The organism is Kitasatospora sp. NPDC004531, assembly GCF_053602195.1.
Map to the genome: position 1 here is coordinate 1 of NZ_JBSGDD010000011.1, position 57,671 is coordinate 57,671.

Annotated in this window: 29 protein-coding genes and 3 pseudogenes (1 of these 32 running past the window's edge); 11 read left to right on the forward strand and 21 right to left on the reverse strand. The window is 72.0% G+C overall.

What is annotated here, in order from left to right; translation table 11 throughout:
• Window positions 1-151: 151 nt before the first annotated feature.
• Window positions 152-565, forward strand: a pseudogene (locus tag ACWEMJ_RS07615) (transposase); the annotation flags it as partial.
• 350 nt (window positions 566-915) lie between these two features.
• On the opposite strand, the gene ACWEMJ_RS07620 reads toward ACWEMJ_RS07615, so the two are convergent.
• The 4 genes from ACWEMJ_RS07620 to ACWEMJ_RS07635 all read right to left on the reverse strand — a co-directional run bounded on the left by ACWEMJ_RS07620 (window position 916) and on the right by ACWEMJ_RS07635 (window position 2,692).
• On the reverse strand, window positions 916-1,314 hold the full coding sequence (locus tag ACWEMJ_RS07620; protein WP_452136039.1) for a DUF2267 domain-containing protein: 399 nt from the start codon (window positions 1,312-1,314) through the stop codon (window positions 916-918).
• 57 nt (window positions 1,315-1,371) lie between these two features.
• The gene (locus tag ACWEMJ_RS07625) at window positions 1,372-1,776 is read right to left on the reverse strand and encodes a DUF2267 domain-containing protein (protein WP_452136040.1); all 405 of its coding nucleotides are present in this window, start codon (window positions 1,774-1,776) and stop codon (window positions 1,372-1,374) included.
• Window positions 1,777-1,847: 71 nt separating this feature from the next.
• Window positions 1,848-2,141, reverse strand: a complete 294-nt coding sequence (locus tag ACWEMJ_RS07630) for an STAS domain-containing protein (RefSeq protein WP_452136041.1) — start codon at window positions 2,139-2,141, stop codon at window positions 1,848-1,850.
• Between the two features lie 116 nt (window positions 2,142-2,257).
• Entirely contained in the window at window positions 2,258-2,692 is a 435-nt protein-coding gene (locus ACWEMJ_RS07635; protein WP_452136042.1) for an Hsp20/alpha crystallin family protein, read from the reverse strand.
• A gap of 109 nt (window positions 2,693-2,801) precedes the next feature.
• On the opposite strand from ACWEMJ_RS07635, the gene ACWEMJ_RS07640 reads away from it, so the two are divergent.
• The 6 genes and pseudogenes from ACWEMJ_RS07640 to ACWEMJ_RS07665 all read left to right on the forward strand — a co-directional run.
• Window positions 2,802-3,506, forward strand: a complete 705-nt coding sequence (locus ACWEMJ_RS07640) for a hypothetical protein (protein WP_452136043.1) — start codon at window positions 2,802-2,804, stop codon at window positions 3,504-3,506.
• Window positions 3,507-5,477: 1,971 nt separating this feature from the next.
• Window positions 5,478-9,731 (forward strand): LamG domain-containing protein, encoded by a 4,254-nt coding sequence (locus ACWEMJ_RS07645; protein ID WP_452136044.1) that lies wholly within the window; start codon window positions 5,478-5,480, stop codon window positions 9,729-9,731.
• A 166-nt stretch (window positions 9,732-9,897) separates the two neighbouring features.
• Entirely contained in the window at window positions 9,898-16,821 is a 6,924-nt protein-coding gene (locus ACWEMJ_RS07650; protein ID WP_452136045.1) for a polymorphic toxin-type HINT domain-containing protein, read from the forward strand.
• 116 nt (window positions 16,822-16,937) lie between these two features.
• Window positions 16,938-17,669, forward strand: a complete 732-nt coding sequence (locus ACWEMJ_RS07655) for a hypothetical protein (protein ID WP_452136046.1) — start codon at window positions 16,938-16,940, stop codon at window positions 17,667-17,669.
• A gap of 224 nt (window positions 17,670-17,893) precedes the next feature.
• Complete coding sequence (locus tag ACWEMJ_RS07660; protein WP_452136047.1) at window positions 17,894-18,643, forward strand: transposase family protein; 750 nt, start codon at window positions 17,894-17,896, stop codon at window positions 18,641-18,643.
• Between the two features lie 6 nt (window positions 18,644-18,649).
• Window positions 18,650-18,954, forward strand: a pseudogene (locus ACWEMJ_RS07665) (SAM-dependent methyltransferase); the annotation flags it as partial.
• Between the two features lie 333 nt (window positions 18,955-19,287).
• On the opposite strand, the gene ACWEMJ_RS07670 reads toward ACWEMJ_RS07665, so the two are convergent.
• The 12 genes from ACWEMJ_RS07670 to argB form a co-directional block, all read right to left on the reverse strand.
• On the reverse strand, window positions 19,288-20,331 hold the full coding sequence (locus tag ACWEMJ_RS07670; RefSeq protein WP_452136048.1) for a FecCD family ABC transporter permease: 1,044 nt from the start codon (window positions 20,329-20,331) through the stop codon (window positions 19,288-19,290).
• Complete coding sequence (locus tag ACWEMJ_RS07675; RefSeq protein ID WP_452136049.1) at window positions 20,328-21,377, reverse strand: FecCD family ABC transporter permease; 1,050 nt, start codon at window positions 21,375-21,377, stop codon at window positions 20,328-20,330. The genes ACWEMJ_RS07670 and ACWEMJ_RS07675 overlap by 4 nt, the downstream gene beginning before the upstream one ends.
• The gene (locus tag ACWEMJ_RS07680; protein ID WP_452136050.1) at window positions 21,374-22,213 is read right to left on the reverse strand and encodes a siderophore-interacting protein; all 840 of its coding nucleotides are present in this window, start codon (window positions 22,211-22,213) and stop codon (window positions 21,374-21,376) included. The genes ACWEMJ_RS07675 and ACWEMJ_RS07680 overlap by 4 nt, the downstream gene beginning before the upstream one ends.
• Before the next feature lie 86 nt (window positions 22,214-22,299).
• Complete coding sequence (locus ACWEMJ_RS07685) at window positions 22,300-24,069, reverse strand: ABC transporter ATP-binding protein (protein ID WP_452136051.1); 1,770 nt, start codon at window positions 24,067-24,069, stop codon at window positions 22,300-22,302.
• Window positions 24,062-25,885: an ABC transporter ATP-binding protein gene (locus ACWEMJ_RS07690; protein ID WP_452136052.1), complete on the reverse strand. Its 1,824-nt coding sequence runs from the start codon at window positions 25,883-25,885 to the stop codon at window positions 24,062-24,064. Before ACWEMJ_RS07690 ends, ACWEMJ_RS07685 begins: the two co-directional genes overlap by 8 nt.
• 65 nt (window positions 25,886-25,950) lie before the next feature.
• Window positions 25,951-26,163, reverse strand: coding sequence for an MbtH family protein (locus ACWEMJ_RS07695; RefSeq protein WP_452136053.1), 213 nt, complete (start codon window positions 26,161-26,163; stop codon window positions 25,951-25,953).
• A gap of 35 nt (window positions 26,164-26,198) precedes the next feature.
• Window positions 26,199-35,771: an amino acid adenylation domain-containing protein gene (locus tag ACWEMJ_RS07700; protein ID WP_452136054.1), complete on the reverse strand. Its 9,573-nt coding sequence runs from the start codon at window positions 35,769-35,771 to the stop codon at window positions 26,199-26,201.
• A 63-nt stretch (window positions 35,772-35,834) separates the two neighbouring features.
• Window positions 35,835-48,257 (reverse strand): amino acid adenylation domain-containing protein, encoded by a 12,423-nt coding sequence (locus ACWEMJ_RS07705; protein WP_452136055.1) that lies wholly within the window; start codon window positions 48,255-48,257, stop codon window positions 35,835-35,837.
• 94 nt (window positions 48,258-48,351) lie between these two features.
• On the reverse strand, window positions 48,352-49,335 hold the full coding sequence (locus tag ACWEMJ_RS07710; RefSeq protein ID WP_452136056.1) for an ABC transporter substrate-binding protein: 984 nt from the start codon (window positions 49,333-49,335) through the stop codon (window positions 48,352-48,354).
• Between the two features lie 69 nt (window positions 49,336-49,404).
• Window positions 49,405-49,644: a phosphopantetheine-binding protein gene (locus tag ACWEMJ_RS07715; protein WP_452136057.1), complete on the reverse strand. Its 240-nt coding sequence runs from the start codon at window positions 49,642-49,644 to the stop codon at window positions 49,405-49,407.
• Between the two features lie 28 nt (window positions 49,645-49,672).
• The gene (locus tag ACWEMJ_RS07720; RefSeq protein WP_452136058.1) at window positions 49,673-51,019 is read right to left on the reverse strand and encodes a lysine N(6)-hydroxylase/L-ornithine N(5)-oxygenase family protein; all 1,347 of its coding nucleotides are present in this window, start codon (window positions 51,017-51,019) and stop codon (window positions 49,673-49,675) included.
• A 114-nt stretch (window positions 51,020-51,133) separates the two neighbouring features.
• Entirely contained in the window at window positions 51,134-51,979 is an 846-nt protein-coding gene (argB, locus tag ACWEMJ_RS07725) for an acetylglutamate kinase (protein ID WP_452136059.1), read from the reverse strand.
• Between the two features lie 184 nt (window positions 51,980-52,163).
• Between argB and ACWEMJ_RS07730 the strand changes: the two genes are divergently transcribed.
• Window positions 52,164-53,486, forward strand: a complete 1,323-nt coding sequence (locus ACWEMJ_RS07730) for a ricin-type beta-trefoil lectin domain protein (protein WP_452136060.1) — start codon at window positions 52,164-52,166, stop codon at window positions 53,484-53,486.
• Window positions 53,487-53,493: 7 nt separating this feature from the next.
• Here ACWEMJ_RS07730 and ACWEMJ_RS07735 read toward each other — a convergent pair whose 3' ends face one another.
• Window positions 53,494-54,141 (reverse strand): hypothetical protein, encoded by a 648-nt coding sequence (locus ACWEMJ_RS07735; RefSeq protein WP_452136061.1) that lies wholly within the window; start codon window positions 54,139-54,141, stop codon window positions 53,494-53,496.
• A gap of 178 nt (window positions 54,142-54,319) precedes the next feature.
• Between ACWEMJ_RS07735 and ACWEMJ_RS07740 the strand changes: the two genes are divergently transcribed.
• From ACWEMJ_RS07740 to ACWEMJ_RS07750, 3 genes are all read left to right on the forward strand, one after another.
• Window positions 54,320-54,808, forward strand: a complete 489-nt coding sequence (locus tag ACWEMJ_RS07740; protein WP_452136062.1) for a hypothetical protein — start codon at window positions 54,320-54,322, stop codon at window positions 54,806-54,808.
• Between the two features lie 168 nt (window positions 54,809-54,976).
• The gene (locus ACWEMJ_RS07745; RefSeq protein WP_452136063.1) at window positions 54,977-55,474 is read left to right on the forward strand and encodes a hypothetical protein; all 498 of its coding nucleotides are present in this window, start codon (window positions 54,977-54,979) and stop codon (window positions 55,472-55,474) included.
• A 39-nt stretch (window positions 55,475-55,513) separates the two neighbouring features.
• The gene (locus ACWEMJ_RS07750) at window positions 55,514-55,891 is read left to right on the forward strand and encodes a hypothetical protein (protein WP_452136064.1); all 378 of its coding nucleotides are present in this window, start codon (window positions 55,514-55,516) and stop codon (window positions 55,889-55,891) included.
• Here the strand turns inward: ACWEMJ_RS07750 and ACWEMJ_RS07755 are convergent.
• From ACWEMJ_RS07755 to ACWEMJ_RS07770, 4 genes and pseudogenes are all read right to left on the reverse strand, one after another.
• Window positions 55,888-56,349: pseudogene (locus tag ACWEMJ_RS07755) on the reverse strand (IS5 family transposase); the annotation flags it as partial. The gene ACWEMJ_RS07750 and the pseudogene ACWEMJ_RS07755 sit on opposite strands and share 4 nt — an antisense overlap.
• A gap of 240 nt (window positions 56,350-56,589) precedes the next feature.
• Entirely contained in the window at window positions 56,590-56,841 is a 252-nt protein-coding gene (locus tag ACWEMJ_RS07760) for a hypothetical protein (RefSeq protein ID WP_452136065.1), read from the reverse strand.
• Between the two features lie 104 nt (window positions 56,842-56,945).
• On the reverse strand, window positions 56,946-57,191 hold the full coding sequence (locus ACWEMJ_RS07765; RefSeq protein WP_452136066.1) for a hypothetical protein: 246 nt from the start codon (window positions 57,189-57,191) through the stop codon (window positions 56,946-56,948).
• A 237-nt stretch (window positions 57,192-57,428) separates the two neighbouring features.
• Window positions 57,429-57,671, reverse strand: partial view of a hypothetical protein gene (locus ACWEMJ_RS07770; protein WP_452136067.1) — the end only. It continues 537 nt past the right edge of the window; 243 of the gene's 780 nt are visible here — the last part of the coding sequence; its start codon lies beyond the right edge, outside the window; it ends in the stop codon at window positions 57,429-57,431.

Below are 57,671 nucleotides of genomic sequence, written 5' to 3' on the forward strand. Positions count from 1 at the left end.
ATCCACGGCTTCTTGCTCACGCCATCACGAACGGACGAATCGTCACATCGGTAGCGCCCCACCAGCGACGATCACCAAGATCGTGTTACGAGTTCATAGAACGGATGCCGTACACAACGGACTTGGCCGACGGGCAGTGGGCCCTGGGCTCCAGGACGGTCTTGACCAGCGGATCCAGGAGATCCTGCGTTGCCAGGCGCGGGAGCGGGCCCGGCGATTGGAGGACCCGTCCCTGGTGATCATCGACACCCAGCCCGTCCGCGCGGCAGCCGGGGTGCCGAAGGTGGCCACGGGGGCTGGACGCGAACAAGAAGACGCCCGGCGGGAAACGGGGACTGGCCGTCGATGTGATGGGGCTGGTCATCGGCGTGGTGGTCGTGGCCGCGAGCGCCCACGACACCGAAGCCGGCATCGCCCTGCTGGACCAGGCCGCGGGACGGTGCGGGACGCGCCTGGAGAAGGCCCTGGTCGGCCGGGGCTTCAAGGACGCGGTGATCATCCACGGGGCGGTGAAGGACACATCACCGTCGAGCTGGTCCGGCGCAGCCCCGACGACGTGGGCAAGGACCGCCATGGTTGGTGTCGGACGACCTGCGGGGCCGGACAGAGCCGCTGCAGCCAGTGGGGCAGCAGCGGCTTCGAAAGAACGGCTGCCCGCCGACTTCGGCAGCCGTCGGACGGGTAGTCGCGAAGCGCTCCCACACAGCGCCGTCTGCCGCAGCTCGGCCCGCAGAACCTCCACCCGCGGCCGGGCGGCACACTCGCGCTCGTCCAACAGCCCCATCACCGACGGCGTCCCGGAACCTTCACCGAAGAGACGACACGGCATGTGCGGGATCACACAGCACAAGCCGCGCAGGGCCAGGGCCGGCGGCGTGCGGTGGTTCTCGTCATGGCGGCATCGGGCCCGCCGGTTCAGGCGGCAGCGGCCAAGTCCGCGCGGCCGAAGAGCAGGGCGTAGCCGCGGGGGAGGTGGGCGAGAAGGCGGTCGGTGAGGGTGTCGTCGGTGAGGGTGGTGAGGGCGGCCAGGACGGAGGAGGCGTCCCAGCGGGCGGCGGTGAGGCTGGTGCCCAGGGTGTGGGCGAGGCTTTCGACGAAGGCGGGGGCGGTGACGGGGCGGGGCAGGGGGATCTGGGCGGCGAGGACGGTGCGGGCCCGCTCGGGCAGCGCGGCGGCGAGGTCGCAGCGCTCGTCGCCGGTGAGCTGGGAGCCGAGGAGTGCCAGGACGGCGTCGAGGACGCGTTCGGCCTCCTCGTCGGTGGAGTAGCGGCCGAACGTGCGGACCTGCTGGAGGAGGTGACGGTAGCGAGTCATGACCGTGGGGCCTTCCAGGGGCAGGCCGCCGGGGGGCCGGCGGCGGGTGAGGGGTGGTCAGGGTCGTGTCCCGGCGGCGGGGCGGCCGAACAACAGGTCGTAGCCGGGCGGCAGTTGGAGCAGGACGTGGTCCATGAGGTCGTCGCCGGCGGCGTCGGCCACCGTGGACAGGACGGCGCCGATGTCCCACAGGGCCGTGGCCTCGGTGGCGCCCTCGATCCAGGCCGCGGTCGCGCGCACGAACCGCTCGGCGCTGAGGGGCTCGGCGGCGTGCAGCGGGTTGAGCAGGATCAGGGCCATGCTCTCGGGCAGGCGGGCGGCCAGTTCGGCCCGCGCGTCGCCGACCAGGTGGGCGCCGAGCAGGGCCAGGACCACCCGGGCGGCCCGCTCGGCCTCCTGCGGGGTGTCGTACTCACCGCGCTCCCGGACCTCGTCCAGGAACGCCTCCCATCGAAGGGTCATCCCGGTTCTCCCTCCGTCCCCGGCCTGCCCGGCGCGCCGCCGCCCAGGGCTCGCCACCCAGGGCTCGCCGTTCAGGGCTCGGCGGTCAGACACCGGTGCAGGCCGGTCAGTTCGAGCAGCCGCACCACGCGGCGCCCGGCCCCGCGCAGGACCAGGCGGGCACCGCACCGGTCGGCCTGGTTGCGGGCCCGGACCAGCGCGCCCAGGCCCGCGCAATCCATGAACGTCACCTCGGACAGGTCCAGCACCACCTCCCGGTGCGAGTCGATCGCGGCGGCCAGGGCTCGACGCAGCGAGGGCACGGTGTCGAGGTCGATCTCGCCGTTCACCTGCACGGTGAAGGGTTCGGTGTCCTGGCCGTCCATGGCGTTTCCGCGTCGCTGCGGGCGGGGCCCGCCCGGTGGTCGGGGGTGTTCCGGCCGCCCCTCTCGATCGCGGGGGGAGAGATCAGGGGCGGCCCGGAACGGCATCCGGCGGCCGGTCAGGCCTGGATCTGCTTGCGATCGCCGCTGTGGCTGATCGCGATCTTGCGGGGCTTGGCCTTCTCGGCGACCGGGATCTTCAGGGTCAGCACGCCGGCGTCGTAGTCGGCGGTGATCCCGGCGGGGTCGAGGGTGTCGGAGAGCATGACCTGGCGGGAGAACACGCCGAGCGGGCGCTCGGACAGCTCCCACTTAATGCCCTCGCCCTCCTGGCGCGGGCGGCGCTCCGCCTTCACGGTCACCATGTTCCGCTCGACGTCGATGTCGATCGCGTCCGGATCGACGCCCGGCAGGTCGAAGCAGATCACGTACACGTCGCCCGCCCGGTAGGCGTCCAGCGGCATCGGCGTCGGACGCGACCAGGTGCCGGTCGTGTTGAGGAACTGCTGGGTCAGCCGGTCCAGTTCGCGGAACGGGTCAGTGCGCAGCAGCATCGCGAAACACCTCCATGGATCGAATGGGTGCCAGTGCGCTTCACCTGACTCCTTTCTAGCGCGTCATCCATCCGATGACAAGTCGGCGCGTCACCGATAGAGTGACGCCATGAGCGAGAAGTCCCGCAGAGCCGCCCCCGGCCCCTCCCCCGACGCCTCCCCGCCGGTCGAGCCCGCCTCGTTCCTGGCGGCCGCGGCGGCGCTGGCCGCCATCGACGACGCCGTCCGCACCGCCCAGGACCCCGCGTCCCAGCCCCCGAGCGTCCCTGGTCCTGATCCGCAGGAGGGCCCCGAACAGGCCCTGGCCGCGCTGGTGCTGCTGCGCGAGCTGCGCACCCAGCTCGCCGGCTGGGAGGCCGGCCTGGTGGAGAGTGCCAGGGAGGCCGGGGCCACCTGGGCCGACCTCGCCCGCCCGATGGGGGTGGCCAGCCGCCAGGCCGCCGAGAACCGCTACCTGCGCCTCAAGCCCGCCGGCGACGCAACGCGGTCCGGCACCGGCGCCGAACGGGTCAAGGCCGTCCGCGACCGCCGGGCCGCCGACCGGACGGTCACCGCCTGGGCCCGCGACCACGCCGCCGAGCTGCGCGTCCTCGCCGCCCGGATCACCACGGCCACGCTCGCCCCCGACGCCGGCCCGGCACAGGCCGCCCTGACCGCCGCCCTCGGCGCCGCCGACCCCGCCGCCCTCATCGCACCCCTCGCCGCCGTCCGCCCCCACCTCGGCACCGCCCAGGACGACCTCGCCACCCGCCTCGACGCCCTCACCCACCGCACCACCCAACTCCGCGACGCCAGCGACCGCCGCCGCGCCTGACCCCGCCGTCGCCGGCCGACCTCCGGAATGCGGATCGACGACCGGATCCGGGCCGGGCCGGTGCCGGCACCCGTGCCGGCGGCGGTCCCGGACGGGATGTGCTCACGCCGGGCGCGGACCCTTCGTCGCGGTCCTCCGCGCAGTTGGCTACCACCACGGGCACGGACGGTCAGGAAGTGGCGATGATCACCGCATCCACGCCCGAGGCCGGCACCACGGCTCCGCCGTCCGGGCCGAACCGGACCCTCGACCCGGACGGAAAGCCCGCGCCGACCGGCACCCCGACGTCCACCCGCACAGCCGACCCGGGGTTCCTGGACCACGGCAAGGCCGTGGTCTACGGCACCGACGGCACCGCGACAGCGGGCACCGCAGCAACTTGCTCGCCGGGTGCTCCACGGCCCGCCGGGCAGATCCGTTGGCCGGCTCGGTCCGGGCGTTGTCCTTGTGCGTCAGAGCGGGTTCTTCGGCGGCTGGCGTCAGTCGGCCACCGCACCGCGCGCTGGGCTGGACACGGTCACAGGCGGCGGGCCGCCAGCCCCCGACCGGGATGTGCGCCGCGGGCCCCTGGACGGGTGCTCTCCTATCCGGGGCCGACAGTTCTCACCGACCGTCAGGAAGTGCACTTCGGCAGCAGATCCCGGTCGTACATGTAGCCGCAGTCGTCCATCGCTGACGTAGACGTTGACGTTGCCGGAGTCGTCGTCGGCCTTCAACCAGGTCGCACTGACACCGCTCGTCTCCGGCGAGGTGTAACCCTGCCCGATCCTCCAGCACTTGAAGTAGTTGCGCCACTTGTGCAGTCAGCCGGTGTGACTGGAGTTTCCCGCGTCCGGCCTCCAGCGGCTCCACTGGTTGAGGATCGTGTTGAAGTAGACAACCGAAGACGCCGCCGTACTCTGCGCGGCACTCTCGGCCGGCGCGGCCGCACTGACCCCGCCGTCACGGTCAGCACGAGCGCGGCCGCAGCCACCGTGATGCCCGCGCGCTTCGCGGACGACGTGATCAGGTTGCATGCCATGGAAACTCCCCCGCTGGCTTCCCGGCCCTGAGGCTGGCGCAATCCGGCCGACTCACAGCAGGTCTCCGAGTAACGACCCGCCAGCACGTTGAGGATTCTTGCTCGCTCCCCACCCCGGTCGCCGTCCGCCGCAACCGTCCCTGGCCATCCCCGCCAGACCAGCACGGCCCGCGTTAACCACACACTGCCCGCTGTCAGGAGTTCCATCCGGACGCCTTAGCCCGGCTCGACCCCACCACCGACACCGACGGCGTCACCAACCGTCACCATCCCCTCAACATCGCTCGCCCCACCAGCATCGACTCCTGGCCGAGCGTCGTACCGCCTGCTTCACCGACCTTGTTCGCCCGATCGGGGAGGATGCTCGTCACCGTGGAACGCACCAGCGACCTCGCCGGTCCAAGATGCCCACTCGCCACGCTTACCGACATCGCCAACCCCGATGGCACGCAAGCCGAAGCGGATACCCGCCTCCAACCGCCGCCACTTCGGCCGCCCCCCGCTATGCAAGGCGATTCGATGCAAATAGGCATCATTACGAACTATTGGCCACAACAGGCATCTTGACCTAAGTACTCAGTCGAGAATGGAGGCCGAACAGTACGTAAACCCACACATGCGCAGTGCGACCTGACGTCCCATCAACTGAGCCCGGCCTCAGGCGAGCTGGCCGCCCAGACGCATCAGCTTGCAAACCCCTGTCGAATTCGGGCGATTTGAGTGGGGATCCGACAGACTCGCCTCACTTCCTTTGCACGCCATTTGCCTTGACTCAAAAGATCATTGACAAGAACATGGTCTCTTCGTGAAGATCTCGATTCGCATGTGATGATCACCAAGACCCTGTGGGATGTGACGTGGAGAGATCCGTGCGGAGGGGGAGGCTGCGTGGGTGGACCGCAGCTGTTCTCTCCGTTGGCATAGTGGCGGGCACGTTCGGGATACCGGGCGTGGCCGGTTCGGCACTGGCGGCGGGAGAGGTGCCGCCGCAGAACTCTGCGGCACCGACACCGCCGAGTGATTCGGCGGAGACGCTGGCGGTCGCGGAGGCGCGGCGGACCGGGAAGCCGGTGGAGGTCGAAGCCCTGCGGAGTGAGAACTCCGATGTCGTCGCGCAGCCGGACGGCAAGTTGTTGTCGACGACCTACGTGCAGCCAAAGCGGGTGCGCAAGGCGGGCGGGTGGGTGGATCTCGATCCCACGCTCGCGGTGCTGTCGAGCGGCGCGGTGGCGCCGAAGGCGGCGACCGCCGAGGTCGAGTTCTCCGGTGGCGGCAGCGGGCAGCCGCTGGTGCGGATGGTGCGGGCCGGCAAGGAGTTGAAGGTCTCCTGGCCGAAGGCGCTACCGAAGCCGGTGGTGGAGGGTTCCACGGCCGAGTACCGGGAGATCCTGCCGGACGTGGACCTGCGGCTGACCGCCACGAAAACCGGATTCACCCAGCTCGTCGTGGTGCACACCGCCGAGGCCGCCAAGAACCCCGAGCTGGACCAGTTGCGGTTGGGGCTGGAGTCGGGCGACCTGACGGTACGCCAGGAGGTTGACGGCTCGCTGTCTGCGGTGGACGCCTCCGGCGGGGGGACCGTTTTCGAGGCGCCGCCCCCGCTGATGTGGGACTCCTCGACACCTGCAGCAGCCTCCGCCGGGCTGTCGGCCGACTCCGAAGCCACGTCTCGCACTGCGGCCGGGGCCTCGTCGACAGCGGGCAGCGAACCGGGCGACGGCGCGAGGGTCGCGCCGCTGAAGGTCGACCTGACCAAGAACGAGATGCGTCTGACCCCGGACCAGGCCATGCTGGACGACCCGAAGACGGTCTTCCCGGTGACGATCGACCCGGCCTGGAACACGCCGGCAGCTACCGAATGGGCCGGTGTCTCGCGGTACTACCCGAACCAGGCGTACTGGCACTTCACCTACGACTCCACCCCCGTCCACGACTGGGGTGTCGGTTACTGCGGTGACACCACCAGGTGCGCGCCGACCGACGTGAAGCGGGCGTTCTTCCAGGTGCCCACCGGGTCGTTCGTCGGCAAGCAGGTCATCCGCGCCACGTTCGGCACTTACGAGAGCCACACCTACGACTGCTCCAAGCCGCGCGCGGTCGAGCTGTGGCACAGCGGCGCCATCTACCCCGGCCTGAACTGGAATGCCCAGAACAACAGCGGCTTCTGGCTGCGTCACATCCAGGACATCACGGCGGCGAAGGGCAATTCCGGTTGCGACCCGGGCTGGCTGGAGTGGGGCGGTGACGTGGACTCCAACCTGAAGCGGCTCGTCCAGGACGGCGCCAACTGGGGCTGGCAGACCATCACCTTCGGCCTGAGGGCGCAGAACGAGAGCGACCTGAACGGCTGGAAGCGGTTCACCGACGGTGCTTACCTGCAGGTCTACTACAACCTGAAGCCAAACCAGATCCCGAACGCCGACATGGCGTCCTCTCCGGGCGGCGCCTGCCAGGCCCAGCCGGTGCGCATCAACAAGATGCCGCAGGTGACCGTCAAGGCCACCGATCCGGACGGTGAGGCGATCGGCGTACAGTTCGCGGTCTCGTGGGACGCCGGGGACGGCATGCGCCGCCGCTGGTGGTCCACCGGCTCCGAGGGCGCCGCGCCGGAATCCGACACGTTCAAGGACAACGGCTCGATCTTCTCGTGGAGCCTGCCCGCAGATCTGCCGCAGGGCACTCAGCTCAGCTGGGAGGCGCGGGCCTGGGACGGTGCCGCGTGGGGCGACTGGTCCTCGGAGGGCGACCCCTATGCGTGCTACTTCACCGTCGACACCTCCGCCCCGCAGGGGCCGGTGATCACGTCCCCGACCTATCCGGGTTCCAGTGACGCCACTGCGGCGCTTCCGTGGATCGACGGCGTCGGCCGCTACGGCTCGTTCACCGTCAAGTCGGCATCCACCGATGTGGTCAAGTACCAGTGGGGCCTGGACAGTTCATCCACCACCAAGGGTGAGGTCGCAACCAGCGGCGGCGCCTCGCAGACCGTCAAGGCGCTTCCGGAGACTCCCGGACTGCACTTCCTCTGGGCGCGCGCGATCGACGGAGCGGGCAACGCCTCCCAGCCCGAGACGTTCTATTTCAACGTCCTGGCGGGCCAGGGGCAGCGCGCGGGCTGGAACATGGACGGCAACCTGAACGGCAGCGGCGCCGAGGTTCCCGCCACCCTCGGATCCGGCGCCACCGCGGGCTCCGCGGGCCGGGTCAACAACGGCATGGCGTTCAACGGCGACGCGGCGACCGGCTACGCGCAGACCGAGGCGGCGGTGCTCGACACCTCGCGGAGCTTCTCGGTGTCGAGCTGGGTGCAGTTCAACGGCGCCACCACGAGCCGGGTCGCGGTGAGCCAGAACGGCCCCAACTACTACGCGTTCACCCTGGGCACGTCCATGGTCGGCACCGAAAGCCGCTGGGCGTTCAAGGTCCAGAGTGCGCCGGGCGACTCCGACAGCACCACCTTCGTGGTCAGCGCGAACGCCGCGCAGACCGGCCAGTGGACCCACCTGACCGGCGTGTACGACTCCGCGGCACACTCGATCCTGCTGTACGTCAACGGTGTGGCGGCAGGCTCGACCCAGGTCCCGTCCGCCCTGTGGGACGGCCACGGCCCGGTACAGATCGGACGTGACCGCTGGAAGGGGCAGTGGGCCGCAGCGTGGCCCGGTTCGGTCGACGAAGTGAAGCTGTGGGACCGGGCGCTGACCGGGCCCCAGGCCGCGCAGGTCGCCGCCGACCAGAGCACCACGGGCATGCCGGCCAAGGCCGTCTGGCACCTCGACGAGAGCGGCACCGCCACCGTCAAGGGCGCACCCGAAACGGACTCCCTGACGGCGTACGGGTCGGTGCAGACCAACGTGCCCGGCATCGCGGGCCAGGCCGTCCGCCCCGACGGCTCCACCGGCTACCTGCGCACCGCCCGGCCGCAGGTCGACGGAACCCGGGACTTCTCGGTCTCGGCCTGGGTGAAGCTGCCCCCACCCGCACTGGGCGACCCCACGAACAGGGTCGTCATCAGCCAGATCGGCCAGCACAACAGCGAGTTCGCCCTCTACTACTCGGGCACCTCGGGCAAGTGGGTCTTCGGCCGGTACAAGGAGGACACCGCCGCCGACACCATGGTCCGCGTCTCACAACCCGACTGCTTCATCGACGGCCCTATCAAGCCCACGCCCTACCCCTGCCGCAGCAACGGCGAGTGGACACACTTGGTGGGCATCAACGACACCACCGCGAAGAAGCTGCGCTTCTACTTCAACGGCCGCCTCGCCGGCGAGACCGACTACACCCAGGACTCGCCGTGGGCCAACCCCGGCCCGCTGCAGATCGGGGCCGGCAACCGCGAGGGCGTCAACACCGACTTCTTCGGCGGCGACATCGACGACGTGCGCCTGTTCGACCGGATCGTCACCGGGCCGGAGGTCGCGGCGATCGTGCAGCAACGCCCGCAGCTGGCCGGCCGCTGGAAGCTCAACGCCGTCGCCGGCACCCCGGCCGTCACCCCCGACGAAGGCCCCGCCCAACGCGGCGCCACACTCAACGGCGGAGCCTCCATCAACAGCGCCGGCGGCATGCTGCCCAACCCCGGCACCCTGCTGCTGGACGGCACCACCGGCTACGCGGCCACCGGCACCACCCCGCTGCACACCAGCCAGAGCTTCACCCTTGCCGCGTGGGCGAACACCGCAGGCATCCCCACCCGGGACATGACGGTGCTCTCCCTGCCCGGCACCGCCAACAGCGCGGTCACGCTGCGCTGGCACTACCTCGGCCAGGACGCCAACGGGCAGCCCAACGGCGAATGGCAGGCCGAGCTCCGCTCCACCGACGCCGCCACCGGAGCCGCCCGAACACTGGTGGCCCGCGCCCCCGGCACCTCGCTGTGGCAGAACTGGACCCACCTCGCTGTCAGCTACGACGCCCTCGTCGGCAGGCTCACCCTCTACGTCAACGGAATCACGGGGAACGTGTACTGCCCTCTGGGGTCCACCGGTTGCGTGCCACGCACCGCCATCACCGGAACTTCGACGCCGTACGAGGCGACCGACGGCCTTCAGTTCGGCCGCAACCGCTCGGGTGGCGCCTGGGGCGAGTACTTCTCCGGTGAACTCGACGACGTCTGGGTCTACCAGGGCGTCCTGACGGGCGAGCAGGTTGCCGGCCTCGCCGACTACAACATCGAGATTCCCACCGCTGCCGGCGTCTGATCCTCCGTCCCTCTTCCTGGGCCGGGCGGCACCCTGCCGTCCGGCCCGGCCCTTCTGCCACCCGTCCGGCAACCGCCCGGCGGGTTGATTCCGAATGTCGATTTCGAACAAGGAAACCCAGCATATGAGTTCAGGAAGGTCCGTCGTGCGGCGGGCCCGGGGCAGGGTGTCCGCGACCATCGCGGCTACCCTGGTCGGGTCACTGCTGCCGACGCTGCCACTGGCCGCCGCGGCGGCCGCCGACACCTACACGCCACCGTCGGCCGTCTCGAACGAAAAACCGGTCAAGACGCTTGACGCCAAGACTAAAGACCGCCCGGCCGACACCACCGTCAGCAAGCCGGACAGCAAGCAAGGCACCCTGCCCGGCAAGGGCAAGGCCACCGCCGACGTCCCCGGCAAGAAGGGGAAGAAGGCCAAGGCCGGCAAACTGCCGATTTCCATCACCTCGGCCGGCACCGCTGGAAAAGCCCAGGTCGAGGTGCTCGGCCAGGGTGCCGCTGCCAAGGCCGGGATCACCGGCATGCTCTTCACCATCACCGGCGTGGACGAAGCCTCGGGCGTGGCCGTCGACTACTCGTCCTTCGCCCGCGCGGCTGGCTCCGGGTACGGCTCCCGGCTGAAGCTGGTGCGCCTGCCCGATTGTGCACTGACCACTCCGCAGCTCCCGGAATGCCGCGAGCAGACGCCGCTTCCCGGCGGCAACGACCTCGAAGCGCAGACGGTCAAGGCGGACGCGCTGACCGCCACCCCGGCAGACTCCACCCGCGTCCAAGCGGCCAACGCCCCGATCGTACTGGGAACTGCCGCGGACTCGGCCGGGCCGGGCGGCGACTACAAAGCCACCCCGCTGTCCTCGGCGTCGACGTGGTCGACCTCGCTGAACAGCGGATCGTTCACCTGGTCGTACGGCATGCCGCTGACGGCAATGCCCGGCGGCCTCACGCCGAAGCTCGGCCTGGCCTACAACTCCGGCGCCATCGACGGCCGGACCTCCAACAGCAACAACCAGGCCTCCTGGGCCGGCGACGGCTTCGACATGGCCCCGGGCTTCGTCGATCGCTCCTACAAGCCATGCGCAGATGACGACGCGCCCAAGACCAACACCATCAGTCCGGGCGACCTGTGTTGGGGCACCGACAACGCCACCATCAGCTTCGATGGCCACTCCGGCGAACTGATCCCCGTCTCCGCCGACGAGTGGCGGATCAAGAACGATGACAACATCAAGGTCGTCCGGGTTCGCGACACCTCCCGCGCCAACGGCGACAACGACGGCGAGTACTTCAAGGCAACCACGCCCGACGGCACCACGTACTACTTCGGTTACAACCGCCTGCCGAACTGGACGTCGGACATGCCGGAGACCAAGTCCGTCTACACAGTGCCGGTGTTCGGCAACAACGCCGGCGAGCCGTGCAACACCTCGACGTTCGCCGCCTCATGGTGCCAGCAGGGCTGGCGGTGGAACCTCGACCTGGTGGTCGACGCCCACGGCAACGACATCACTTACTGGTACACGCCGGAGACCAACAACTACGGCCGCAACCTGAAAGCCACCGACCGCACGCCGTACGTACGCGGTGGGCGTCTCGACCGCATCGAGTACGGCCAGCAGAAGAACGACATCTACTCCGGGAGCGCTAAACCGATGGCCCGGGTCGAGTTCGGCACCGCCGAACGCTGCCTCGAAGCCAACGCATCACTCTGCAACCCCACGTCGGTCGACACCAACCAGGTGTACTGGTACGACACTCCGTGGGACCAGAACTGCAAGGATGGCACCGACTGCACCAACACTTTCGCACCGGCCTTCTTCACCCGTACCCGCCTGACCCAGGTCGTCGCCAAGACCCTCCAGTCCGACGGCAGCTACGCGGCCGTCGACACTTGGGACCTGACGCACAAGTGGGGCACTGCCGACTACGACTACCAGCTGCTGCTGGACTCGATCAAGCACACCGGCAACTCCGCCACCCCGGCCGTCGCCCTGCCGAAGACCACCCTTGCCTACAGGCAGATGGCCAACCGGCTCGACAAGACCGGTGACGGCCGGATGCCGTTCGTCAAGCAGCGCCTGGGCACGATCACCGACGAACTCGGCGGCCAGATCGACATCAACTACTCCAGCGAGGCCTGCACCTGGGCTGGCCTGCCCACCCCGCAGACCAACACCACCCGCTGCTTCCCGCAGATGTACCAAGCCTCCCCCGACGGCCCGGTCACCACGGAGTGGTTCAACAAGTACGTCGTCGACGCGGTCAAAGCCACCGACCGCACCGGCGGCGCACCGGACACGGTCACCCACTACACCTACCTCGGCGACGCCGCCTGGCACTTCGACGACGAGGACGGCCTGACCAAGGAGAAGCTCAAAACCTGGTCCCAATGGCGCGGCTACACCCACGTCCGGGTCGAGACCGGCGGCAACGCCACCATGTCCACCCAGGACGACCACTGGTACCTGCGCGGCATGGACGGCGACCGCAACAACCCGTCCGATAAGAACAGCAAGCGCACCGTCACCGTCAACGACGGCGAGGGCACCACCCTCGCCGACGACGACGCGTGGGCAGGCTTCGAGTATCGGTCAGAGCAGTACGACAAGCCCGGCGGCGTCGTGCTCAACAAGGCAATCAGTACACCGTGGAAGAAGGAGACCGCGAAACGGGTCCGTGATTGGGGTACCACCACCGCGAATCTGACTGGCACCACCACCAATCGCGCCTTCACATCGCTCGACAAGGGTACAGGCGGCAATTGGCGCGAGACCCGCGGCAACATCACATTTGACGACTACGGGCGTACCACCATGACCGAAAACCTCGGCGATGTCTCGGTCACTGGCGACGAGAAGTGCGCTCGCTCCACCTACGTGGACAACACTTCGGCATGGATCCTCAGTCTGGTTTCACGAGTTGAGACTGTTGCAGCTACCTGTGCAGCCACTGTCGACCGCGATACCAAAGCCGACGGCACTTCCGCCGTGCTCTCCGATGCCCGGTACCGGTACGACGGACAGGACTTCGGCACCGCCCCGACAAAGGGCGACATCACTATGGTGGAGTCCCTCAAGTCCCGAAGCGGCACCAGTGCCACCTACCTGGACAACACCGCCACCTATGACGGATACGGCCGGGCCCTGAACGACACCCAGCTGGCATCCACCACTATCTACGACACTACCGGCGCCACCAGCCCGGTCACCACGGTGTCTTCGAACGCCCGGACCACCAGCACCGCCTTCACCCCGGCAAACGGCCGCCCCACCAAAACGGTGGTGACAACTCCACCTGCAACGGCCGGAAACAGCACGACCACACAGACAACCACCACCGACTTCGACCTGAAGCGCGGTCAGGCAAAGGGCAGCATCGACACCAACAACCGTCGCACCGAGATCCAGTACGACGCCCTCGGACGCACCCTCAGGGTGTGGCTGCACGACCGGATCGGCCAGGGCAACCCCAACCAGGAGTACGCCTATACCGTCGCGGAGAACACGGCTGCCGCCGTCGCCACGAAGACGCTCAACGAAGACGGCTCACAGCAGACCGTATACACCATCTACGACGGCTTCGCGCGTGCACGTCAGACCCAGGCGCCTGGACAGAACGGCGGCCGAGTTCTCACCGACACCTTCTACAACGAACGCGGCCTGACCTCACTGTCCTACGCCCCCTACTACGCTGATGGTTTGCCATCGAGTCAACTGCAGACTTTCAGTTCGAACCCCAAATTGACCGAAGGCCTGGAGACGCAGACTGCGGTTGACTATGACGGCCTCGGACGCGCTGTCAAATCGACGGTCTTGGCTGGCAACGGCGTCGGCACCCCGTTGTTCTCCACGCTCACCGAGTACAACGGCGACCGGGTCACTGTCACCCCGCCCATCGGCGGAACGCCCACCACTGTCATAACCGACGCGGAAGGGCGTACCACCGAACTGCGTCAGTACAAGGCCGCAACGCCGACAGGGGCCTACGACGCCACCACCTACGGCTACGACAAGGCCGGCAACCTGACCAAGTTGACCGACCCTGTAGGCACCAGCTGGTCCTGGCTGTACAACCAGCTCGGTCAGCAGACGAAGGCGGTCGACCCCGACAGCGGAACGGCTGTCAAGGTCTACAACGACCGGGGCGAGGTCACTAGCACCACCGACGGGCGCGGTAGCACCATCGCCAATGTCTACGACAACCTCGGCCGCCTGACCGAGACCCGCAGCGGATCGGCCACCGGACCGCTGCTGACCTCGCAGGCGTGGGACCCGGCGGGCAACAAGGGTTTGCTGGCGTCCAGCACCCGCTACAGCACCGTCGGCGGGACCACCTACCAGTACACGACCGCCTACTCGCTGTTCGACGCCCTCGCGCGCCCGACCCGCACGACGGTCACGATCCCACCCGTCCCCGGGCAGGAAGCCTTCGCCGGCAACTACGTCAGCGGCACCATCTACCGCCTCGACGGCCAGGTCAGGACCGCCGTCTACCCGGCGGCCGGCAACCTTCCCAGCGAGTTGATGACGTTCAACTACGACACTCTGAACCGGCTCACCGGGGTCACCGGGACAGGCGGCTACACCTACCAGACAGGCCAGGACTACAGCCTCACCGGCAAGCCGGTACAGACGAAGCTCAACGGCACCGCCGGCAAGGAAATCCTGGTCACCAACACCTACGAGCGGGGAACCCAGCGCCTGGCAACCAGCCGCACCGACCGGTATGGCATCGCCACGCCCGCACGGGCCGCGGCCTACACCTACGACCAGGCCGGCAACGTCACCTCCGTCACCGACAACTCCAGCTCCGGCACCGACCGGCAGTGCTTCACGTACGACTACCTCGCCCGACTGACCGAGGCATACACCCCCAACACCGGCTCCTGCTCTGCCCCCGACGGCACCAAGCTCGGCGGCCCGGCGCCGTACTGGACCAGCTGGACCTATTACACCAACGGCACCCGGGCCACCGAGACCCGGCACGACACAAGCGGTAACACCGGGCAGGACTCCACCACTACCTACACCTATCCGGCGCCCACCGCAGCCCGCCCGCACAGCCTCACCTCCACCAGCACGATCACCGGTGCCGCCGGCACCCCCGTGGTACAGAGCTACGAGTACGACAGCACCGGCAACACCAGCGGTCGCCACCTCAAGCCGACCGGGAACCAGACCAGCGACCAGACGCTGACCTGGGACGCCGAGAACAAACTGACCCGGCTCGTCGACACGGTGAAGACCACCTCCGGCACCACCACTGCGACCACCAACAAAACCACCGACTACCTCTACGACGCGGGCGGCAACCGCCTGATCGGCCACACCCTCGACACCGCCAACCCGGCGGCCGAGAGCTGGACCCTCTACCTCGGCAACACCGAACTCAAACTGGCCAAGGGAGCCACCAAGGCAGCAGCTACCCGCTACTACCCGCTCGGCTCCGCCACCGCGATCCGCACCGACGACAACAAGCTCACCTTCCAGACCAACGACCACCACGGCACCGCCGAAGTCAACATCGACGCCGCCACCGGCGCGATGACCCAACGGCACTCCCTCCCCTTCGGAGCCACCCGTGGTACCGCCCCCACCACCTGGGCCGGCACCCGAGGCTTCCTCGGCGGCACCGACGAACCCACCGGCCTCACCCACCTCGGAGCCCGCGACTACGACCCCACCATCGGACGCTTCACCAGCGTCGACCCGATCATCGTCACAACCGACCCTCAGTCGCTCGCGGGGTACACCTACAGCAACAACAACCCACTCACCTTCAGCGACCCGAGTGGCCTCATGCTGAATTGCGGCGGCGAACTCGCGAACTGTCCTTCCTCCGGCACTGGCGGAGGCGCGGCACCTGGCGGAAGCCCTGACAGCGGCGGAAGTCTGGATGACGACACCGGCTGGACGAACATTTGGCCCGGCATCGACGTCGACAACACCTGGTCCGGAAAGTACGAATACACCAGGCGATTCTTCGAAAGGTTGGGCGCACAGGGCCGGACTCCCGATGATCTGGACCCGCGGCTCGGCAGGCCGGAACAGCAGTTTGGAACGCTTAGCGGCCTCAGGCAGGACGCCATGCTTCTCTGCGTGGGCATGAAATGCCCGAGCAGCATGTACAGCCTTGCCAGTTCGATTGCGACATCAGCGGCGGTCTATATATCGACCCAGAATGCTGGCAGCGAGCTCATGCAGTTGCTCGCTCCACAATTTCGAGGGCACCGGTTCGACAAATCACGCCGTGGCGGACTTGGCGACATCATTAAAAACGTCGCTTTGACTGCCCTTGGATGCGCCAACAGCTTCCCTTCCGGAACTCTAGTCCTCATGTCGGACGGTCAAACAAAAAAGATCGAAGACCTCGAACTCGGGGACGAAGTTCTTGCCACGGACCCCGAGACGGGGGAAACTGCAGCGAAGAAGGTGGACGCGACAATCGCCACCCCTGACGATCGCGAATTTACAACGATCACCCTCAGTGGCGATGGTTCCACGATTACCGCTACCGATCACCATCCTTTCTGGGTGGAAGGACGCCACGCCTGGATCGGAGCATCCGACATCAAGGCCGGCGACACGGTTCGCACCACCGACGGAGTTCTTGCCCGAGTGGAGGCGACGATGCCTCTGCTTGAAACGATGGAGGCATACAACCTCACCGTTCGGGACATTCACACGTACTATGTACTCGCTGGAAATACGCCGGTACTGGTGCACAACGTCGGAGAATGCCCTATAGATGGGGTTCCGCACGGCGCGATTGGCGAAGCGGCATCGCTTGATAGACTCCAGAACGGTGGATACACGGATATCACCCCACAGGTGAGATTCATCAACAGCAATGGCGATGTCTTCATTGCAGACTTCGTCGCGCGAACTCCGAATGGCAACTGGGTTGCTGTTGAATCCAAGGTGGGTGGAGCGACAGTGTCAGATCATCAAGCCGTCGGATACCCAGAGCTAACGAGCCGTGGGGTAATCCTCAATACGAGCAAGCTTGAACAGTATGGACTGAAAAAGGGCAGTACGGTGACGATGCCGCTGGAAATCGACCATTGGCAATGTGGCGTATGTAATCCGTGACAAGAAATGGGCTCGGAGTGCTTTGGCGCTCCGAGCCCGTTTTGTGGCTACTTATCTACCGCCAGGCGGGAAAGATCCACCGCGCAAGCGTCGATGGATGCGGCATAATGGGGGTCATGGCTACCAATGAGCAAGGGCGTTCGGCGACACATCTGGCTGAACGGTTGATCGAACTTGAAGGCCCCAAGGAAGTCCTTCTGGCTGCCGGAGAGTGGATGGCGTATCGGTTGGAGCGGGACGGCTTTCATTGGCTCAAGGGTCGAACTAGTTTGGAGCGTCGCCTTGATGGGCGACTTGAGCGCATGTGCCTCGAAGGCAGCCGCTGGAACAAGGCGGGAAAGTTGATCGAGTTCAGCATTGTGAGCCTGGAAGTCTTCGATGAAGGACTCAAAGCATGGAGGAAGTCCAATCCTGGCCTCACAGTTGAGCGTCCTGAATCTGTAGAGGGAATTGTTTGCGCCACCAGCTTCCTTGACATCTCGCGGGAGGCCAAGGCAATCGTCACTCTTCCTTCCAATAGGCTTGCAGTCGTCGATAGGCTGTGTGAACACGCAAGAGAGGTTGCATTGCCATGGTTCAGCTCCTCTGCGGCCCCTGAGAATTTGGCTGACGTGGTGCCAGACGCACTCCTCCGCCCAATCGGATTTGGGCAAGACCTGCTGGAGTTCCTAGTCAGCCGAGGATTCCACGGGGAAGCCAGGTCTCTGATTCAGCGAGTTATTTCTCTCGGTGCTTCGTATCACGATGCAATTTCCGAAGGCCGCGATATCGCCATTAGTGGCGGGCGTCCACACTGGCATTCTCCGCAGGCTCTAGGGTGGAGCGGCGAGGTCCTAGGTCTGCTCTGAAATTCGATCGATTTCAATATCCTGAATTCGTGTAGCGGCGCGCCAAAGGCCTCACCGGAATGCTCGTTCCGGTGAGGCTTCCGGGGTTTGAAGGCAGTGAGCATTTTCAAGGTGGCCACCGATCGGGTGACAGCCGGATGCTCGGAATGAGGGCAGAACGAACGATGTTCCCGGACGGTTGAGCGAGATTTCTAACATCTCAAATAATCAGCCAGGAACCCTCCTTGGTCACCTGTCCTGCCGCACTGGATTTGCCGCACGCGCGCGTCGAGTGGGTCACCATGCTCATCGTCACCCGCGAGGGTGACCAACGGTGCAAGCTCCGGCCGTCCCAGCGGGCCCTGGTCGCACTGGCGTACCCGCGCAAGCACGACACCCTCGCCCAGATCACCGCCGGCTTCCGGATCAGCGTCGGTACCGCCCGCGCCTACGTCCACCAGGTCACCGACCTGCTGGCCCGGAAGGCGCCCGGTCTGACGCGGGCCCTGCGCGACGCCGATGCGGAGTACGTCCTGGTCGACGGAACCCTCGCCGAGTGCGACCGCGTCGGCGACGGCCGCGCCGACCACTCGGGGAAGCACCGCCGCCACGGCGTCAACCACCAGGTCATCACCGGCCCGACAGGCAAGCTCGTGTGGATCTCCCGCGCCCTGCCGGGCTGCACCCACGACCTGACCGCCGCCCGCACCCGCCGCATCGTCAAGACCTGTATCCGGCTACGCGTCCTGGCCCTGGCCGACATGGCCTACACCGGCGCGGGTGGCACCTTCGCCGTGCCTACCAGACGCCCTGCCCGCAAGGAGTTGACCGTCGGACAGCGGTCGCTGAGCCGGGCCGACGCCCGGCTCCGTTACCCCGTCGAACGCGGCGTTGCCACCGTCAAGCGCTGGCGGATCTTCCGACATGCCAGTTGCAGCCCGAACTGGCTGACGTCAGCAGCCAAGGCAGTCCTCACCCTTGAGCTTCACCGCTGAAAAGGCTCGGTGTTCGGAGCGGTCTGGTTCACGGCCCCGCTGAAACTGCTGCCCCTCATCGCATCCCGCCTGAACCCCGGCGGCACTCTGGCCTTCTCGCAGCCCCCCCCCCCCCCGCCATCCCCGGAGCCTACGGCCCACAGGACATCTACACGGGCGGTTTCGCCGGAAGGGCGCTGTACACGTACCGCTACTCCTACACGCCCCGCAGATGGGCTGGCCTGCTACGGCACAGCGGCTTCGAGTCGGTGGACGCCACCGTGCTCGACGCCCCGACCGAGGGCCCTATCGGCACCCTGATCGTCACGGCACCACCCCGAGGCCCGAACCCCGATGATCGTGCTCGCCGTCGGCTACGGGGCGTCGGAGGGCACCATGGGCAAATGGCTCCGGAATTGGGAGGCCGCCCAAGGCCCGGTGGACAGTGACCTCCGCCCGGATCCAGCCGACTGCCGGCAGGCGTCCCCGCCGCGCTCGGTGCCACCGGCGACACCCTGGCGGTGCGGACCGTCTCCGCGATGTCCCGCACACCGCCGGCACCGTCCTCCAGCCGATCGATGGCGAGCGAGGGCTGCGGTGATCGCCAAGCTCACCTGACGCCCGCGCCCTGGTCCGCGCGGACGCGGTGACGGGCCGGGGTGGGGTCAGCCGCGGTGGCGGGTGATGAGGTGGAGGAGGTAGGCGCCGCCGAGGAGGCCGGTGAGGATGCCGACGGGGAGTTGGGTGGGGGCGAGGAGGCGTTGGGCGGCGAGGTCGGAGAGAGCAAGGAGGAGGGCGCCGAGGAGGGCGGCGGGGAGGAGGTTGGGGCCGGTGGTGCGGGTGAGGCGGCGGGCGGCCTGGGGGGCGATCAGGGCGATGAACGGGACCGGTCCGGCGGCGGCGGTGGCCGCGGCGGTGAGGGCGACGCCGATCAGCACCAGCCGGATCCGGACGGTCTCGGTGCGCACCCCCAGCGAGGCCGCCGTCTCCTCGCCCATCTCCAGCATCCGCAGCGGCCGCCCGAGCAGCAGCGCGCCGGGCAGCAGCACCAGCAGGGCGAGCGCGAGGGGCGTGCAGTGCTGCCAGCCGCGGGCGTTGAGGCTGCCGGTGAGCCATACCGCGGCGCTCTGGGCGTCGCTGAAGGAGGCCCGGGCGATCAGGTAGGCGTTGAGGGAGGCGAGCAGCGCGGAGACGCCGATGCCGACCAGGACGAGCCGGTAGCCGTGGGTGCCGCCGCGGCGGGCGAGCAGGTAGACCAGTAGCGAGGTGACGAGTCCGCCGACGACCGCGCCCCCGGCGACGTACGCGGCGCCGCCGCCGATCAGCAGGATGACGGTGAGCGCGCCGGTCGCGGAGCCGACGGTGAAGCCGATGACGTCCGGGCTGCCGAGCGGGTTGCGGGCGAGGCTCTGGAAGAGCGCCCCGGCGAGGCCGAGCGCGGCGCCGACCAGCAGCGCGGTGAGCAGCCTGGGCAGCCGGACGTCCATGACGATGTAGCGGTCGGCGCGCCGTCCGCCGCCGCCGAGGATGTCGAGGACGTCGCGCACGGGCAGCGGGTAGTCGCCCGCGGTGAGGCTCCACGCGGCGGCGCCGAGCAGCAGCACCAGCAGCAGCGCCCCGACGAGCGCGGCCCTGGGGTGCAGGCGCAGCGAGCGCCCGCCGGGCAGGGGGAGCGCCTTCGGGCGGTCAACGAGCTTGAGGAGAGTCACAGTTGGGCGATCCTCCGCCCGCGCACCAGCGCGATGAACAGCGGTGCGCCGAGGAACGCGGTGACCACGCCGACCTGGAGTTCGGCGGGCCGCAGCAGGAGGCGGCCGAGGATGTCGGCGGCGAGCAGCAGGACGGGGGCGAGGGTGGCGGAGAGGAGCATGATCCAGCGTTGGTCGGGGCCGCAGAGGTGGCGGGCGAGGTGCGGGACGGCGAGGCCGACGAAGGCGATGGGGCCGACGGCGGCGGTGGCGGCTCCGCACAGCAGGGTGATGGCGAGCAGGGCGAGCACGCGGGTGCGGGCGGGGTGCGCGCCGAGGGCGCGGCCGGTGTCGTCGCCGAGGGCGAGGGCGTCGAGGGGCCGGCCGAGCAGGAGGGCGAGCAGTCCGCCGGCGAGCAGGAACGGGAGGACCTGGCGGACGGCGGCGGCGTCGATGCCGGCGAAGGTGCCGATCTGCCAGTAGCGGAAGCGGTTGAGGGTGAGCGGGTCGAGCAGGATCAGCGCGTTGACGAACGCGGTGAGCACGGCGGTGACGGCGGTGCCGGCCAGCGCGAGGCGGGCGGGGGTGGCGGAGGCGCGGCCGCCGAGGAGTTGGACGAGGAGCGCGGCGAGGGCCGCGCCGAGCAGCGCGAACCAGACGAACGCGGGGAAGGTCCGCAGGTCGAACAGCGCGGTGCCGGCGGCGACGGCGGCCGCGGCGCCGCCGTTGATGCCGAGCAGGCCGGGGTCGGCGAGCGGGTTGCGGGTGAGCGCCTGCATGAGCGCGCCGGAGATGCCGAGCGCCGCGCCGACGGTGATGCCGAGCAGGGTGCGCGGGATCCGCGAGTGGTGGACCACGATCCAGTCCTCGGCGGTGGGTTCGCGGTGCAGCAGGACGTGCAGCACCTGCCCGGGGGCGATGGTGCGGGCGCCGACGCCGAGGGAGAGCACGGCGAGGACGGCCAGCACGGCGAGCGAGCCGAGCAGCCAGGCGAGCCGGCGCCCGGTGCGGCGGCGGGCGGGAACCACCGGAACAGGATCGGAGACGGCAGAGACGCGGTTGTTCATGCGTGCGGAGTGTGCTCGTCCTGGTGGTGGTCGTGGTTGGCGGTGCCGCGCCGCCAGTAGCCGTCCACGTCGACCTGGTGGCGGGTCAGCCCGCGGTCCTCGCGCAGGTGGCGGCGGATCGGGCGCAGCGTGAGGGCTTCGCCGGCCACCCAGGCGAAGCCGAGTCCGTCGGGCAACTGCGCGGCGCGGATGGCGCGTTCGAGCAGGTCGGTGGTGCCGGGGGCGGCGTCGCCGCGGTGCAGCCAGTGGACGGTGGCGTCGGTGCGGGTGGGGAGCGGCTGTTCGTCGGCCGGGCCGGGCACTTCGACGAAGGCGAGCACCTTGACGCCGTCGGGGAGTTTCTCCAGCCAGCGGGCGAGGGCGGGGAGGGCGGTCTCGTCGGCGCCGAGCAGGTACCAGTCGTGGACGTGGTCGATCTCCTCGGATCCGCGCGGGCCGAAGACGCCCAGGCGCATGCCGGGCCGGGCGGCGGCGGCCCAGTCGGAGCCGACGCCGGTGGCGTGCAGCACCATGTCGATGTCGAGTTCGCGGGCCTCGCGCCGGTAGTGGCGGACGGTGTAGTCGCGGGTGATGGGCTCCTCGGGGGCGTCCATCCAGGTGTCGTTCTCGACCACGGGTTCGACGGGCAGGTCGCGGCCGGGTGCGGGGAAGCAGAGTTTGACGTGGTCGGTGGGGGCCTGTTCGCAGAAGCCGTCGAGGGCGTCGCCGGTGAAGGTGACCCTGACCGTGCCGGGGGTGATCCGTTCGACCCGTTCGACGTCCAGCAGGCGGTACTTGAGCGGGTGGCGGACGATCCGCGGGCGCAGCGGCGTGGTCGTGGGGGCGGTGGTGGTCATGGGTCAGCCTGTTCGGTCGTGGTGGCCGGAGCAGTCGCGTGCCGCCGCCTCCTCGGGGAAAGGAGGGGGCGGCAGCACGCTTGGAGTTAGGTTAGCCTAACCTTTTCTTCGCGGGTAGTGGGGTCCGGGGTTGACGGGCCGTCATCAGCCGCCCGGCCGGAATCAGCCGCCCGGCCGTCATCGACCACCCGGCCCCCCGCGAGCCGCACCACCCGGGGCAGCCGGGCGATGGTCGCGGGGCGGTGCGCGATCACGATCAGCGTGCAGTGCGCGTGCAGTTCGTCCAGCGCGTGCTCCAGCCGGGCGGCCGTCGCCGGGTCGATGTCGGCGGTGGCCTCGTCCAGCACCAGCACGGCCGGGGCGGCGAGGACGGCCCGCACCACGCCGAGGATCTGCCGCTCCCCCGCCGACAGGCGCGCGCCGCGCAGGCCGACGTCGGCGTCGGGTCCGCCGAGCGCCGCCAGCCAGCGCGTCAGGCCGAGCCGGTCGACGGCCGCTTCGATCGCCGCCCGGTCCGGGGCGCCGCGCACCAGCGCCAGGTTCTCCGCGACGGTGCCGGTGACCAGGCGCACCTCCTGCGGCACCAGCACGATGCGGCTGCGCAGCTGCGCCTCGGGCAGCGCGGCCAGGTCGACGCCGGCGAACCGGACGGCGCCGGCGTCCGGGCGGTACAGGCCGCAGAGCAGTTTGGACAGCGTGGTCTTGCCGGAGCCGGTCTCGCCGACCACGCCGGTGCGGCTGCCCGGCGGGAAGGCGAGGCTGACGCCGTGCAGCTCCAGGCCGTCCGACCGGTAGCCGAAGTCGACGCCCTCGCACCGCAGTTCACCGTGCTCGGGCAGGCGGGGCAGCGGGTCGACGGGGCGGCCGGGGGCGGTGGCGGCGAGCAGGTCGAGCAGCCGGGCCAGGCCGGTGCGCGCGGTGGCGACCTCGCCGACCAGCTGCGACAGGTCGGTGAACGAGTCGAACAGGGTGCGGCTGGCGAGCACGAACACCACGACGGTGCCGACGCTCGCCGCGTCCTCGGTGACCAGCCGGCCGCCCACGGCGAGCAGCGCGACCAGCGTCAGGCCCTCGATCAGGCTGACCAGGTCGATCCGGTTCTCCACCCGCAGCGCGCGCCGGGCGGCCCGCACGGCCCGCCGGTTCTCGGCGTCGAAGCGGGCGGTCCAGCCGGGCAGGCCGCGCGAGGTCTGCAGCGCCTCCCTGGCGGTCAGGGTCTCGGTGAAGGTGGCGGCGACGGTCGCCTCGGCGCTCGCCTTGCCGCCGAACGCGGAGGCCGCGTCGCGCTGGAACCAGCGGGTGACCAGCAGCGTCGGCGGCACGAACACCACCAGCTGCACCAGCAGCAACTGCCAGGAGTACCCGGCCAGCACGGCCAGCGTGAAGCCGAGGGTGGCCAGCGCCGACACCAGGTTGCGCAGGTGCAGCCGGACGAACGCGGCCAGCGCCGCGACCTCGCCGGTGGCCCGGCGCAGCAGATCGCCGCTGCGGTGCGTCTCCAGGAACCGCAGTGGCGCGGTCGCGAGGTTCTCCACCGCCTGCTCGCGCAGCGTCCGCACCACCTCCTCGCCGCCCTTGATCAGCAGCAGCTCCCCCACCCGGGCCAGCCCCAACTGCACCACCCCGAGCACCGCCAGGCACCCGACGGCCCATCCGAGCCGCCCCCGGTCGCCCGCCAGCAGCCCGTCGGTGGCCAGCCCGACCAGCGGCGCGACCGCCACCAGCGCGGCCGAATCCGCCAAGCCGACCGCCAACGCCACCACCAGCCGCCCCCGATGCGGCCGCAGGTACGGCACGGCCCGCCGCAGCACACCGCGTTCGGCGGCCTCCTCGCGCAGCAACGGCTGTTCAGCCATGGGGGGCCTCCAGGGAAGTGGGATCGGACAGGAACGGGAGCGGCCCGTGCGGGAGGCTGCCCGGGGCCGTCAACTCCACGGTGCGGTCCGCGAGTTCGAGGACCGCCGGACGGTGGGTGGCGAACAGCAGGGTGCGGGTGCCGGCCGACCAGGTGCGGAGGTTGGTGAGAACGAGGGCCTCGGTGGTGGTGTCGAGCGCGGAGGTGGCGTCGTCCAGCAGCAGGACGGCGGGGTCGCCGAGCAACGCCCGTGCCAGGGCGAGGCGTTGGAGCTGGCCGCCGGAGAGGACGGTGCCGGATTCGCCGAGTTCGGTGGCGTAGCCGTCGGGCATGGCGGCCAGTTGGTCGTGCAACGCGGCGGTGCGGCAGGCCTGTTGGAGTTCGGCGTCGGAGAGGTCGCGGCCGAGCCGCAGGTTGTCGGCGACGGTGCCGGAGAGCAGCACGGGCCGCTGGGCGACGTGGGCGATGCGTTCGCGGACGCTGTCGAGGCGGGCGGCGCGCAGGTCGGTGCCGCCGTAGCGGACGGCGCCGCTGTCGGGGTCGTCGAGCCGGACGCCGAGCCGCAGCAGGGTGCTCTTGCCGGAGCCGGTCGCGCCGTGCACCGCGACGAACTCACCTGGTGCGACGGCGAGTTGGCAGGGTCCGAGGACGGTCCTGCCGTCCCGTTCGGCCGTGACGGCGGCGAACTCCAGCGCCCCCGAGGGAGGGAGGTCCACGCCGTCGGGCGACTCGCGGACGGTGGGCCGCAGGGACAGCGCCTCGTCGATCCGGGCGGCGGCCACGTCGGCCTGGCCGCGTTCCAGCAGCCGGTCGACCAGGACCCGGGTGGCGAGGGTGACGATGGCCATCCAGGAGGTGAAGGCGACCAGCCCGCCGATGGTCAACTGCCCGTCCAGCACGGCGAGTCCGCCGAGTCCGAGGCCGGCGGCGACGGCCATTCGCGGGACGAGCGGGGCGACGGCGGCCCAGCCGGCCTCGATCCGGGCGGCGGTGACGGTGCGCCGGGTGACCTCGGCGCTGGCCGCGTGGTGGCGGTCCACCAGGGGGCGGTGGCCGCCGGTGCCGCGCAGGCCGGTGCCCAGTTGCAGCAGGTCGGCGACGGCGTCGGCGCGGCGGCCGTGCGCGGTCGCCAACTCGGCGGAGGCGGCGGCGAATCGGCGCGGGTAGTGCACGTTGACCCAGACCAGGAACGGCAGCGTGGCCAGCGTGACCAGCAGCAGCCGGAGGTCCAGCGCGCCGATCGCGGGCAGCACGGTCAGGAAGGTGGTGCCGAGGACCACCCAGATCGCCAGGCCGTGCACCCACTCGCGGACCAGGTCGGTGTCCCGGGTGGCCCGCATCGCCAGGTCGCCGTGGCCGCGCTCGGCGAGCGCGGCGCGGTCCAGGCCGGACAGCTGCCGCAGCAGCCGCCCGCGCAGGTCGGCGCCGACCTTGGCGTCCGCGTACCCGGCCCAGTACTGCCAGCCGTAGAGCCCGGCGAACTGCACCAGGGCGGCGAGCGCGGTGGCGGCGGACCAGGTCGCCAGAGCGCGGCCGTCGTGCTGCTGGAGGCCCCGGTCGAGGGCCTGCTGGACGCACCAGGGGACGGCCAGCAGGGCGAGTTGGCGGATCGCGGCGGCGGCCATCGCGGCGGCGACGGTGGCCCGGTGCGGGCGCAGCGAGCCGCGCAGCAGGGCGCGGGCGCGGCGGCGACGTTCGGCGGGCAGAGCGCCGGGCGGCAGGTCGTCGTCGGCGAGCCGGTCGGCGGTGACGCCGTCGGGCTGGTCGGTGGGCGGATCGGTGGGCGCGGGCTGAGGGGTGGTCACGAGGTCGGCCATCCGTCGGGGGTGGTGGGGGAAGGGGGCGGCACCGGGACCGGGTGCCGCCCCCTCCGGGTGCGGGGTCAGGCGGTGCGGGCGATCAGACTGGCGGGCCGCAGGTCCGTCCAGTGGGCGTCGATGTACGCGGTGGCGCCCTCGCGGGTGTCCTCGCCGTGCACGGCGCGCCAGCCGGCCGGGATGTCGGCGAAGGCGGGCCACAGCGAGTGCTGGTTCTCGTCGTTGACCAGCACCAGGTAGCGGGCGTCGTCGTCCTCGAACGGGTTGGTGGCAGCCATGGATCGGTTCTCCTGATCGGTGGGAGGGGCAGGGGTCAGGCGGAGCAGGACGGGCGGCCGTCGAGGGCCGCCCCGACCAGCCGGTCCACCAGGTGGTCGGCGAGTGCCGCGACGGTCGGACGGGCCAGCAGGTCGGGCAGGCAGAGGTCCCCCTCGAAGTCGGCGCGCAGGCGCTGGAGCAGGTCCATCGCCAGCAGCGAGTGGCCGCCGAGGTCGAAGAAGTTCTCGTCGATGCCGACCTCGGGCAGGCCGAGCACCTCGGCGAACGCGGCGTGCACGGCCTGTTCGCTCGGGTACCGCGGCGCGCGCCGTTCGCCGTCGGCGGCGTGGTGCTCGGCGCGCGGCGCGGGCAGAGCACTGCGGTCGAGCTTGCCGTTGACGGTCAACGGCAGGGCGTCCAGGACCACGAAGGCCGAGGGCACCATGTAGGCGGGCAGCCTGGCGGCCAGCGAACGACGGATCGCCGAGGCCGAGATAAGGGTACCCTCACTTGGCACCAGGTAGGCCGCCAGGCGCTTCACCCCCGGCACGTCCTCCCGGACCACCACCGCTGCCTGCGCCACCTCCTGATGCTCGGCCAGCGCGTCCTCGATCTCGCCGGGCTCCACCCGGTAGCCGCGGATCTTCACCTGGTCGTCGGCGCGACCCAGGAAGTCGAGCAGACCGTCCGAGCGCCGACGCACCACGTCACCCGTGCGGTACATCCGCGCACCGGGCTCCCCGAACGGGTCCGCGACGAAACGCTCCGCCGTCAGGCCCGGACGGTTCAGGTACCCGCGCGCCAACCCGACGCCCGACACGTACAACTCGCCCGCCACGCCCACCGGAACCGGCCGCAGATGGCCGTCGAGGACGTGCGCCACGGTGTTCCGGATCGGCCGGCCGACGGTGGCCGTCGCCGAGTCCAGCGTGCCGCCGCCCAGCGTGTTGATCGTGTACTCCGTCGGCCCGTACAGGTTGTACCCCATCACACCAGGCGTCTCCGACAGCTTCGACCACAGCGACTCCGACACCGCCTCGCCGCCGAGCAGCACCAGCACCGGCCGGTGCCGCCCCTCGTCCAGCAGCCCGCACTCCACCAGCGCCTGCGCGTACGACGGCGTCACGTTGATGACGTCCACGGCGTGCTGCGCGCAGTACGCGGACAGCGCTTCCGCGTCCCGCCGCAGCGCCTCGTCCAGGACATGGACCTCGTGCCCCTCGACCAGCCAGAGCAGTTCCTCCCACGACATGTCGAAGGAGAACGAGACCGTGTGCGCGATCCGCAACCGCCGCCCGCCCGCCGACGCCACCACCGGCTCGAAGATCGCCTCCCGATGGTTCACCTGCATGTTCGTCAGACCCCGATAGGGCGTCACCACACCCTTCGGCCGGCCCGTCGAACCCGACGTGAAGATCACATACGCCGCCGCATCCGGCTCATAGGGGACGCGGAACGGCTCACCGGGCATGGCCGCCAACTCGGCCTGGATCGACGGCTCGTCCAGCAGCAGCCGGGGCACACCCGGAACGTCGGGCATCCGCGCCGAAGCGGCCTCGGTGGTGACCAGCACGACGGGCGCCGTCTCCTCCACCATCAACGCCAACCGCTCGGCCGGATAGTCGAGTTCGAGCGGCAGATACGCCGCACCGCACCGCAACACCGCGAACAACGCCGCCACCATGTCCAACGAACGCGGCAACCCCAACGCCACCACCCGCTCCGGGCCGGCCCCCCGCGCAGCGAACAACCGCGCCAACCCGTCCACCCTCGCGTCCAGTTCTGCATACGACCAGGACTGCGAACCGAACACCAACGCCGTCTCCCCCGGCACCAGCACCGCCCGCTCCGCCAACAACTCCGCCACCGAAGCCGACGGCACCCCACACCCCGTCGCACCCCACACCCCCAACAACTCCCGCTCACCAGACGTCAACACGTCCAGAGCGCCGATGCGGCGGTGCGGGTCGGCGGCGACCTGGGCGAGGACGGCGAGCAGGCGTTCGGCGAGGGCCTCGGCGGTGCTGCGGTCATAGCGGTCGGCGGCGTATTCGAGGGCCAGGTCGATGGTCTCGGTGGACGACAACTCCTCGAAGTTGAAGTCGAGTTCGAACTTGGCGGCACCGAGGTCGAACGGCAGGATCCGGCTCTCCAGGCCGAGCAGGCGGCCCGCCCGGCCGTCGTTGTGCTGGTAGCCGAGCATCACCTGGAACAGCGGGTGCCGGCCGGGCACCCGGGGCGGGTGGAGGGCCTCGACCAGGCGGTCGAACGGCAGGTCCTGGTGGGCGAACGCGGCGAGGTCGAACTCCCTTACTCGGCCGAGGAGTTCGGCGAATGTCGGGTTGCCGGACAGGTCGGTGCGCAGCACCACCGTGTTGACGAAGAACCCGACCAGGCTGTCGAGCCCGCTGTCGGACCGGCCCGCGACGGGTGCGCCGAGCGGGATGTCCTCGCCCGCGCCGAGCCGGTGCAGCAGGGTGGCGACGGCGGCCCGCAGCACCATGAACGTGGTGGTGCCGGTGGCCCGGGCGACCTCCCGCAGTCCCCGGTGCACGGCGGGCGGCACCTGCGCGTGGACCGTCCCGCCCCGGTGTGCGGCGACGGGGGTGCGCGGGTGGTCGGCCGGCAGCGCGAGCTCCTCCGGGAGGTCGGCCAACGCCCGCTCCCAGTGGTCGAGTTGGCGATCGGCGAGGCCGCCGGACAGCAGCTCCTGCTGCCACAGCGTGTAGTCGGCGTACTGGACGGGGAGCGGCTCCAGCTCCGCGCCGCCGTACGCGGCGGTGAGGTCGTCCACGAACGCGTTCATCGACCATTCGTCGCCCGCGATGTGGTGGAAGAGCAGCACCAACACGTGCTCCTCGGAGCCGAGTTCGAGCACGGTGACCCGCAGCGGGCGTTCGGTGGCCAGGTCGAAGCCGCGCCGGACGGCGGCCTGCACCTCCGCGTCGAGCGCGGACTCGGCGACCGGCCGCAGCTCGATCGCCTCGGCGGCGGTCGGCGCGTCCAGCAGGTGCTGGAAGACCGAGCCGTCGCGTTCGACGAAGACGGTGCGCAGGCTCTCGTGGCGGGTGCTGACGGCGCGGACGGCGGCGCGCAGCGCGGCATGGTCGAGCGGGCCGGTGACCCGGACCACCAGCGGCACGTTGTAGGTGGCGCCGTCGCCGTCCAGGTTCTGCAGGTACCACATGCGGCGCTGGGCGTGCGAGAGCGGCAGGTCGGCGGGGCGGGGGCGGCGGGTCAGTGCGGGGCGCTGCTCGCCGGCGGTGCCGGTCAGGCGGTGGGCCAGGTCGGCGGGGGTGGGGGCCTCGAACAGGTCGCGGACCGTCAGGGCGGCGCCGAGCACGGTCCGGACCCGGGCGATCAGCCGGGTGGCGAGCAGCGAGTGGCCGCCGAGGTCGAAGAAGTTCTCCTCCGGTCCGACCTCGGTCAGGCCGAGCACCTCGCCGAACGCGCCGCACAGGATCTCCTCCCGCGCATCCCGGGGGGCGCGCTCGGCGGGGCCGCTCGGCGGGGCGGGCAGGGCCCTGCGGTCGAGCTTGCCGTTGACGGTCAGCGGCAGGGCGTCCACGGTGACCAGCGCGGACGGCACCATGTACTCGGGCAGGCGGGCGGCGAGGCGGGCGCGCAGCTCGGCGGTGTCGAGGCCGTTCGCGGTCGGCACCAGGTAGCCGACCAGGCGCTTGACGCCCGGGGTGTCCTCGCGGACCACCACCGCCGCCCGGGCGACGCCCTCGTGGGCGGCCAGCGCGTCCTCGATCTCGCCCGGTTCGATCCGGTAGCCGCGGATCTTCACCTGGTCGTCGGCGCGACCCAGGAAGTCGAGCAGACCGTCGGCACGCCGGCGCACCACGTCACCCGTGCGGTACATCCGCGCACCCGGCTCCCCGAACGGGTCCGCGACGAAACGCTCCGCCGTCAGGCCCGGACGGTTCAGGTAGCCGCGCGCCAACCCGACGCCCGACACGTACAACTCGCCCGCCACACCCACCGGAACCGGCCGCAAGCAAGCATCGAGAACGTGCGCCACGGTGTTCCGGATCGGCCGGCCGACCGTGGCCGTCGGCGAGTCGAGCGTGCCGCCGCCCAGCGTGTTGATCGTGTACTCGGTCGGCCCGTACAGGTTGTACCCCATCACGCCAGGGGTGTCGGACAGCTTCGACCACAGCGACTCGGACACCGCCTCGCCGCCCAGCAGGACCAGCACCGGCCGGTGTCGCCCCTCGTCCAGCAGACCGCACTCCACCAGCGCCTGCGCGTACGACGGCGTCACGTTGATGACGTCCACGGCGTGCTGCGCGCAGTAGTCCGCCAGCCCCTGGGCGTCGCGGCGCAACTCCTCGTCGAGGACGTGCACTTCATGGCCTTCGACCAGCCAGAGCAGTTCCTCCCACGACATGTCGAAGGAGAACGAGACCGTGTGCGCGATCCGCAACCGCCGCCCGCCCGCCGACGCCACCACCGGCTCGAAGATCGCCTCCCGATGGTTCACCTGCATGTTCGTCAGACCCCGATAGGGCGTCACCACGCCCTTCGGCCGACCCGTCGAACCCGACGTGAAGATCACATACGCCGCCGCATCCGGCTCGTACGGCACCCGGAACGCCCCGGAGGGCATCGCCGCCAACTCGGCCACCACGGAGGGATCGTCGAGCAGCACGGTGGCGGGATACTCGGGCATCCGCGCCGAAGCGGCCTCGGTGGTGACCAGCACGACGGGCGCGGTCTCCTCCACCATCAACGCCAACCGCTCAGCGGGATAGTCGAGTTCCAGCGGCAGATACGCCGCACCGCACCGCAGCACCGCGAACAACGCCGCCACCATGTCCAACGAACGCGGCAACCCCAACGCCACCACCCGCTCCGGACCGGCCCCCCGCGCAGCGAACAACCGCGCCAACCCGTCCACCCGAGCATCCAACTCCGCATACGACCACGACTGCGAACCGAACACCAACGCCGTCTCCCCCGGCACCAGCACCGCCCGCTCAGCCAACAACTCCGCCACCGAAGCCGACGGCACCCCACACCCCGTCGCACCCCACACCCCCAACAACTCCCGCTCACCACACGTCAACACGTCCAGGCTGCGGACGGGCCGGTCGGGGTCGGCGGTGAGCTGGGCGAGCAGCATGATCAGGCGCTCGGCGTGCTGTTCGATCTCGTGGCGGTCGAAGACGTCGGGGCGGTACTTCCACTCGAAGGTGAGGGCCTCGCCGGGGTTGGTGATGAAGATCAGCGGGAAGTGCGCGGCGTCCACGTCCTCCACCTCGCGGACGCCGAGGCGCTCGCGCAGGTCGGCGCGGGCGGGCTCGTCGGCGGGGGTGTTGCGGAGCACCTGGAGGGTGTCGAAGAGGCGGCCGAAGCCGGTCTCGCGCTGGATGGCTCCCAGGCCGGTCTGGTGGTGCGGCAGCAGGGCGGCCTGCTCGTCCTGGTGGCGGGCGAGGAACGCGGCGACGCTCTCCGCCGGGTCGAGTGCGGCCCGCACGGGGACGGTGTTGAGGAACATGCCGATGGTGCCGTCGATGCCGGGCAGTTCGGCGGGGCGGCCGGACACGGTCGCGCCGAACACCACGTCCTGCCGGTTGGTCAGTCCGGCGAGCAGCAGCGCCCAGGCGCCGGACAGCACGGTGTTCAGGGTCAGGCCCCGGACCCGCGCCAACTCACCCAGTTCATAGGTGAGTTCGCGTCCGAGGCGGGCGGTGACGGACTGCGGGAGCAGCCCGGCGCGTTCGCGGGCGCCCGGGGCGAGCAGGGTGGGCCCGTCGAGTCCGGCGAGGGCCCGGCGCCAGGCGTCCTGGTCGGCGGCGGTGTCGCGGGCGGCGAGCGAGCGCAGGAACTCCCGGTAGGGCAGCGCGGGTCGGGCGACCGGCAGCCCGGCGCAGCGGCCGAGCAGCTCCTGCAGGAACAGGCCGGAGGACCAGCCGTCCCAGAGCAGCGCGTGGTTGGTGAGCAGGATGCGCTGCCCGCCGTCGGGGGCGAGCACGGACAGCAGGCGCAGCAGTGGCGGCTTGGCGAGGTCGAACCGGGTGGCGGCCTCGCGTTCCACCAGTTCGGCGAGCCGCTCGGTGAACTGCTGCTCGGTGAGGTGGGACAGGTCGAGTTCGGTGAGCGGCACGTCCACGGCGCGCGGGACGAACTGGAGGGGCCGGTCGGGGCCGGCCGGCAGGAAGCCCGCGCGCAGGTTGGGGTGGGCGTCGAGGACGGCGGTGACGGCGGCGCGCAGGGTGTCGAGCGGGAGGCGGCGGTCGAGGGTGATGACGTCGCGGGCGGTGTACACGTCCACCGCGCTGTCGTCGTACTCGGCCTCGAACAGCAGGCCTTCCTGGAGCGGCGACACCGGCCAGATGTCCGCGATCTCCAGGTGCGGCGCGGCGGCCCGGACGGCGGCGTGCTCGGCGTCGGTGGCGGCGGGCAGTTCGGGGAGTTCGGGCCGGGCGGCGGCGGCTTCGCGACTGTCGGCGAGGGCGGCCAGCGCGGCGGGGGTGCGTCGTTCGAAGACGTCGCGGGGGCTGAGGGTGAGTCCTTCGGCGCGGGCGGCGCCGATCAGCCGGATCGAGGAGATCGAGTCGCCGCCGAGCCGGAAGAAGTCGTCCTCCGGGCCGGCTTCGGGCAGGCCGAGCACCTCGCCGTACAGCGCGCACAGCAGGAGTTCGGTCGGGGTTTCGGCGGCGCGCGAGCCGCCGGTGGCGCCGAAGTCGAGGGCGTCGTCGGGCAGCGCCGTGCGGTCGAGCTTGCCGTTGACGGTCAGCGGGAGGGCGTCGAGCACGGCGAACGCGGAGGGCACCATGTAGGCGGGCAGGCGGGCGGCGAGGTGCTCGTGCAGTTCGGCGGGGTCGGGGCGGTCGGGGCCGGCGGGCACCAGGTGGGCGACGATCCGGTCCACCGGGCCGCGCCGGACGGTCACGGCGCACTGCGCGACGGCCGGGTGGGCGGCCAACTCGGCCTCGATCTCGCCGAGTTCGATGCGGTAGCCGCGGATCTTCAGCTGTTCGTCGGCGCGGCCCAGGTAGTCGAGGCCACCGTCGGCGCGCCGTCGCACCAGGTCGCCGGTGCGGTACATCCGGCTCCCGGGCCCGCCGAACGGGTCGGCGACGAACCGGCCCGCCGTCAGCCCTGGCCGGTGCAGGTAGCCGCGGGCCAACTGCACGCCCGCCAGGTACAGTTCGCCCGGCGCGCCGGCCGGCACGGGCCGCAGCAGGGCGTCCAGGACGTACGCCCGGCCGCCGGTGAGCGGGCGGCCGACGGTGGGCGTGGCGCTGTCTGCGAGGTCGGCGACCAGGGCGTCCACGGTGAACTCGGTCGGCCCGTAGTAGTTCAGCGCCGTCACGCCGGGCTCGGCGCGCAGCCGCGTCCACAGCGCCTCGGGCAGCGCCTCGCCGCCGAGCAGCAGCACCGGCGGGCGGTGTGCGCCCGACAGCAGTCCGCTGTCGAGGAGTTGGGCCGCGTAGCTGGGGGTGACGTCCAGCGCGTGGATGCCCGCCGCGCGGACGTACTCGACCACCGCTTCGGCGTCGCGGCGGTCGGCCTCTGCGAGCAGGTGCAGTTCGTGGCCGCCGAGCAGCCAGATCAGCTGCTCCCAGGAGGAGTCGAAGGAGAACGAGGCGGTGTGCAGGGCCTTGATGCGCTGTTCGCCGGTGGCGGCGAGGGCGTCGGCGAACTCGCGGCTCAGGTGGTCCTGGGCGAGGTTGGCCAGGCCCGCATGGGTGAGCAGCACGCCCTTGGGGCGGCCGGTGGAGCCGGAGGTGTGGATCACGTACGCGGCCTGCGCGGGGTCGATCGGGCCGCCGCGTTCCTCGTCGGTGACCGGCCCGGCGGGCAGCGCGTCGAGTTCGGCGAGGGTCGCCGGGTCGTCGAGCAGCACGACGTTCGCCGCCGGACGCTCGGGCAGCCGGGCCAGTACGGCGCGGGTGGTGAGCAGCACGGCCGGGCGGGCGTCGGCCAGCAGGTCGGCCAGGCGGCGGTCGGGGTGGTCGAGGTCCAGCGGCAGGTAGGCGCCGCCGGCCCGCAGCACCGCGAGCAGCGCGGTGACGGCCTCGGTGGAGCGCGGCAGGGCAAGGGCGCAGATCTGCTCGGCGCGCAGTCCGCGAGCGAGCAGCAGGCGCGCCAACGTGTCGGTGTCGGCGTCGAGTCGGCCGAATGTGCGGTCTGTCGGACGGCCGTCGAGGGCCGGGCCGACCAGGGCGCGCGCGTCGGGCGTGTCCTCGGCCCGGGCGCGCAGCAGGTCGTCCACGCCGGGCGGTGGCACGGCGGGCAGGGCGGGGCCGGTGATCGCCGGCTGCTCGGCGGGGGTGAGCAGGTCGAGGCGGGCGAGCGGGGTGTCCGGGTCGGCGGCGAAGGCGTCCAGCAGGGCGCAGAACCGTTCGACGACCGTGGCGGCCTGCTCGGCGTCGAACACGTCCGGGCGGTACTCGAGTTCGAGCCGCAGGTCGGCACCGGGCAGCAGGGTCAGGCCGAGCGGGTAGTGGGTGGCGTCGCGGGCGCCGAGCGCGGTGACGGTCGGGCCGTCGCCCTGCGCCAGCCGGGCCTTCAGCTCCTCGCCGCCGCCCCGGTAGTTCTCCACCACGAGCAGCGTGTCGAACAGCGGGCCGCCCACGCCCGCCGCGCGCTGGACGGCGGCCAGGCCCAGGTGCTGGTGGTCCATCAGGTCGGCCTGCGCACGCTGGACCTCGGCCGCGGCGACGGCCAGGGTGTCGGTGGCCCCGGGGCGGACGCGAACGGGCACCGTGTTGATGAACAGTCCGACCATCTGCTCGGCGCCCGGCAGATCCTCCGGCCGGCCCGAGACCGTGGTGCCGAACACCGTGTCCGTGGTGCCGGTGAGCGCGCCCACCAGCACCCCCCACAGCGTGTACGCGACGCTGCCGAGGGTCAGCCCCCGGCTGCGGGCGGCGGCCGTGAGCCGGGCCGTCAGCTCCTCCCCCGCCTCCCGGGTGACCAGGCCGGGCTCCACGGCGCCGGCCCCGGCGACGGCGGGGGCCACCGGGTGGGGGGTGTCGAACCCGTCGAGGGCCGCCGCCCAGGCCGCCTCGGCGGCGGCGGTGTCGCGGCCCGCCAGCACGGCCAGGTGATCGCGGTAGGGGCGGACGGGCGGCAGCTGCTCGCCCCGGTACAGCGCGAGCAGCTCACGCACCACGATCGGCATCGACCAGCCGTCCAGCAGCAGATGGTGGCACGTCAGCACCAGCCGGGACCGGCCCTCGCCCGTCCGCAGCAGAGTGAACCGCAGCAGCGGCGGCACATCGAGCTCGAACGGGCGCCGCCAGTCCTCGTCCATCGCCGCCTGAACGTCCGCCTCCTGACGGTCCGTCAGATCCAGGACCCGAAGCGGGGTCGGCACGCTCCGCTGCACGAACTGCACCACGTCCTGCGGGTCCTCGTACCAGAAGCCCACCCGCAGGTTCGCATGCCGCACCAGCAGCGCGTCGACCGCCCGGGCGAGCCCGGTCTCGTCCAACTGCCCGTCCAGGTCCAGGTACGACTGCACGACGTACACGTCCCGCGCCGCGTCGTCGTACAACGCGTGGAACAGCAGCCCCTCCTGGAGCGAGGACAGCGGATACACGTCCTCCAGTTCCGAAGGCGAGGCGCTCGGCTGCTGCGGGTCGTCGTGCGGGGTGAAGTCGTTCATCTCGGCTTTCTCGGTTCCAGGGGAGGAAGAATGGGGGCGGAAGGGTGCTAAATCAGGGGCGATTCACCGCTGGCGGCCCCGCAGCTTGGACTGCAACCGCTCCAACTGCCGCTCCTTGAGCGACACCAGCGACAGGTCCGCGACGCTCAGCTCGGCCGCCGCCACCACGCCCAGCGCAGCCAGCCACGCGTCCGCGATCGCGGCGACCTCCGGCTCCGTCAACAGGGCGTCCGGCCAGGCGAGTTCGACCGTCAGCACCGGCCGCCCGTCGCCGTCCGCCGCGATCACCGCGTCGATCTCCAGCGGGTACCCGACCGGCATCGCCGGGTCCGGTCCGGCGCCCGCCGCGACCGCTTCGCGTTCCGCCGCCGGAGCCGGCGGCCAGGCGTCGAGCGCCACGCCGGGCCGGTCCGTCCGCCCCCGGTAGTTGAACAGGACCGACGACCGGGGGCCCGCTGCGAGCAGCGGGGCCGTCTGCGCGTTGAGGTGGCGCAGCAGGCCGTGGCCGAGTCCCTTCGCGGGGGCGGCCCGGAGCTGCTCCTTGACCCGCCGGAGCGTGTCCGCGGCCGCGACGCCGCTCAGGTCGAGCCGCACGGGGTGCACGGTCGTCAACCACCCCACCGTGCCCGACAGATCGAGGGCGTGTCCGCCCCGCCCGTGCCCCTCCAGGTCGACCTGGACGGTCGGCGCCGCGTCGGGGTGGACGCGGCCGATGCCCAGGACCAGCCCGGCCAGCAGCGCCTCGTCGACGCCGGTGCCGGGCAGCGTGAGCAGCGGCGCGGTGCGCTCGGCGGGCAGGGTGCGCCGGACGGTCCGCAGGGTGGCGACGGTGTCGCGGTGCGGGTCGGCGACGAGCCGGGCGAGCGGCCCGGCCGGGCCTGCCAGGGCGTCGCGCCAGTAGGCGGTCTCGGCCAGTTGCGCCCGCTGCCGGGCGTGCGCGTGCAGGTGCTCGGCCCAGGCGTGCAGGGTGACCGGTTCGGGTGCGAGTGCCGGTCGGCGGCCGGCCGCCGCCTCCCGGTGCGCGGCGGCCAGCCGGGGCAGCAGGATGCGCCAGGAGACGCCGTCCACGGCCAGGTGGTGCACGGTCAGCAGCAGCCTGCCGTCCGTGTCGTCGCCGGCGTCGAACCAGACCGCGCGCAGCATCCGGCCGGCCGTCGGATCGAGCGCGTCGGCGGCCCGGTCCGCCTCGGCCGTCAGCGTCTTCGCGTCGACGCCTCCGGGAGCGGGGACGCGGCGCAGCAGCTCGGGGTCGGCTGCGGCGGGCAGCGTTTCCTGCGTCCACAGCCCGTCCGTGGTGTCGAGCCGCAGCCGCAGCGCGGGGTGGGCCCGCACGAGCGCGTCGAGTGCGGCGCGCAGCGGCTGTTCGCCGAGCCCGCCGGGGACGTTCAGCAGCACCGACTGGTTGAACCGCCGTACCGGGCCGCCGCGTTCGCGCAGCCAGTGCACGATCGGCAGCAGCGGCACGGGGCCGTCCACCGGCCCGGCAGGGGCGGCCCCGACCACGGCCCTCCCCGTCGCAGCGGCGAGCGCCGCCGGTGTGGGGTGCTGGAAGACGTCCTTCGCGCTGATCGCGTACCCGGCGGCGCGCGCCCGGCTCACCAGTTGCAGCGACACGATGCTGTCGCCGCCCAGCGCGAAGAAGTTCTCCTCCTCCCCCACCTCCGGCAGTCCGAGCACCTCCGCGAACACCCGCGCCAGCCCGGAACCCGCCCGAGCCGCAGCGGGAACGGCGGCGGCGCGCCCGGGTGCGGGCAGGGCCTTGCGGTCCAGCTTGCCGTTGACGGACAGCGGCAGCGCGGCGAGTTCGACCACCGCGGACGGCACCAGGTGCTCGGGCAGGGTGGCGGCGAGCGCGGCCCGCGCCCGATCGCCTGCGCCGGCGCCCGGGCCCTCCGCCGGCACCACGTACCCGATCAGCTGCTTCGCGCCGCTGTCGGCCTGCCGCACCGTCGCGGCGGCCGCCGCGACGCCCGGCACGGCGGCCAGTGCGGCTTCCACCTCGCCCAGCTCGATCCGGAACCCCCGGATCTTCACCTGGTCGTCGGTCCGCCCCAGGTACTCCACGCTGCCGTCCACCCGGTACCGCACCAGATCACCCGTGCGGTACATCCGCTCACCCGCACCCCCGAACGGATCGGCGACGAACCGGCCCGCCGTCAACCCCGGCCGCCCCAGGTACCCGCGCGCCAACTGCACACCCGCCACGTACAGTTCACCCGCCACCCCGACCGGACACGGCCGCAACCGCCCGTCCAGCACGTACAGCCGGGTATTCCACACCGGCCGACCGATCGGCACGGCGCCGGCGGCCGCCCAGGCGCGGTGGTGGGTGACGTCGACGGCCGCCTCGGTGGGGCCGTACAGGTTGTGCAGTTCGATCTGCGGCCACAGCGCGAGGAAGCGGTCGACGGCGGCGGCGGGCAGCGCCTCGCCGGAGCAGAACACCCGGCGGACGGCGGCGAATTCGCGGCGCAGCGTGTCGTCGGCCTCGGCGGCGGCGGTGAACGCGGCGAGCATGGACGGGACGAAGTGGCAGGTGGTGATGCCTGCGCGGGCGGCCAGGGCGGCCAGGTACTGGGGGTCGCGGTGGCCGCCGGGGCGGGCGAGCACGACGCGGGCGCCGACCGTCAGCGGGAGGAAGAACTCCCAGACGGAGACGTCGAATCCGGCGGGCGTCTTCTGCAGCACCCGGTCGTCCGCGCCGATGGCGTACAGCTCGCGCATCCACTCCAGCCGGTTGACGATCGCCCGGTGGGTGACCACCACGCCCTTGGGGCGGCCGGTCGAGCCGGAAGTGTGGATGACATACGCGGCATGGTCCGGCCCGGCCTCGGCGGGCACCGCGTCCGCCCCGGCGGCGTCGACCGGGAGCACCGGCACGCCCGCCACGGCGGGTACGGCGTCCTGCTGCCCGGGCAGCGTGAGCACGCACACCGGACGGGCGTCCTCGATCGTCCCGGCGAGCCGCTCGGCGGGGTAGTCGGTGTCCAGCGGCAGGTACGCGGCACCGGCCCGCAGCACGCCCAGCAGGGCGACCATCAGCTCGGTGGAGCGCGGCACGGCCACCCCGACCACGGCGTCGGGCCCGGCCCCGACCGACGCCAGTGCGGACGCCAATGTCCCGGCGCGTGACCAGAGTTGACGATACGTCAATTCAGAGTTCTCGTACGAGACCGCCACCGCGTCCGGCGTCGCGGCGACCCGCTCGGCGATCCGCGAGACCAGCGTGCCTTCGCGCACCGCGATGGCGGTGGCGTTCCAGTCGCCCGCCAGGCCGCGCGCCTCCTCCTCCCCGGTCGGCTCGATCCGGGCGACGGGCTGCCCGGGGTCGGCGAGGGCCTGGGCGAGGACGCGCAGCAGCCGGGCGCCGAAGAGGCGGGCGGTGGCGCGGTCGAAGAGGTCCTCGGCGTGGATGACGGTCAGGTCGGTGCGGCTGCCGTCGGCGGACTCGACGAAGGTGAAGGCCAGGTCGAAGCGGGCGGCGTGCACGGGGTCGGGCAGCAGCGCGGTGCGGGCGCCGAGCAGCCGGTCGAGGCCGGCGGCTTCCTTGCGGTACTGGACCATGACCTGGAACAGCGGGTGCCGGCCGAGCGTCCGCTCGGGGTTGACCAGCTCGACCAGCCGGTCGAACGGCAGGTCCTGGTGGGCGAGCGCGCCCAGCACGGTCTCCTTGGCGCGGGCCACGAGCTCCTCGAACGTGGGCTCGCCGGACAGGTCGTGGCGCAGCACCAGCGTGTTGACGAAGAACCCGACCAGCTGTTCCAGCGCCTCGTCGCCGCGCCCGGCGACGGGCGCGCCGAGGGCGACGTCCGCCGTCCCGGCGAGGCGGCCGAGCAGCAGGGCGGCGGCGGCCTGCACCACCATGAACGGTGTGGCGCCCGTCCGGCGGGTCAACTCGCCGATCGCATCGTGCAGTTCACCGGGCAGCGGGAGCCGGACGGCGCCGCCCCGGCCGCTGGCCTCGGCGGGCCGGGGGCGGTCGGTGGGCAGGGTCAGCTCGGCGGGCAGGGCGGCGAGGCGGTCGGCCCAGTAGGCGGCCTGCGGGTCGGTCGGCTGCTCGGCCTGCCAGAGCGTGTGGTCGGCGAACTGGAGTGGCAGCGGCGGCAGTTCGGGTGCGCGCCCGGCCAGCCGGGCCGTGTACGCGGCGTCCAGGTCGCGCAGCAGCACGCCCTCGGACCACTCGTCGGCGGCGATGTGGTGCAGCGCCACGCTGAGCACGTGCCGTCGCGGACCGGCGCTCAGCAGTGTCGCCCGCACGGGGAGGTCGGCGGTCAGGTCGAAGACGTGCGCGCCCGCCGCGGCGGCCTCGACGTCCAGCCGGTGCCCGGCCACTTCCCTTGCCTCGAAGGGCAGTTCGGCCTGCTCGGGCGGCAGGATCCGCTGGTGGGGCTGGCCGTCGTGCTCGGTGACGACGGTGCGCAGCGCCTCGTGCCGGGCCAGCACGTCGCCGAGGGCGAGGCGCAGCGCGTCGGCGTCCACGGGGCCGTCGATCCGCAGCGCGCACGGGATGGTGTAGGCGGTGGACGGGCCCTGGAGGCGGTCGAGGAACCACAGGCGGGCCTGGGCGGGGGAGAGCGGAATGCGGGCGGGCCGGGGGCGGGCGGCGGGGGCGGTACGGGCGGCGGGCGCGGCGGCGTCCAGGCGGGCGGCGAGCGCGGCGGCGGTGCGGGTCTCGAACAGGGCCCGGATGGCGACCTCTTGGCCGAGGGCGGCGCGCAGCCGGCCGACCACGCGGGTGGCCAGCAGGGAGTGGCCGCCGAGGGCGAAGAAGTCCTCCTCGACGCCGACGGCGGGCAGGCCGAGCACGTCGGCGAACACCTGGCACACCAGGTGCTCGTGGGCGGTGGCCGGGGCGCGGCCGGCGGGTGCCGCGAAGGCGTCGGCGGCGGGCTCGGGCAGAGCGTGCCGGTCGAGCTTGCCGTTGACGTTCAGCGGCAGCGCGGGCAGCGCCACCAGGGCGGCGGGGACGAGGTGTTCGGGCAGCGCCTCGGCGAGGGCCGTGCGCAGCGCGGCCGGGTCGGCGTCCGTGCCCGCAGCCGGGACGAGGTAGCCGACCAGCCGCTTGCCGCCGCCGGGCGCGGGCCGTGCCACGACGGCCGCCCCGGCGACGCCGGGCAGCGCGGCGAGGGCGGCCTCGGCCTCGCCGGGTTCGACCCGGAAGCCGCGGATCTTCACCTGGTCGTCGTCGCGGCCCAGGTAGTCGAGGCTGCCGTCGGCACGGTGCCGGGCCAGGTCGCCGGTGCGGTACATCCGGGCGCCCGGTGCGCCGAACGGGTCGGCGACAAAGCGGCTCGCGGTGAGCGCGGGCCGGTTGCCGTAGCCGCGCGCCAGGCCGGGGCCGGCGATGTACAGCGCGCCGACGGCGCCGGGCGGCACCGGCCGCAGCCGGGCGTCCAGCAGGTAGCAGCGGGTGTTGCCGATCGGCGTTCCCACGAACGGGGTCGGGCTGTCGGCGAGGTTCGCGCCGAGGGTGTCGACGGTGTATTCGGTGGGGCCGTAGAAGTTGTGGCCGAGCACGCCGGGCGTCTGCCGCAGCCGGGTCCACAGGGTGTCGCCGACGGCCTCGCCGCCGACCAGGAACAGCAGCGGCCGGTGCGCGGGGTCGTCCAGCAGGCCCCACTCGACGAGCTGCGCGCCGAACGACGGGGTGACGTCCAGGGTGTCGATCCGGTCCCGCACCAGGCGGGCCGCGAGGGCCTGCGGGTCGCGGCGCAACTCCTCGCCGTAGACGTGCAGTTCGTGGCCGAGCAGCAGCCACAGCAGCTGCTCCCAGGAGGAGTCGAAGGAGAACGAGGCGGTGTGCGCGGCCCGCAGCCGCCGCCCGCCGGCCGCGGCGACGGCCCGCGCGAAGACCGTACTGCCGTGGTGCTCCAGCAGGTTGGCCAGGCCGCGGTGCGGCACCAGCACGCCCTTGGGGCGGCCGGTGGAGCCCGAGGTGTGGATGACGTACGCCAGGTGGTCGGGCTCGGGGCGGACGGGTTCGGCGTCCAGCGTGCCGAGCTCGGCGAGCGGGACGGCGCCGAGCTCGGACTGCGCCAACACCGGCCGCCGGTCGGCTAGTTCGGCGGTGGTCAGGGTCAGCAGCGGCGCGGCGTCCGCCAGCATGAGGGCGATCCGCTCGTCGGGGTGGTCGAGGTCGATCGGCAGGTAGGCGCCACCTGCGGCGAGCACCCCGAGCAGCGCGGCGACCAGGTCCGCCGAGCGCGGCAGGGCGAGCGCCACCACCGTGTCGGGCCGGACCCCGAGCGCGGCCAGATGGCGCGCGAACAGGTCGACCTTCCCCGCCAGTTGACGGAACGTCAGGCTTTCCGACCCGCTGACCACGGCCGTTTCCTCGGGGTGGGCGGCGGCGGTGGCGCGGAAGGCGTCCACCACGGTGCCGGCCGGCACGGGCCGGTCGGTGGCGTTCCACTCGACCAGCACGGTGTGCCGCTCCGCCGCCGCCAGCACGTCCAACTCCCCCACCGGGGTGGCGGGTTCGGCGGCGATCGCGGCGAGCAGGCGCAGCAGGCGGGTGCCGATGGCGGCGGCGCGGTCGGCGGTGAACACCTCGGGCCGGTACTCGACGGTCAGCCGGGGGTGTTCGCCGGGCAGGGTGAGCACGGTCATCGGGTAGTGGGTGGCGCCGCGGTTGCCGATGGCGGTGACGCGCAGGCCGTCGGCGGTGAGCTGCCCCGGGTCCATCGGGTAGTTCTCGAAGACCAGCAGGGTGTCGAACAGGGTGCCGTGTCCGGCGGCGGCCTGGATCTCGGCGAGGCCCAGGTACTGGTGGTCGAGCAGCGCGGACTGCGCCTGCTGGAGGCGGGCCAGGGCCTCGGCGGCCGCCTCGTCCTCGCGGACGGTGAACCGCACGGGGACGGTGTTGCTGAACAGGCCGACGGCGGACTCGACGCCGGGCAGCTCGCCGGGGCGGCCGGAGACGGTGGCGCCGAACACCACGTCGGTGCGTCCGGTGAGCCGGCCCAGCAGGATCGCCCAGGCGCCCTGCACCAGCGTGTTCAGCGTCAGGCCGTGGCGGCGGGCGCAGCCGGTGAGGGCGGCGGCCAGCTCGGCGGGCAGCGGCAGCTCGAACTCGGCTGCGGCCGCGCCCTGTTCGGCGGTGGAGGCGCCGAACGCCTCGGCGAGCAGCGTGGGCGCGTCCAGGCCGTCCAGTGCGCGCTGCCAGGCCGTCGTGTCGTCGGCGGAGTCGCGGGCGGCGAGGAAGGCCAGGTGGTCGGCGTAGCGCGGGGCGGGCGCCAGGTCGCCGCCGGTGTGGGCGGTGAGGATCTCGCGCAGCAGCACGGGCGTGGACCAGCCGTCCATCACGATGTGGTGGCGGGTCAGCAGCAGCCGGTGCCGGTCCGGGCCGAGCGTGATCAGCGCGCAGCGCAGCAGCGGGGGCCGGGCCAGGTCGAAGCGCCGGGCGGCCTCGGCCTGCTCGATCCGGGCGGCCTCGGCCTGCTGCCGCTGCGGGTCGAGGGCGCGCAGGTCGTGTTCCGTCCACGGGACGCGCACCTCGGCGAGGACGCTCTGCACGGGCTCTCCGGCGGCGGTCAGGGTGAACGCGGCGCGCAGCGCGCTGTGCCGGTTCACGGCCCGGTCGACGGCCCGCACCAGGGCGGCCCGGTCGAGCGGGCCGGCCAGGTCGAGCGAGGTCAGCGAGGTGTACAGCTCGTCGTCGCCCTCGCCCTGCATCCGGTCGTGGAACAGCAGCCCCTCCTGCAACGGCGACAGCGGCAGCACGTCCTGCGCCCCGGGCAGCGCGTCCAGGTCGGCCTGGGTGAGGTGCACCAGCGGCATGTCCGACGGGGTCGGCGCGGGGGCGTCGAGCCGCTCGGCCCACCGGGTGAGCGCGTCCAGCCGGTCGAACCAGGCCTCGGCCAGCCGCCGCATCTCCTGCTCGGCGAACAGGCCTTCGGGCCAGGCGAGTTGGACGGTCAGCTCGGGGCCCTCGGGACGGTCGTGGACGAACGCGCCGATCTCCAGGGCGTGCCCGCACGGCTGCGCCGGGTCGGCGGTGGCGGTGATGGCGTCACCGGCCTCGGGTGCGGGCGTCCAGTGCTCCCCGGTGGCCGCGAACCGGCCGAGATAGTTGAACAGCACGGGGGGTTCGGGTGCTTCGGCCGCCGCGATCGTCCCCGCCGGGTCGAGGTGGCGCAGCAGCCCCCAGCCGACCCCGGCGGCCGGCACCGCCCGCACCGCCTCCTTGACCAGGCCGAGCGCCGCGCCGACGTCCTCGGTGCCCGACAGGTCGAGGTGCACCGGGAATTCGCTGGTCAGCCAGCCGACGGTGCGCGAGGTGTCGGCCCCCGGCACGAGGTGGTCCTCCCGGCCGTGGCCCTCCAGCCGCAGCAGCAGGCCGTCGGCGTCGCCGCCCCCGCGCAGCGCGCGGCGGCGGTCCCGGACGGCGAGGGCCAGCCCGGCGAGCAGCACGTGATCGACCCCGGCCCGCCGCGCGGCGGGCACGGCGGTGAGCAGCGGAGCGGTGCGCCCGGCGGGCAGCGTCAACCGCAGACGGCGCCGGCGGCCGACAGTGTCGCGCCGCGCGTCGAGCGGGCGCTCGACCAGCACCGGGCGGGCTTCATGCGCCAACTGCTGCTGCCAGTACGGGATTTGACGCTGAATTTGGGGGCCGGTGGCCGCCTCGGCGAGACCGTGCGTCCAGGCGCGGAGCGAGGTGGGGACGGGCTCCAGCGGGCGGCCCTCGTAGGCGGCGCGCAGGTCGGGCAGCAGGATGCGCCAGGAGACGCCGTCCACGGCGAGGTGGTGGACGACGAGCACCAGCAGCCCGGCGCGCTCGGGCCCGGCATCGAGGTGCACGGCCTGGAGCACCACGCCGCGCTCGGGGTCCAGCCGCGCGGCGGCGGCCTCCCGCTCGACGGCGGCGGCAGCCGTCAACTCGTCCGGTTCGACCCGCAGTCGGCGAAGTCGCGCGCAGACGCTGCCGGACGCGGCCGACTCGCCTGCGACAGCTGCCGCTCGGCTGATCTCGTCGGCCCCGACGCCCGCTGCGGGCCGCACCTCCTGCGTCCAGCTCCCGTCCGCCGCGACGCGCAGGCGCAGGCGCAGCGCGTCGTGCCGGTCGGCCAGCGCGTCCAGGGCGTCGGCGAGCCGGGCCGGGTCGAGGCCGGCCGGTACCGTCACCGTCACCGCCTGGCCGTAGCGTCCGATCGGGCCGCCCCGCCGGCGGAGCCACTCGCCGATCGGAGTGGCCGGCAGCGCGCCCACGGCGTCGACCTCGTCCGGCACCGGAGCCGGGGGCGCGACCGGGCGGATGGCGGCGGCGATGCGGGCGACGGTGCGGTGGTCGAAGACGGTGCGGGGGGTGAGGGTGAGTCCGGCGGTGCGGGCGCGGCTGCCGAGTTGGATGGCGGAGATGCTGTCGCCGCCGAGCGAGAAGAAGTTGTCCTCGGCGCCGACCTGTTCGACGGGCAGGCCGAGCACCTCGGCCACCAGCGCCGCGAGGGTCCGCTCCGTCTCGCCGCGCGGCGCGATCGCCGCCCGCTCGGCGCCGGCGGTCGGCGCGGGCAGCGCCTTGCGGTCAAGCTTGCCGTTGACGCTCAGCGGCAGCGCGTCGAGGCCGACCAGGACGGCGGGCACGAAGTGTTCGGGCAGGGTGAGCGCGAGCCGGTCGAGCAGCGCCTGCGGCTCGGCCGGCGGCGGCACCACGTAGCCGACCAACTGCCGTGCACCGCCCGGAAGTTCGCGGGCCGCCACCGCAGCCGACGCCACTCCCGGCAGGGCCGTCAGGGCGGCCTCGACCTCGCCCAGTTCGATCCGGAACCCGCGGATCTTCACCTGGTCGTCCGTCCGCCCCAGGTACTCCACGCTGCCGTCCACCCGGTACCGCACCAGATCACCCGTGCGGTACATCCGCTCACCCGGGCTCCCGAACGGATCCGCGACGAACCGGCCCGCCGTCAACCCCGGCCGCCCCAGATACCCGCGCGCCAACTGCACACCCGCCACGTACAGTTCACCCGCCACCCCCACCGGACACGGCCGCAACCGCCCGTCCAGCACATACAGCCGCGTGTTCCACACCGGCCGACCGATCGGCACGGCGCCCGCGCCCGGCTCGGTCCGGTGGTGGGTGACGTCGACCGCCGCCTCGGTCGGGCCGTACAGGTTGTGCAGGGGCACCTCGGGCAGCGCGTCGTACCAGCGGTCCACGGCGTCGGCGGGCAGCGCCTCGCCGGAGCAGAAGGCGCGCCGCAGGGTGGCGCAGCGGTCGGCGAGGCGCGGCTCCTCCAAGAAGGCGCGCAGCATGGAGGGGACGAAGTGCAGGGTGGTGACGGCCTGTTCGGCGATCAGGTCGGCGAGGTAGGCGGGGTCCTTGTGGCCGTCGGGGCGGGCCAGCACCACGGTGGCGCCCTCGGCGAGCGCCCAGAAGAACTCCCAGACGGAGACGTCGAATCCGGCGGGGGTCTTCTGCAGCACCCGGTCGTCGGCGGTGAGCGGGTGGGCGTGCTGCATCCAGGCGAGCCGGTTGACGATGGCGCGGTGCGTGACGACGACGCCCTTGGGGCGGCCGGTGGAGCCGGAGGTGTAGATGACGTACGCGGCGTTGTCCGGCCCGGCCGGACGCGGCGCGGCCTCGGCACGCTCCCACGGCTCGACCTCGTCGGCGGGCTCCGGCGGCTCGTCCAGCAGCAGGGCGCGCGAGCGGGCGGCGGCGGGCAGCCGGTCCAGCACGGCGCGGACGGTCAGCACCCGGACGGGGTCGGCGTCGTCGAGCATCGAGGCGAGGCGTTCGGCGGGGTGGTCGGTGTCCAGCGGCAGGTACGCCGCGCCGGCGGTGAGCGTGCCGAGCAGGGCGGTCATCAGGTGCGTCGAGCGCGGCACGGCCACGGCGACGATCCGGTCGGGTCCGGCCCCCGCAGCGGTCAGCACCCGCGCCAACCGGTCGGCCGCGTCCGAGAGTTGGGCGTAGCTCAGGCTGCCGTCGGGGGCGACGACCGCCGGGGCGTCGGGGGTGGCGGCCGTGCGGGCCGCGATCCGGGTGACCAGCGTCCCGCTCCCGACGGGGTGCGCGGTGGCGTTCCAGCCGTCCAGGAGTTGATCGCGCTCGGCGTCCGGCAGCAGTTCCACCGTGCCCACCGGCGTCCCGGGCGCGGCGGCCAGGCGTTCCAGCAGGGTGGTCAACCGGCGGGCGTGGTGGGCGAGTTCGGCCTCGCTGTAGAGCTTCGGGTTGGCGTCGAAGTCCAGCAGCAGCCGGTCGTCGGGCGTCTTGGCCACCGTCAGCGAGAAGTCGTCCACGGGGCCGGACGCCAGGTTGACGGTGTGCCCGGCGCTGCCCGCGAAGTCCAGGTCGAGGTCGAAGGGCTTGATGTTGAGCAGCGGCCCGTAGAGGCGTTCGTCGCCGCCGACCAGGCCGAGTTCGCGGCGCAACTCCTCGCCCCGGTGCAGCTGGTGGCGGCGCACCTCCTTCAACTCGGCGGCGGCGCGCCGCAGCAGCGCGTCGAAGGTGTCGGCGGGGGCGACCGGCAGGTGCAGCGGCAGGATGTTGACGGCCATGCCGGGGACGCGCAGGGCGCCGGGGGCGGTGCGGGCCATCAGGTGCATGCCGACGACGGGCTCGGCGGTGCCGGTCATCCGGTGCAGGTAGGCGGCGAGGGCGGCGTGCGCGGCCTCCGCCCAGGTGGCGCGGGCGGCCCGGGCGGCGGCCAGCACGGGCGCGGTCCGCTCGGCGGGCAGGGCGATCGAGTGGCGCAGCGCGGCGGGCGCGGCGGCGGCCTGCTGCTCGGTCAGCGAGCGGACCTGCGGGCGGTCGGCGGAGCGCTCGCGCCACCACGCGCGGTCGGCGTCGGCGGCCGGGCCGGCCAGGTGGGCGCGTTCGGCCTCGGCGAGCACGGCGGCGGGCCGCAGCGGGCTCGCCGGAGGTTCGGCGCCGGCCGCGAGCGCGGTGTAGGCCTCGGCGACCCGCCGGGTGAACAGGGTGATGCCGTAGCCGTCGATCACCAGGTGGTGGAACCACTGGAACCACAGGTGGCTGTGCTCGCCGATGCGCACCAGCAGCGCGCCGTGCAGCGGGTCGGCCGCCAGGTCGAGCGGGCGGGCCAGTTGGCGCCGCACCAGGTCGACGGCCGCGCCCGCCGGGTCGGTGGCGGCGGAGGTGTCCAGCCGGGCGAGCGTCCACCCCTCGGCGTCGAACGGCGCCCGCACGGCGCCCTGTTCGGTGATCCGCAGGTGCAGCCCGTCCGCCTCGGCGAGCGTCGAGCGCAGTGCCGTCTCCAGCAGCTCGGCCCGCAGCGGGCCGTCGATGCGCACGTACTGGCCGACGTTGTGGGCGGGGCTACCGGGGTCGATCCGCTGCGCGGCGAGGACGCCGGCCTGGGCGGCGGTCAGCTCCACCCGGTCGCCGCACCCGGAACCCGAGTCGGGCGTCCCGGACACGGCGTCCGTGGCGGGCACGGCGGGCGTCGCAGGCTTGGCGGGCGGCGCGGAGACGGCCGGCGTCGCGGGCGTGGCGGGGGTGGCGTGCGGGGTGGTGCTGCTGCCGGCCATGGGTCGGGCCTTCCCGGGGTTTCGGCGGCCCCCGCCGGCGAGCGGTGCGGTCGGGGGCCACGGCGTGCGTGCGGTACTGAGGGAGCGCCGGGCCCTACTGGGCCTTCAGCACGGACTCGATCTGCTCCAGCACGTTGATCGAGGTGCCGTAGCGGTCGGTGGTGGCGTACGTCAGCGGGACGACCTTCCCGGTCTTCACGGCCTTGAGGTTCTGCCAGGACGGCTGCTTCTCCAGGTCCTTGGTGTCCTGCGGGACCTCGCCGGTCGCGGCCGTGCGCGGCACCAGGACGATGTCGGCGTCGGCGAGCACGTCGAGCTTCTCCACCGAGTAGGTGACCTCGTGGTCGCTCGCGTCGGCGGAGGCCCGGGAGAACGTCGCGCCCGCGTCGCTCAGCACCCGGCCGACCCAGGAGGAGGCGGTGTCGACCAGGAACTCGCCGCCGCCGTAGGAGGAGGCGATGGTCCACTTGGTGGAGTTGAGCCTGTCCGCGTAGTCGGCCTTGATCTTCGCGGCCCTGGTCTCGTAGTCGGACTTCAGCTTCCGGAACTCGTCCTGCTTGCCGACGGCGGTGGCAATCTTCTCCTGCGCGGTGAGCAGGTCGGCCGGCTTGTCGATGCCGAAGTACAGCGTCGGGGCGATGCCTTCGAGCTTGGACACGCCCCAGTCGAACGCGGTGGCGCCCTCGACGATGATCAGGTCGGGGCGCAGCGAGGCGACCTTCTCGATGTTGATCTCGATGCCGGAGCCGATCGGCTCGATCTTCTTGGCCGCCTCGGTCTGCGAGGGCAGCAGCTCCATCGGGTTGTTGTCGTCGATGGTGGAGGTGCCGACGGGCTGCACGCCGAGGTCGAGCAGCGCGCCGGTGGCGTAGGAGACGCTGACGATCCGCTGCACTCCGGCGGGGACGGTGACCTTGCCGTTGGTGGCCTCGACGGTGATCGGGCCGGCGCCGCTGCCGGGGCCGGCCTTGTCCTGGCCGCCGTCGCCGCCGGAGCCGCAGGCCGTGGCGGCGAGCGCGACGGCGGCGGCCGCGGCGAGTGCCTTGGCGGTGCGGGTGGTCAGGGCGCGGGTGTTCATGGATCTCCTCGGTGGGGCCCGGCGTCGGTGGGAGGCGACGCCGGTGGGGCACGGGAATCGGGGGCCGGCTCAGCCGCGGCTGAGGTACGCGGACCAGGCGGGCAGGGTGGGTACGAGGTCGGCCAGGTCCGCGAACTCGACCCGGGCGCCGCGGGCCCGCCAGGTCTCGACCAGGTGCATGACGCGCATCGAGTCCAGGCCGAGGTCGCGCAGGTCGTCCTCGTCGTGGAGGTCCTCGGGGCGTTCACCGAGCAGCTCGGCGATCTCGGCGCGCAGCGTGTCGGGGGCGAACCCGGCGGCGGTGGTCACAGTGAACTCCTTTTCACGGCGGTCGTGTTCAGAGAGCGGCGAGCGGGGCGCGCAGGTCGCGGCCGGAGCGGCGCAGCAGCATCGAGTCGCGGATCTCGCCGGCCCGCACGGCGAGCGTGGACAGCAGCGCGGAGGTGATGCCGTGGGTGTGCTCGGTGCCGCCCTGGAGGTAGATGCCGGCGTCGAGGCGGTCGTCGGTCAGCACGCGGTGGTCGCGGTCCACCCGCAGCCGGCCCTGTCCGTCGGTGCGGCAGGCGGCGGCGAGTTCGCCGAGCAGGGCGCGCGGGTCGACGTGGTGGTAGCCGGTGGCGAGCACCACGGCGTCGCAGTCCAGGGCCTGTTCGCGGCCGGTGGTGAGCGAGCGCAGGTGGGCGCGGGCGCCGTCGGCGAGGGCGTCGACGGCGGTCAGCCGGGTGGCGTTCAGCACCCGCAGGCGCTCGCGTCCGGCGACCTTCTCCTGGTAGGCGGTGCGGTACAGCTGCTCGATCAACTCGCCGTCCACCACGGAGTAGTTGGTGTTGGCGTGCTGGGTGAGCAGGGTCTGCCTGGCCTGCTCGGGGGCGGCGTAGAACTCGTCGACGGCGGCCGGGTCGAAGATCCGGTTGGCGAACGGGCTGTCGTCGGCGGGGCTGTAGCCGTAGCGGGTGAGGACGGCGCAGATCTCCGACTCGGGGAAGGCGCGGTGCAGGAAGTCGACGGCCTCGGCGGCGGACTGGCCGGCGCCGATCACCGCGATCCGCCGGTGGACGGCCGGGCGCTGCTTCAACTGCGGTGCGCGCAGCAGCAGTTCACTGGTGTGCCAGACGTGTTCGGCGGTCTCGACGCCGTCGGGCAGGCGGGGGGTGAGGCCGGTGCCGACGGATATGTTGCGGGCCCGGCGGAGCTGGACGTCGCCGCCGACGACGGCCTCGGAGACCACCTCGACCTGCTCGATCCGGCCGTCCGCGCCGGGCACCGGGCGGATGCCGGTGACGGTGCGGGCGTAGCGGACCCGGTCGGCGAACTCGGCGGCGCACCACTCGAAGTAGTCGTGGAATTCGAGCCGGGTCGGGTAGAAGGTCTTCAGGTTGATGAAGTCGGCCAGCCGGCCGCGCTCCTGGAGGTAGGCCAGGAAGGTGAAGCGGCTGCGCGGGTCGCGCTGGGTGACCAGGTCCTTGAGGAAGGACACCTGCATGGTCGCGCCGTCCAGCAGCATGCCCCGGTGCCAGCCGAAACTGGCTTGGCGCTCAAGGAAGTTGACGCGCAGCGGGGGCTCGGCGGCGGCCCGGGCGTGGTCGTCGACGGCGATCGCCAGGGCCAGGTTGGCGGGGCCGAAGCCGATGCCGATCAGGTCGTCGACGTCCCCGCCGCCGCGGTCCTCGTGCTCCAGCGACATGCGCGTCCTCTCCTCGTCCCGGTGTCCCGCGGCGCGTTGCTCGGTTTGGTTAGCCTTACCTAACTTCACCTCGGGCGATCGAGTCAAGTTCAACTGCCGCCGCCACCGGAGGCGTTACGCGGGGCCCAGCACCCGGGTGCCGGGCGCGGCCGGGCCGAACGCCCGCAGCACCGCGTCGGACACCCGCCCGTCCAGCACCCGCACCTCGCCGACGCCGGCCCGCAGCGCGGCCAGGCAGGCCGTCATCTTGGGCACCATGCCGCCCGCGAGGCCCGGCAGCATCGCGGCCAGCTCCGCCGCCGTCAGCCGCGCGATCGGACCGCCCTGCGGCGGCCAACTCCGGTACAGGCCAGGGACATCGGTGAGCATCAGCAGCGCCCGCGCGCCCAGCGCACCGGCCACCGCCGCGGCCGCCGTGTCGGCGTTGACGTTGTGCACCGCGCCGTCCGCATCGGGGGCGACCGAGGAGACCACCGGGATCCGGCCGTCCGCCAGCAGCGCCCGGAGCAGGCCGGTACGCACCTCGGCGACCTCGCCGACCCGCCCGAGGTCGACCGGTTCGCCGTCCACCCGGCCCCAGCGTTTGACGGCGGTCATGCTCCCGGCGTCCTCGCCGGTCAGGCCGACCGCGAACGGGCCGTGCGCGTTGATCAGCCCGACCAGGTCGCGCTGCACCTGACCGGCCAGCACCATCCGCACCTCGCCCATCACTTCGGGCGTGGTGACCCGCAGGCCGCCGGCGAACGGCGCGCTCACGCCGAGGCGCCGCAGGTGCGCGTCGATCTGCGGACCGCCGCCGTGCACCACCACCGGGCGCAGCCCGGCGTACCGCAGCAGCACCGCCGAGCGCGCGAAGGAGGCGGTCAACTCCCGGTCCACCATGGCGTTTCCGCCGAACTTCAGCACCACCGTGGCGCCGGCGTACGGGCGCAGCCCGGCCAGGCAGGACAGCAGGTCCACGACCACCCTTTCGCTAAGGTGAGGCTTACCTTACATGCGGCTTCCGCTCCCGTCACAAGACCCCGCAGGGGCCCGAGTTCGCCCGAATTTTGACGTTGCCATGATGATTTCGCGTCCGTACCATTCAGGCCTACCGGCGGCGGCCCACCGCCGCGGAGCGCACACCCGGGAAGCGGGGTCTGCCATGACTGCTGCACCGACCACCCGCCGCCGCCCCTTCGGCGGCCTCCAACTCCTGCTGGCCGGCGCGCTGTTGACGGCCGCCGCGTTCGGCTCCACCGCCGTCGCCGCGCAGCCGCCCGGCGCGCAGGCGCAAGCACAAGCCGCGCAGGCGCCCGCCACGCAGCCACTCAGCACGCAGGTATCGGCCGCGCAGAGCTGGGCCGACGACTTCGACGGCCCCGCCGGATCGGCCGCCGACCCCGCCAAGTGGACGGTGGAGAGCGGCGGTTCGGGCAACGGCAACCACGAGCTCCAGTACTACACGCCCGGCGCGGCCAACGCCGCCCTGGACGGCCAGGGCCACCTGGTGATCACCGCGAAGCGCAACTCCGATCCGGGGCTGGCCTGTTGGTACGGCACCTGCCAGTACACCTCGGCGCGGCTGAACACCTCCCGCACCTTCACCCAGGCCTACGGGCACTTCGAGTCCCGCATCAAGATCCCGCGCGGGCAGGGGATCTGGCCCGCGTTCTGGATGCTCGGCAACGACATCGGCACGGCGGGCTGGCCGAACAGCGGCGAGATCGACGTGATGGAGAACATCGGCCGCGAACCGGGCACCGTCCACGGCACCATCCACGGCCCGGGCTACTCCGGCGCGGGCGGCATCGGCGCGCCGTACTCACTGCCGGCCGGGCAGTCCTTCGCCGACGACTTCCACACCTTCGCCGTCGACTGGAGCCCCACCGCCCTCACCTGGTCGGTGGACGGCCGCGCCTACCAGACCCGCACCCCCGCCGACCTGGGCGGCAACCGCTGGGTGTTCGACCACCCGTTCTTCCTGATCCTCAACCTGGCCGTCGGCGGCGACTGGCCCGGCAGCCCGGACGGCTCGTCGAGCTTCCCGCAAACGATGGTCGTCGACTACGTGCACGTCGCCACCTCCGGCACCGGCCCGCTGCCCTACACCGGCCGCATCACCGGCCCGGGCGGCATGTGCGTGGACGTCGCCGGGGCGTCCAGCGCCGACCGCACCCCGATCCAGCTGCACAACTGCACCGGCAACGCGGCCCAGCAGTGGACGGTCGGCACTGACGGCACCGTCCGCGCCCTCGGCAAGTGCCTGGACGTCGACGCCGCCTCGCACAACGACGGCGCGGCCGTCCAGCTCTACACCTGCAACGGCACCGGCGCCCAGCAGTGGTCCTACAGCGCCGCCCGGGCCTTCGTGAACACCGGCTCCGGCAAGTGCCTCGACTCCCCGAACGGCTCCTCCGCCGACGGCACCCGCCTGCAACTGTGGACCTGCAACGGCACGCCCGCCCAGCAGTGGACGCTGGGCTGACGCGTCGTCAACTCCCGGCCGGCCCCAGCACGGTGACCGTGACGGTGAGCCGGCCGGTGGTGTTGATCTGCGCGTTGTCGAAGGTCTGGTCGGTGACGGTGAGCTGCACCAGCTGCCGCTGATCCGTCACCACGCAGATCGAGCTGCCGCGCTGGATGTCCTGGGAGGCGAGCGAGGAGCGGTCTGCGGTGCCGACCCTGAACCTGGTCAGCGTCCCGGTCCTCGCCGCCCGCAGGCAGGTCTCCTGGGTGACCGGCCCGAACGGCGCCAGCGCACCGGCGCTCCGACCGCCGCCGGACGGGATCTCGTACTCCGCCGTCGAGGCGTCGGTCATCAGCAGATCGACGTGCGCCCGGTCCGGGTCCGCGCCGGTGATCCGCTGCGAGCGCCCCGACGGCAGATCCAGGTCGATCACCTGCAACTCGCCCTGCGGCGCCCGTTCCAGCACGATCCGCTCCGGCGCCGGCCCCGTCGCAGCCGGGGTCGCGGGCGCGCCACTGCTCGCCGACACGCTCGGCACCGGCTCCGGCGCTGCCCGGTCCTCACTCCGATTCGCGAAGTACAGCCCCACCAGCAGCCCGCACACGACCAGCGCCGCGACCACCGCCACCACGCCACTGCCCCGCCGCCCACGCACCCCGAACTCCGCGTCCATCCGCGCTCCCCCCTCACCGAAAGCGCACATGCTAGCGGCTCGGCCCGGATCCTTGACCTGATAATCGATCCGCCGCGGCGCGCCCGAGCAGTGGGCGGTCAAGCCGTGAGGTGACATCGCCGGCACCTGTTGTCGTTGGCAGTGCGGAGTAGGGTGGCCCGCGGCCGAGTCTTGGGGGGTGCACATCGTGGTCGAGGCTGTGGTCCGGCGGGGTGTCCGGTTGGGAATCCGCATGGGAGCGGTGCCCGCCGTGCTGTCCGGCTCGATATGGCTGGGAGTCGCGGTGATGTGGCTCTTCCAGGGACGGCACCGCGGTGCCCCGCCGGCTCTCGGCCCGATCGCGATCATGGTCGGCGGGAGCCTGGGCGTCGGCGTTCTGGTCGGCGCGGCAATCGGTACGGCCCTTGCGCTGTCGCCCGAGTGGCTGGCCGCCCGCGCCCCTCTGCGGGGGGCACTCGCCGGGCTCGTCGCCGGCACGACGTACCTTGGCCAAACCGTTGTCGTGGCGGTCGCTACCGATGTCGGTTACGGGCCAGTGCTGCTCACGCTCGTATCCACGCCAGTGGTTGCTGTCGTGGCTGCGGTGCGCGGTGGCGACATCCTGGGCCGTGCCCAGTGCTGCGACCGCACAGGTTCGCCGGGTGGACGGCGGAGACAGACCCGGTAGTCGGCGTTGGCGTTGCGCCAGCGCAGGTAGGTGTGGACCGTGCGGTTCGGGTGGTTCGACTTCGACAGGGTGAACTGCCCGCGCCCCTGCCGCAGGTCGCAGGTCGCAGAGCAGCGGAACCAGTGAAACCCGCTCGACCTTGCCAGCCCGTGAAGGGATCATGTGTCAGTGCCGTCGACTCAATCAGCAGCCAGCAATCTGCAGGACCACGCCGTTCTCTGGAGCATCGGTGAGGTCCGAGCAAGCGATGTGGTCGGCGCCGCGTGCGATGCACTCGTTGCCGGGCTCGACAGTCCCGCACTGCGTGCCCTGGCAGCGTGCACACGCGCCGAAGCGGACTACGACGTGCCCGAGATCCTCCCCTCTGCGCTCGACGAGCTGGGCCTCACCTTCTACCCGGTCAGCAGCATTGCCGGTCAGGAAGCCGCCGCCCGGGCGCTCGCGCGCCAGTTGCTGTCCGGCGAGCTGACCCCCCGGGAGCTCGCCTTCCGGATTCATCAGCGTTTCGGGCATGAACTGGCCCTGGCCGAACGGCTCGCAGAACTCGATGACGAGTACGACGTCCTCGAATACGGCAACAGGACACTGGCACAGGTCGATGCCGAGGTCACGGCCGAAGCCCGACGGCTGACGCAGCACCCTCGCGTTTCAGCTGAACTCACGTAGGGCCTGTCTCTTGGATCCGTCCGTGAGATCGTCGTGCTCGTGATCGAGTCTTGGGTGATCAATGACGACAGCCCTGTCCCTGTGTCGGCGGCGGGGGTTGTGGAGGCCCTTCGATCGAGGATCGACAGCGGACAGCTTGAGACGTGGCTGACCAGTTCATCCGGACGGTTGCTGGCCTTCGTGACGAATGCCGAGCGAGCGATGGTGGTGCTACTCGAAGGCGAGGGTGATCCCGGCGAGCACGCCGTGGCCCCCGGAGCTGCGGGGTCGAGCGACGGGTTCATCCTCTCCAACGGGCAGGGCGACGAGTATCCGGATGAGGACACCGTCCCCATCCGTGAGGCGTTCAGGCTCGTGGAGCACATCGTTGGCACGGGCTCTTGGCCCGCGGATGCACGTTGGGTGGTCGCTCGCTGAGCGGGCTGTCGCCGTGCCCGGACGAGGATCGCGGCAAGCTGGAGCGCGGCCTGGTGGGCGATGGCGAGCTTGTCGGTCCGCACGGCCAGGCCGCGCCACTGCTTGAGGCGATTGATGCATCGCTCCACCGCGTTGCGCTGCTTGTACGACTCCGCGTCGAAAGTCGGCGGTCGACCGCCCGCGCTGCCTCGCCGCAGCCGGTGGCCGATCCGGTCGGAGGGCGGGGGGATGACAGCGCGGATTCCGCGTTGGCGGAGGTGACTTCGGATCGCGCGGGATGAGTACGCGCGGTCCGCGAGGACGGCATCGGGGCGGCTCCTCGGTCGTCCGGGGCCGCTTCGCGGAAGGCGGATGGCAGCCATGACGGTCTCGAAGGCCGGGGCGTCGCCCGCCTGGCCTGCGGTGACGCGGAGAGCCAGGGGCCGTGCACGGGCGTCGCCGACGAGATGGATCTTCGTTTCCTGAACCGGCTCGACCGTCTCCTGGCTCGACCAGGTCGAAACTCGTCTTCTCGGCGCTGGCCCGCGCCGTCATCCGGCACAGCGACTTCACCAGCCGCGACGACCTGATCGCGAGAAGACGGATGCCTGGATGAGCCAGCGCAACGACCACGCCCACCCGTTCCGTTGGACCTGCACAGGCACCCACCCCAAGTCGGCCTGACCGACTCCGAAACACCTCTGCGGGCGGAGGCCGTGTCAGTAGGTGATCTCTTCACCGGCGGAATTCCAGACCCTGGCCCAGCACTGGCCCGGCAGGAAGTTCGGCTCAAGAATCGTCAGCCAGCCGGGACTGTACGCAAAGGTACCAACGCCGGTGTGGCCCGGGTACGACTCCGGCCACTCGATCGTGATGTGGTCCCCGGGGGCCACGACCATCTCGTTTGCCGCCGGCTCGAACTGGACGATCAGCGGATCGGGTCCATCCGCAGCTACCTTGAACCTGAACATCGGCCGATCCTACCGGCCGACAGCCGACAGCCCTCCAAGAAATTCTGCCGAGCAGCACCAGGCTCGTCCCTGGCCGGCGATGCAGGGATCGGCCTGATGGATCGTCATGCTGCCTCTTCCGGGCAGTCGATCCAGGTACGGATGGGTGAGTCGGGGCGAAGTTGCTCTTCGGCTCGGCGCGCGTTGCGCCAGTGGATGTGGGCGCCGATGGCGGCGTTCTGCTCGTCGTGGCTGCGATGGCGGGTGCCGGTGAGCGCGAAGTAGCGAAGCGCGGCGAAATCGGACTTGATCCAGTGCAGCCATGAGCCGTACGTGGGCAGGAAGACCAGCTCGATCTGGTGGCCCGCCACCCAGGCCCGCGCACCGACTGGCCCTGCGCGGACATCAGCACCACGAGTGCCCGCCGCAGCCTCACCGGGTCCTTCGAGGTCGGGCCGATCCGCTGCAGCCGTCGGCCCTCCTCCAAGGTCAGAACCTGGAGCCAGCCGACGGCCAACCAGTAGCAGATCAGTTACCAGGTCGACCTACCGAGCAGAGCCACCAGCGGCGATCCTGCGCCGACCGCCCGCTCCGCGATTTCCCCGCCGTCAGCCGGTCACCGGCCCCAACGAGCTGACCTCGACGGTCAGTCGGCCCGTGGTGGATTCGTCGTCGTTGGCGAACGCCCGGTCGGTGACGGTCGCCCGCACCAGCTGGTGGTGGTCCGTCAGCACGCAGATGGTGCCGCCCGGTTGAAGGCCCACCCGGTCGAGCTCGGAGCGGTACAGGTTGGAGATCCTGAGCTTCACCAGCGAGCCGCTCCGTGCCGCCCGCAGGCAGGACTCCCGGGT

Coding starts and splice junctions, on each gene's coding strand:
- ACWEMJ_RS07710 (WP_452136056.1), bottom strand. CDS start 49,335: ATGAACACCCGCGCCCTGACCACCCGCACCGCCAAGGCACTCGCCGCG.
- ACWEMJ_RS07675 (WP_452136049.1), bottom strand. CDS start 21,377: ATGAACAACCGCGTCTCTGCCGTCTCCGATCCTGTTCCGGTGGTTCCC.
- ACWEMJ_RS07620 (WP_452136039.1), bottom strand. CDS start 1,314: ATGACTCGCTACCGTCACCTCCTCCAGCAGGTCCGCACGTTCGGCCGC.
- ACWEMJ_RS07700 (WP_452136054.1), bottom strand. CDS start 35,771: ATGAACGACTTCACCCCGCACGACGACCCGCAGCAGCCGAGCGCCTCG.
- ACWEMJ_RS07685 (WP_452136051.1), bottom strand. CDS start 24,069: ATGGCTGAACAGCCGTTGCTGCGCGAGGAGGCCGCCGAACGCGGTGTG.
- ACWEMJ_RS07640 (WP_452136043.1), top strand. CDS start 2,802: ATGAGCGAGAAGTCCCGCAGAGCCGCCCCCGGCCCCTCCCCCGACGCC.
- ACWEMJ_RS07730 (WP_452136060.1), top strand. CDS start 52,164: ATGACTGCTGCACCGACCACCCGCCGCCGCCCCTTCGGCGGCCTCCAA.
- ACWEMJ_RS07655 (WP_452136046.1), top strand. CDS start 16,938: ATGGCTACCAATGAGCAAGGGCGTTCGGCGACACATCTGGCTGAACGG.
- ACWEMJ_RS07735 (WP_452136061.1), bottom strand. CDS start 54,141: ATGGACGCGGAGTTCGGGGTGCGTGGGCGGCGGGGCAGTGGCGTGGTG.
- ACWEMJ_RS07630 (WP_452136041.1), bottom strand. CDS start 2,141: ATGGACGGCCAGGACACCGAACCCTTCACCGTGCAGGTGAACGGCGAG.
- ACWEMJ_RS07760 (WP_452136065.1), bottom strand. CDS start 56,841: ATGTTCAGGTTCAAGGTAGCTGCGGATGGACCCGATCCGCTGATCGTC.
- ACWEMJ_RS07690 (WP_452136052.1), bottom strand. CDS start 25,885: ATGGCCGACCTCGTGACCACCCCTCAGCCCGCGCCCACCGATCCGCCC.
- ACWEMJ_RS07635 (WP_452136042.1), bottom strand. CDS start 2,692: ATGCTGCTGCGCACTGACCCGTTCCGCGAACTGGACCGGCTGACCCAG.
- ACWEMJ_RS07680 (WP_452136050.1), bottom strand. CDS start 22,213: ATGACCACCACCGCCCCCACGACCACGCCGCTGCGCCCGCGGATCGTC.
- ACWEMJ_RS07705 (WP_452136055.1), bottom strand. CDS start 48,257: ATGGCCGGCAGCAGCACCACCCCGCACGCCACCCCCGCCACGCCCGCG.
- ACWEMJ_RS07695 (WP_452136053.1), bottom strand. CDS start 26,163: ATGGCTGCCACCAACCCGTTCGAGGACGACGACGCCCGCTACCTGGTG.
- ACWEMJ_RS07625 (WP_452136040.1), bottom strand. CDS start 1,776: ATGACCCTTCGATGGGAGGCGTTCCTGGACGAGGTCCGGGAGCGCGGT.
- ACWEMJ_RS07720 (WP_452136058.1), bottom strand. CDS start 51,019: ATGTCGCTGGAGCACGAGGACCGCGGCGGCGGGGACGTCGACGACCTG.